The organism is Streptomyces sp. NPDC020490 (assembly GCF_044335305.1).
Taxonomy (GTDB): Bacteria; Actinomycetota; Actinomycetes; order Streptomycetales; family Streptomycetaceae; genus Streptomyces.
Genome location: NZ_JBIRUY010000037.1, coordinates 1 through 57,671 on the forward strand (window position 1 = coordinate 1; position 57,671 = coordinate 57,671).

Consider the following 57,671-nt stretch of genomic DNA (forward strand, 5'->3'; position numbering starts at 1 on the left):
TCAAGGAACGGTCGCTTCCTTTGTACTCACCCTGTCGGGCTTTCCTCCGGGCGCTTCCCTTCGGTCTTGCGTTTCCGACTCTATCAGATCCTTTCGGCGTCTGATTCCCAGTCAGCGGGATTTGTCTTCCCGGCCGTTGGGCCGTTCCGACGTCTCAAACCTTAGCGGATCCGGTCGGCAGTTCCTAATCGGGCTGTCGGCCCCCAATTCGAGCAGAATTCGGGAACGCCGAATTCATCCCGGCTGGGAAAGGTCGTGCTGTGGTTTGGTGCCGCTGGCGCGGCGGAGGTGCTGTCGCAGAAGCGTTACGCCCCCGCGGCAACCCGAAGAACCTTACGGATCCCCGAGGGGGCTGTCAAGCGCCCCCTGTCAAGATCTTTCAGTCGAGGTCACTGAGGCGCCCGCCGGCGTCCGGCTGCGCGTGTTCCACCCTGCGCAGCAGGCGGGTGAGGACCTCGCCGAGGGCCGTGCGCTCCCGCGGGCTGAGGTCCTGGAGCAGGTCCTCCTCGAAGACCGACGCCAGGCGCATCGCCTCGAGCCACTTCTCGCGGCCCTCCGCGGTCAGCTCGACGATCACGCGCACGCGGTTCGACTCGTCGCGTTCCCGGGTGACCAGGCCCTCGGTGACCATGCGGTCGATGCGGTGGGTCATCGCGGCCGGCGTCAGGCCGAGGCGCTTGGCGAGGTCGCTCGGGCCCAGCCGGTAGGGGGCGCCGGACAGGACGAGGGCCTTGAGGACCTCCCACTCGGCGTTGCTGATGCCGAGGGCGGCGGTCTGGCGGCCGTAGGCGACGTTCATGCGGCGGTTCAGGCGGGACAGCGCCGAGACGATCTTCTCGACCTGGGGGTCGAGGTCCCGGAACTCGCGCTGGTAGGCGGCGATCTGCTCGTCGAGGGTCGGCTCGCCGCTGAGGCCGAGGGTGCCGGGTGTGTCGCCCATGGGCCCAAGTATCGCATGGGGTCGGTTGGCGTTGAAGTCCTTCGAGATGTAATATTTAGCTTCGAACTTTAGCTTTGAAGTCTTTGGTGCTAAGTACTGACCGCACCAACCGTGTGAGAGAGGTGAACGTGACCAGGGCGATGGGCGCAGCGATGCGCCGGATCCACGTGGGCAACGCACTCAGCGCTTTCGGCCTCGGCTTCACGGTCCCCTACCTGTACGTCTACGTGGCGCAGGTGCGGGGACTGGGCGCCATGACGGCGGGCCTGGTGCTCGCCGTGTTCGCCGTCGCCGCGCTGGTCGTGCTGCCGTTCGCCGGGCGGGCCATCGTCCGGCGTGGCCCGCTGCCGGTGCTGCTCGCCGCCCTCGTCACGGCCGCCGCGGGGGCGCTGAGCCTGGGTCTCGCGGGTGACGCGACGGCTGTCCTGCTGTCGGCCGCCGCGCTCGGGGCCGGGCAGGCCGTGATGCAGCCGGCGCTCGCGACGATGATCGTGGACTGCTCGACGGCCGACACCAGGTCGCGGGCGTTCGCCGTGCAGTTCTTCCTGCAGAACCTGGGGCTGGGCGTCGGCGGGCTCATCGGCGGCCATCTCGTCGACTCTACGCGCGTCGCGTCGTTCACCCTGCTGTTCTCGATCGAGGCGGCGGTGTTCCTGCTGCTGGTGGCCGTGATGGCGACGGTGCGGATGCCGCGCTCGCCGCGCGTCGAGGGCGCACCGGCGCGCTCGACGCGGGGCAGCTGGAAGCAGCTGCTGGGCAACCGGGCCATGGTGCAGCTGTCGGTGCTGGGCTTCGTGCTGTTCTTCGCCTGCTACGGGCAGTTCGAGTCGGGGCTGGCCGCGTACGGGGTCGAGGCCGCCGGGATCACGACGTCCGCGCTCGGCACCGCGCTGGCCGCCAACACGCTGGTGATCGTCGTCGCGCAGTTCGCCGTGCTGAAGTTCGTCGAGCGTCGGCGGCGGTCCCGGGTGATCGCGGCCGTCGGCCTGATCTGGGCCGTGGCCTGGGTCATAGCCGGGTACGCCGGGCTCGGGCACGGCAGCCGGGAGATGGCGACGGCGGCGTTCGTCTCGACGTACGCCCTGTTCGGGCTCGGTGAGGCGATGCTGTCGCCGACGGTCGCACCGCTGGTCGCCGATCTCGCGCCGGAAGGGATGGCCGGGCAGTACAACTCGGCGTTCGCCCTGGTGAAGCAGCTCGCGCTGGCCGTCGGGCCGGCGGTGGGCGGGCCGATGGCGGCCTCGCTGCACGGGCCGTACGTCGTGACGTTCCTGTTGTTCTCGCTGGGGATCAGCGTCCTGGCGGTGCGACTGGGGCGGCAGCTCACCCCTGCGCAGGACCATCCGTGGCGGGGCGGGAGCCGGGTGGTCACCCGGGGCGGAGCGGCCGCGGAGGCCGTGCCCGCGGAGGCCTGAGCAGGCGGCGGCCGTCACCTTCGGGTGGCGGCCGCCTTCGGTTTCCGGCGGGGCGGCCGCCTTCGTGCCCCGGTCAGGCCGCCGCCTTCGGCAGGACGAACTCGCACCACACCGTCTTGCCGCCGCCCGGTGTCCGTCTCGACCCCCAGTTGGACGCGATCGTCGCGACGATGGCGATGCCCCGGCCCGACTCGTCCCCCGGTTCCGCGCGGCGGCGGCGCGGGAGGTGGTCGTCGCCGTCGGTGACCTCGATGATCAGCCGGCGGTCGGTGCGGCGCAGACGCAGACGCATGGGCGGGGTGCCGTGCTGCAGGGAGTTGGCGACCAGTTCGCTGGCGGCCAGGACGCCCAGGTCGTGCAGTTCGGTGGGGAAGCGCCAGCTGGTGAGGACGCCGGAGGCGAACGCACGCGCGCGCGGGGCCGCTTCCACCCCGCCGAGGAGTTCCAGGGCGGCGTTGCGGAACAGTTCGCTGTCCGGACCCGAGCGCGCGGGGTGCTGCAGGACGAGGACCGCCACGTCGTCGTCGTGACCGGCGGTGACGCCCGCCGAGCGGACCAGGCGGTCGCAGACGACCTGCGGCGAGCCCGTCGCACCGGCCAGGGCACGCTCCAGCGCGGCGATGCCCTCGTCCAGGTCCTCGTCGCGCCGCTCCACGAGGCCGTCGGTGTAGAGCACCGCCGTGGAACCGGGACCCAGCGCGATCGAGCCCGACGCGTGCACCCAGCCTCCGGTGCCCAGGGGCGGGCCGGTCGGCTCGTCGGCGCGCGAGACGTCACCGTTCTCGTCGCGGACCAGGATCGGCAGGTGACCGGCCGAGGAGTACACCAGCCGGCCCTCGTTCGGGTCGTGGATGGCGTACACGCACGTGGCGATCTGGTTGGCGTCGATCTCGGTGGCGAGGCCGTCGAGGAGCTGGAGGATCTCGTGCGGGGGCAGGTCGAGGCGGGCGTACGCGCGGACGGCGGTGCGCAGCTGGCCCATGACGGCCGCGGCCCGCACGCCCCTGCCCATGACGTCGCCGATGACCAGGGCGGTGCGGCCGCCGCCGAGGGTGATGACGTCGTACCAGTCGCCGCCGACGGCGGCCTCCGTGCCGCCGGGCTGGTAGGTGGCGGCGACGCGCAGGTCGTCGGGCTGTTCCAGTTCCTGGGGCAGCAGGGAGCACTGGAGGGTGACCGCCGTCTCGCGCTGGCGGCGCTCGCTGGCGCGCAGGCGCTCGGCGGCCTCGGCGTGGTCGGTGACGTCGGTCGCGAAGACGAGCACACCGGGACCGCCCGGGACTCTGTGGCCGTCGCCCTCCGCCACCGGGGTGCAGGTGAAGGTGTAGGAGCGGCCGTCGGGGGCCTTACGGGACTTCAGGGTGCGGGGTTTCCCGCTGCGCAGGACCTGGTCCAGGAGGGGCAGCAGGCCCAGCTCGTCGAGTTCCGGGAGGGCGTCGCGGGCGGGCGCGCCGAGGGGGCGGGCGCCGAAGGCCGCCGCGTAGCTGTCGTTGACGTAGGCGACGCGGTGGTCGGGGCCGTGGACCAGGGCGACCAGGGCGGGGACACGGTCCAGGACGTCGCGGACGGGGAGTTCGTCGACGCCGGGCACGAGCGGGCGCCCGTCGGTGAGGTGTTCGGCGCGGGCCGTGGGCACGGACCCCTCGCGGGCGATCACGTGGTCGGTCCGCGCTGCGGCGCGGCGCTGCGTTCCGGGGAGCCGGGCGCTCCAGCGCGTGAAGTTCACGAATCCTTGCCTCGTGTCGTCGTCTTCGGCGTCTTGGACCGGCTCCGGATCCGGCCTGGGGGTGGGGGGTTGGCGTCCCCGGGAAGCAGCACAGTGGAAAGCCTCTGGGTTCGAAGGGCGAGCGGATGCTCGCCCGAGCGGCGGGGATCAGTCTGGCAGGGTCGCCCACCGGGTCGACACCCGTCAGACGCCCACCCGGGCGCAGGAGTTCCTGGGTCCGGTCAGGACGACCCCTTCGGGTCGGACGTCGGGTCGGTAGGAGGCTTTCCACCGGCCGCGAGTTCGAACTCCGCTCGGGGATGTTCGAGCGATCCGAGGGAGACGATCTCTCGTTTGAAGAGGCCCGCCAGCGTCCATTCGGCCAGGACGCGGGCCTTCCGGTTGAAGGTGGGCACCCTGCTGAGGTGGTAGACGCGGTGCATGAACCACGCAGGGTAGCCCTTGAACCTGCGCCCGTAGACGTGTGCGACGCCCTGGTGGAAACCGAGTGAGGCGACCGAGCCGACGTAGCGGTGGGCGTACGTCTCCAGGGGCTCGCCGCGCAGGGAGTGGGCGATGTTGTCGCCGAGGAGCCTGGCCTGGCGCAGCGCGTGCTGGGCGTTGGGGGCCGTCTCCTTGCCGGGTCCTCCGGCGGTGATGTCGGGGACGGCGGCGGCGTCTCCGGCGGCCCACGCGTGCGGGGCGCCCTCGATCGTGAGCTGAGGGGTGCATTTCAGCCGACCTCGTTCGGTGCGCGGGAGGTCGGTGGCGGCGAGCAGCGGGTGGGGTCTCACGCCGGCCGTCCACACCACCGTACGGGTGGGGAAGCGGGATCCGTCGCTGAGGACGGCGACGCGGTCGGCGCAGGACTCCAGGCGGGTGCCGAGGCGTACGTCGATGTTGCGCCGGCGCAGTTCGGAGACCGTGTAGCGGCCCATCTCCGGGCCGACCTCGGGCAGCACGCGGTCGGTGGCCTCGACGAGGATCCACTTCATGTCGCCGGGTTCGACGTTGTGGTAATAGCGCGTGGTGTAGCGGGCCATGTCCTCCAGTTCGCCGAGCGCCTCGACGCCGGCGAATCCGCCGCCGACGAAGACGAAGGTCAGGGCCGCGTCGCGGATCGCGGGGTCACGGGTGGAGGAGGCGATGTCCAGCTGTTCGATGACGTGGTTGCGCAGGCCGATGGCCTCCTCGACCGACTTGAAGCCGATCGCGTGCTCGGCGAGTCCGGGGACGGGCAGGGTGCGGGAGACCGATCCGGGCGCGAGGACCAGTTCGTCGTACGTCAACTGCGTGGGGCCCGTTCCCTCCTCCGCCGTGGCGAGGGTGGTGAAGGACGCGGTGTGCTTGGCGTGGTCGATGGACTGGACCTCGCCGACGACGACGTGGCACAGGTCGAGGACGCGGCGGAGCGGGACGACGACATGGCGTGGGGAGATGGACCCGGCGGCCGCCTCGGGGAGGAACGGCTGGTAGGTCATGTACGGGTCGGGGGTGACGACCGTGATCTCGATGTCACCGCGCCTGAGCTCGCGTTTCAGCCTCCCCTGCAGACGCAGGGCCGTGTACATCCCGACGTAGCCGCCGCCGACAACGAGAATGCGCGCACGTTCCTTCACCATCCCATGACGCACCCGGCGCGTGCGTTTGTCCACAGCCCCGACAGGGTCAGTGACGCGGGGCCGGCGCCGCCCGGAGTTGGCCGAATCGCCGAAGTCCCCCGAAGGTGCCCAGGTCAGCGGGCATGCGCAGGGGCCGCCGAGGGGGACCAATCGGGACGTTCACGACCCGTGCTCCGATCGGGGGGCGCTCCGTGCGGAACCTGCCCCTTCTGAATTGACTCCCTCTCAACTATGTTCGTGACGACGGGGTGTAGGGGGATGCGCTCTTCGGATCCGGAGTCCGTGACGGGCGGACCGGTGGTCCAGGATTCCCCGCGCGCTCTGCCTTCAGCTGCGGGGAGAGTCTCCGGGGGGAGACGTCATTACCGGGGGATCACTTATGAGCATTCAGGACTCGCACTGGTCGGCCGCGTCCGCTCTGGGACCGGGCGGCATGATGAGCGCGGCGGCGGGCAACGGACGCGCGGACAGAGCGCGGACGACGCCGCTGCGCGTGGACGCACAGCGCAATCTCGAACACGTACTGCGCGCGGCGCGCGAGGTCTTCGGCGAGCTGGGGTACGGCGCGCCGATGGAGGACGTGGCGCGGCGGGCACGGGTGGGCGTGGGCACGGTGTACCGGCGCTTCCCCTCCAAGGACGTCCTGGTGCGCCGGATAGCCGAGGAGGAGACCTCCCGGCTGACGGACCAGGCCCGGGCGGCGCTCGGCCAGGAGGACGAGCCGTGGTCGGCGCTCGCGCGCTTCCTGCGGACGTCGGTGGCCTCGGGCGCCGGGCGGCTGCTGCCGCCGCAGGTGCTGCGGGTGGGCGTGGCCGACGAGAGCGGCGTGCTCGACGAGACTCCGGTCCCGCAGCAGCGTGCGCAGGCCGGCGCCGGCGCCGGCGCCGGTGAGCTGCGGCTGGTCGCGGAGGACGGTCCCGCGGCCGCGGACGACGACACGGGGGCGGCGGCGCTGCTGGAGGTCGTGGGCCGGCTCGTGGAGCGGGCGCGCGCGGCGGGTGAGCTGCGGCCGGACGTGTCGGTCTCGGACGTGCTGCTGGTGATCGCGACGGCGGCGCCCTCGCTGCCGGACGCGGCGCAGCAGGCGGCCGCCTCGGCGCGGCTGCTGGACATCCTGCTGGAAGGGCTGCGGTCGCGCCCGGCCTGAGCCCGCGGCCACGAGCCCCCAGGCCCGGTCGCCGATCCGCACGCACCACGGTGCGTCGCCGGGCGGATCACTGGGCGCCGGTGACGCGGAAGCCGACGGTACGGGCATCGGTGACGCGGCGCAGGCGCCCGTCACCGAAGGCGCCTGCCGGAGGGGACGCCGGCCGCAGCGGAAGCCGGTCGGAGGTGACGTCGGTCGGAGGGGACGTCGGGAAGACGGCGTCCCGTAGCCGCCGTATGCCTCCGCGCGGGCCGTCCACAGCCGCCGCCACCACACGCCACGCCGCCGCTGCACGGCACGCGACTGCTGCACGGCACGCAGCCGCTACATGCTCCCGGCCCGTCCGCCCGAGGCCAGCGCGCCCCGCTGCGGGCTGATGCCCGCGGGCACCGCCCGCTGGCGGGCCGGGGTGCCGGTCCAGCAGGTGCCGCGGCGGGCGAGGAGGCGGCCGAGCCACAGCTCCAGGGAGACCAGGTCGGCCAGGCCGTCCAGCGGCAGGGGCTCGCCCTGGGCGGCCGCCCGCAGCGCCTTGCGCACCACCCGCGCCTCGACCAGGCCGGCCTCCGCGAGCAGCGGCGTGGCGAACAGGGACATCAGGGAGTCCGCGGCCACCCGCAGCCCCGTGCGGGCGGCGACCGCCGTCGGCGCCTGGGAAGGGGCGCCCCAGCCGGGCGGGAGGCCGCTGACGCCGGCGCCCTCCAGGACCGTACGCAGGATGGCGGCGCGGGCTCCGGGCTGCACCCTAAGTGCCTCGGGCAGGGCCCGGCAGGCGCGGACGACCTGGTTGTCGAGGAAGGGCGCGTGCAGGCGCTGGGAGCGGATCTCGGCGGCCTGTTCCAGGACGCGGAGGTCCGCCGCCTGCCGGGCCAGGGCCGCACGCGCGCGGTAGTCGCCGGGACGCTGGCCCGGCCCGACTCCGGAGCGGCTCGTGGCGGCCTGCAGGCGAACCGATACTTCAGCCAGCGCCTCCCCGGTCAGCCAGCGCGCCGCCGGTCCCGGTCTGGCCCACGTCAGCGCGGCGAGCGAGGCCCCGACGGCGCCTCCGGGTTCGTCGAAGCGGCGCTGCATCAGGCGCTCGGCGAGCAGGTCGAGCCCCGCGCGGTACGGCGTCCGGGCGAGCTTGCGCGCCGCGGTGTACACGCGCGCGGGGACCAGCACCGAGCCGTCCGCCTTGGCGAGAGCGGCGACCGGGCGGACGAGGTGGCGGCGCTTGCGGTCCATGAGGAGGTCGGCGAGGCGGGCGGGGTGGGCGTCCAGGACCTGGCGCGCGCCGTGTCCCGTGAAGTGGTCCGCGCTGCCGGCGGCCAGGCGGGCCCGGTGGCGGGCCGCGGTGACCAGGCTGGGGCCCGGCTCGTCCGTCAGGGGGCCGTCCAGGTCGGCGTACGGCAGCATCTCCTCGCCGCCGGTGACGACCACGTGGTGCAGGCGGGGGTTGGCGGCCAGGGTGCCCGCCCGCTCCAGTTCGGCCTCCCGGCCGCCGACGGCCAGGTCGTTGAAGGTGACCGCCAGCAGGCGCTCGCCCGCGCCCGTGCCGTGGCCCAGGAGGGTGCCGGGCCTGCCGGGCAGGCCGGCGGCGAGCAGCGCCAGGGTGCCGGAGGCGGGCCCGCCGGAGAGGTCCGCGCCGATCCCGGCGACCGGCATCCCGCGCGCGGCGCGGCGCTCCGCGGGTCCCATGCCGGGCACCGGCCCGGGGTCCATGTCGGCGCCGGGCACGTGCCGGGGCGCCGCCAGCCGGGCGCGTACCGCCTCCACCAGGGCGTCGCGCACCGCGTCGACCGCGCTGTCGGGGTCGGCGGGGGGCGCCGCCACCGCGAGGGAGGCGACCGGCTCGTAGCCGGCGATCTCGCGCGCCCCGGCGCGCAGGATCAGCGCGTGTCCCGGCGGGATGCGGCGTACGCCCTCGTAGGGCGTGGAGTCGTGCAGCGCGGCCGGCACGTCGGGGGCCACCAGCAGGGCCGCGAGGTGGCCGAAGTCGAGGTTCGCCTCGGTGAGGTCGGCCAGCGGCAGCGCGGCCGTCGCGTACGCCGTGCCGCCCGCCCACGGGGTGTGGAAGACCGGGCGCGCGCCCGCGAGGTCGCCGCAGACGGTGATCCTGCGGCCGACCTGGAGGACGGCCGTGTAACTGCCCGGCCAGGCCGTCAGATGGCGCAGCGCGCCGCCGCGCGCGGCGAACAGGGCCACCCGCAGCTGCTCGTCGGAGGCCCCGCAGGTGCCCAGCACCGCGATCCGGGTCCGGGCGTCGGCCTTCACCACCCGCACCTCGTCGGGGCGCCAGTCGCCGACCGCCCACAGCGGATCGGGGTCGCCCCACAGGAGTTGGGAACCGACGGGGTGCACGGTCTCGCCGTCGTGCCCGGTGGCCCCCGCGGAACCGGTCCCGGAGGTGCCCGCGGCGGTGCTGCTCCATCCCACCAACCACCGCATCGACGCCTCCACAGGCTGTGGACAACCAGTGCACCGTACGAACCGGTTCCCCATGCTGCCATGAAGGAGGCGCGCCGGAGGCGTGGCGGCGCCGCACGAGATCCACCGGGCGCGCACCCGCGCCGAAGCGGCCGGGGGCGCGGACACCCGCACTGCGCAGGGCGTCTGCGACGCGAATGCGCCCCCGTAACGCGCCCCGAAAACGCCTTTCGCGCCCTCAAGTTCCGTGGTGGGAGGGGTGATCGCCCGGAAAGGCAGGGGTCGATTTTCGGCCAAATCGGCGGCACGCGGACAGGCGTGGGCCACGCTCCGTACAGGCCCTGCGCACCGTACACCGCGCACGCGGTCCGGGAGACGGAGCCCGCCTCCCGGACCGTTCCACCGCCCGCGGGGATGAAGGCGGCGGTGTCCCCCAGCCCACTGGATCCAGTACAGCGGGCCGACCCACGCACGATCCATGCAAGCGCTCCCCGGCCGGCCGCAGAAGAGCGCACGCACGGGCGCACGGCCACACGGCCGGGAGCACGACGCAACTGCGCGTATCGGGACCGCACTTCAGTACGGACCACAATCCCGCCATCCGGAACAAAGCCCCTTAACGCTTGGGATGCGGCGAACTACGCTGGGTTTACGAATGCCGCGTGGTTATGCCAGCGCGGCAGCCGTCTGTGTCGAGGGGTGGCGCATGTCCAGGGAGCAACGCGGGCCGAACGAAAAACTCGGCGCCGTTCTCGCCCTCGCGGGAATCAGCAACGCAGGCCTCGCGCGACGCGTCAACGACCTTGGCGCCCAACGCGGGCTGACTCTTCGCTACGACAAGACCTCGGTGGCGCGCTGGGTGTCCAAGGGGATGGTGCCGCAGGGCGCCGCCCCGCACCTCATAGCGGCCGCCATCGGGCAGAAGCTCGGACGTCCGGTGCCCCTTCACGAGATAGGGCTGGCGGACGCCGATCCCGCACCGGAGGTGGGCCTCGCCTTCCCCCGGGACGTCGCGCAGGCGGTGAAGTCGGCGACCGAGCTGTACCGGCTCGACCTCGCCGGCCGGCGCGCCGGTTCCGGCGGCATCTGGCAGTCACTGGCCGGCTCGTTCGCGGTGAGCGCGTACGCGACACCCGCCTCGCGGTGGCTGATAACCCCGGCCGACAGTTCGGTGGCGCGCGAGGCGAACTCCGCGGAGGGCTCCGGCGCATCACTGAAAGTCGGCCACAGCGACGTGCGGAAGCTGCGGGAGGCCGCCGAGGACGCCAGGCGCTGGGACTCCAAGTACGGAGGCGGCGACTGGCGTTCGTCCATGGTGCCGGAGTGCCTCCGGGTGGAGGCGGCGCCCCTGCTGCTCGGCGCGTACTCCGACGAGGTCGGCCGGGCCCTGTTCGGGGCGTCCGCCGAACTCACCCGCCTCGCGGGCTGGATGGCCTTCGACACCGGCCAGCAGGAGGCCGCGCAGCGGTACTACATCCAGGCGCTGCGGCTCGCCCGCGCCGCCGCCGACGTCCCCCTCGGCGGCTACGTCCTGGCGTCGATGTCCCTGCAGGCGACCTACCGCGGCTTCGGCGACGAGGGCGTCGACCTCGCGCAGGCCGCGCTGGAGCGCAACCGGGGCCTGGCGACCGCCCGCACCATGAGCTTCTTCCGCCTCGTCGAGGCACGCGCGCACGCCCGCGCGGGCGACGCGCAGGCCGCCGGGGCGGCCCTGAAGGCGGCCGAGGGCTGGCTGGAGCGGTCCCGGGAGGGCGACAACGACCCGTCCTGGCTCGGCTTCTACTCCTACGACCGGTTCGCCGCCGACGCCGCCGAGTGCTACCGCGACCTGAAGGCGCCGCGGCAGGTACGCCGCTTCACGGAGCAGGCCCTGTCGAAGCCGACGGAGGAGTTCGTGCGCTCGCACGGGCTCCGGCTGGTCGTCTCGGCGGTCGCCGAACTGGAGTCCGGCAACCTCGACGCGGCGTGCGAGCAGGGCGTGCGGGCGGTCGAGGTCGCCGGACGCATCTCGTCCGCGCGCACCACCGAGTACGTCAAGGACCTCCTGCACCGCCTGGAACCGTACGGGGACGAGCCGCGGGTGGCGGAGCTGCGGGAGCGGGCCCGGCCCCTGCTGATGGCCCCGGCGTAGCGTCCCCCGCGATCCGCCGCGTCCGAAGGCACCGATTTCGAAGGCACCGTATTCGAAGGCACCGCGTTTACCGGGCACCACGTTTGAAGGCGCTGTCAGTGGCGCAGTGCACTATCGGATGCGGGAGGTGGTGCCAGGTGCGGACCGAGAAGGTCTACGACTGCGACGTGCTCGTCGTCGGCGGCGGGATCGTCGGCTTGTCGACCGCGTTCGCGATCACGCGTGCCGCGCCGGGCACGCGGGTGACGGTGCTGGAGAAGGAGCCCGGCCCGGCCCGGCACCAGACGGGGCGCAACAGCGGCGTCATCCACAGCGGGATCTACTACCGCCCCGGGTCGCTGAAGGCCCGGTACGCGGTGCGGGGCGCCACCGAGATGGTCAAGTTCTGCACCGAGTACGGCATCGCGCACGCCGTCACCGGCAAGCTGATCGTCGCCACGGAGCGGACGGAGCTGCCCCGGCTGCACGCACTCGTCCAGCGCGGCCGGGAGAACGGCATCCCGGTGCGGGAACTGGGCGCGGCGCAGATCGCGGAGTACGAGCCGGAGGTGCGGGGCCTGGCGGCCATTCACGTCGGCACGACCGGGGTGTGCGACTTCGTCGGCGTGGCCCGGCAGCTGGCCCACGCCTCGGGCGCGGAGATCCGCTACGGCGCCCAGGTGGACCGGGTCGACCGGCGCCCGGAGCGGGGCGTCGCCGTGCGGACCCGGGCCGGCGACGTCGTACGGGCGCGCGTGCTGGTGAACTGCGCCGGCCTGTACTGCGACGAGGTGGCGCGGCTCACCGGGGACGAACCGGACGTACGGATCGTGCCCTTCCGCGGGGAGTACTACGAGCTGGCGCGGCCCGAGCTGGTGCGGGGACTGGTGTACCCGGTGCCGGATCCGGCGTTCCCGTTCCTCGGGGTGCACCTCACCCGCGGGATCGACTCCGGCGTCCACGTCGGACCGAACGCGGTGCCGGCGCTGGCCCGCGAGGGATACGGCTGGGGCGTCGTACGCCCGCGGGAGGTGGCCGGGACGCTGGCGTGGCCGGGGTCCTGGCGGATAGCCCGCGCGCACTGGCGCTACGGGGCGGGCGAGCTGCGCCGGTCGGTGTCCAAGCGGGCGTTCACGGCGGCGGTGCGCAGACTGCTGCCGGCGGTGACGGAGGACGACCTGGTGCCCGCGGCGGCGGGAGTGCGGGCGCAGGCGGTGTTGCGGGACGGGACGCTGGTGGACGACTTCCTGATCCACGAGGGCCCCCGCGCGATCCACGTCCTGAACGCCCCCTCCCCCGCGGCCACGGCGTCACTGCCGATCGGCCGGGAGGTGGCCCGCAGGGCACTGGCCGCACTGGGCGGCGCCTGAGCCCGGCCCGGGACCCGGACGCCGTACGCCGGCCCCCGGGAGGCCGGCGTACGGCAACCACCGGACGGCCATCGCCGGGCCCACCGGGCCCCTGCCCACGCCCCGGCGGCCGCAGGGCAGCCGACAGAGGACCACAGCCGACGGCCCCCGGCCGGCAGGAGAAACGCCCCCGGACCAGCACGCACCCCACCGACCGGAACCGCACACCTACCCACCGGACGACCACGCACCCCCGCCCGCAACCCCCCACCCACCACCACCGGACGACCACGCACCCCCGCCCGCAACCGCGCCCTCACCACCACCGGACGACCACGCACCCCCGCCCGGAACCGCGCCCTCACCGTCCCCGCCCGAAGCACGCACCCACCACCCCGAACCGCGCACGTAAAATCGACCGCACTGTGTCTGACTCCCGCAACGCCCCCGAGACCACCCGCCCCGCCGCTCCGGCCCCCGTGGCGGACGAGCACCTCCGCCCTGCCCCCGCCCCCGCCCCCGCCGCCGGTGCGGGCGCGTCCTTCCCGCGTGCCCGGGGCAAGGGGGAACCCCGGTTCCCGGACGGGCCGCAGGCCGATCCCGCCGGGTCGCACTTCGAGCGGCGGATCCGGAGTTTCCAGCCCCGGCGCAGCAGGGTGACCGCGGGGCAGGCGGACGCGTTGCAGCGGCTGTGGCCCAAGTGGGGACTGGACATCGACGGGCAGCGGGTGCTCGACCTCGCCGAGCTGTTCGGCAACACCGGCCCGGTGGTGCTGGAGATCGGGTTCGGCATGGGCGAGGCCACCGCGCAGATGGCCGCCGCCGACCCGGGTACCAACATCCTCGCCGTCGACGTGCACACCCCGGGCCAGGGCAATCTGCTCAACCTCGCCGACCAGGCAGGCCTGTCCAACGTCCGGGTCGGCAACGGGGACGCGATCATCCTGCTGCGCGAGATGCTCGTGCCGGACTCCCTCGACGGCCTGCGCGTCTACTTCCCCGACCCCTGGCCCAAGAAGCGGCACCACAAACGGCGCCTGATCCAGACCGAGTTCCTGGATCTCGCCGCGTCCCGCATCAGACCGGGCGGCATCGTGCACTGCGCGACCGACTGGGAGCCGTACGCCGAGCAGATGCTCGAGGTGCTCACCGCGCATCCCGGGTTCGAGAACACCCGGCCCGGCGGCGGTTTCGCGCCGCGCCCCGGCTTCCGGCCGCTGACCCGTTTCGAGGGACAGGGACTGGACAAGGGACATGTCGTGAACGACCTGCTGTTCCGCCGCGTACAGCGGCACAACCAGCCCCTGCCCCCCACCGGCGCCTGAAGCGCGCCGGACGCGTCCCGCACCGTCGCGGGCGGCGCGCTGCCTCGTTAGGGTCGATGCCGTGGCCACCTTCCCCCCGTACCCGACGCATCCGCCGTACGCCGACGGTCCCGCCGGCGGCGGGGCCAGGCACGCGCACTGGTGGCAGCGCAGGTGGGTGCGCTACGGCGCGCTCAGCACCCTGCTCGCGCTCTCCGGGCTCGTCATCCTCGCCCTGGTGCGCGAACAGACCGGCACCGAGGGGTTCCTGGTCGGGCTGGGCCTCGCCGTGCTGCCGGTACCGCTTCTCGTGGCCGCCTTCCGCTGGCTCGACCGGGTCGCCCCCGGCCCGTGGCGCAACCTGGTGTTCGCCTTCGCGTGGGGCGCCTGCGCGGCGGCGCTGATAGCGATCGTCGCCAACAGCTTCGCGACCAGATGGATAGCGACGTCGACCGCGGACCCGGCGAGCGCGGACACCCTCGGGGCGACGGTCATAGCGCCGGTCGTCGAGGAGTCCGCGAAGGCCGCGGCCGTGCTGCTGGTGTTCCTGTTCCGCAGACGGGACTTCACGGGAATCGTCGACGGGGTGGTGATAGCCGGGATCACCGCCACCGGCTTCGCGTTCACCGAGAACATCCTCTACCTCGGCACCGCCTTCGGCACCGACCAGCTGACCGGCGACAGCGGCATCGCCTCCGTCACCGCGGCGACCTTCTTCGTCCGGGTCATCATGTCGCCGTTCGCGCACCCCCTGTTCACCGTCCTGACCGGCATCGGGTTCGGCGTGGCCGCGCTCTCGGCGGAACGGCAGCACGTCCGGCGCGTACTCGTCCCGCTCTCCGGGCTGCTGCTCGCCATGGGCATGCACGCGCTGTGGAACGGCTCGGCGGCGTTCGGCGGGTTCGGGTTCTTCGCGGTGTACGCGGCCTTCATGGTGCCCGCGTTCGGGCTGCTGACCTGGCTGGTTATCTGGACGCGGCAGCGCGAACTGCGGACCGTGCGCGAGGAACTGCCGCCGTACGTCCTCGCCGGCTGGCTGACGCCGGGCGAGCCGTACGCGCTCGGCTCCATGCGGGCGCGGCGGACGGCCCGCGACTACGCCCGCCACCGCTTCGGCAAGCCGGCCAGGCGGACGGTGGCCGAGTACGAGGCGTACGCGACGTCGCTGGCGTTCCTGCGGCACCGGGGACGGCGCGGACGCGCGGACGCCGACTTCGTCGTACGGGAGCGGGAGTTGCTGGCCGAGCTGTGGTGGCGGCGCGAGATCGCGCGGCCGGCACTGGACCACGCGGCCAGGATGACGGCTCCCCCGGTGCCGGTCGTAGCACCGCCCTGGCCGGCGTACGGGCACCCCGCGAACCCCGCGTACAACCCGTACCGCTCCTGAAACCCGGAGCGGCCGACGGCGTCCCGGAGTTCTCGGGCACGCCTGACCGGCAGTCCTGACGTCGGGGGGTTTGCCGTCAGGACCGCCGGGGATCAGGGGGAGATCAGGGGTTGAGTCCCTTGCCGCGCAGCCAGGCCATCGGGTCGATGCCACTGGCCTGCCCGCCCGCGTGGACCTCGAGGTGCAGGTGCGGGCCGGTCACGTTCCCGGTGGCACCCACGCGCCCGATGACGTCACCGGTGCTGACCTTCTGCCCCACGCTCACACTGATCGACGACTGGTGGCAGAACCACAGCTCGGTGCCGTCGTCCAGGGTCAGGATCGTGCGGTAACCGTACGCCCCCGCCCAGCCGGCCTCGGTGATGGTCCCGCTGTGGATGGCCTTGATGAGCGTGCCGGTAGGGGCGGCGAAGTCGAGGCCGGTGTGGTAGCCGGAGGACCACATGGAGCCGGCCTGACCGAAGGTCGAGGTGATCGTGTACGAGGAGGTCGGCAGCGTGTACTGCTTGGCCAGCTCGGCGAGACGCGCGGCCTCGGCCTTCTTCTTGGCCTCCGCCTCCGCCTTCTCCTTGGCGGCGGCGGCCTTGGCGGCGGCCGCCTTCTCGGCCTGCTCGGCCGCGTCGGCGACCTGCTTGGCGAGGGCGGCTTCGGTGGCCTGCTGCGTCTTGCTCTCGACCTGGATCTGCTGCGACTCGGCCTGCGCCATGATGCGGTCGCGCAGCGCCTCACCGGCGCCCTTGGTGCTCTCCGCGGAGGTCACGCCGACGCTGCTGAGCGGAGTGGCGGACCCCTGCGGCTCGGGCTCGTCGTCGGAGATCAGCGAGCCGACCGAGGGCAGGTCGGGCATGGAGATGGACACCGGCGGCTTGCCGGTGTTGGCGCTGGCCATGCCGCCCGCGCCGACGGCGGCTATGACGCCGACGCCCAGAACCGTGGAACTGCGGGCGAGTCCCCCGCCGCGCTGCTTGGAGACACGGTGCCGGCCGCGTACGGGGCGGACGGAGTCCTCCGTGGGGTTCCATGCCTCCCACGGGCCCTCGTCGGTGCGGTAGCTGCCGTAGCCGAAGGTGTCACTCGGCTGGAACGGGGCTGTCGGGGCAGGGTTGGACGCCACGTGGGCGTGCTCCTTTCCTTCCTCCTCGCCTACCGGGTTAGCTGACGGGTTCGGAGCAGGAAGGTCTCCTACGCGCGTATATCCACCGTGATCCCACGGCGGCATTCGCGCGATTCACCCCAGGGTGGTGGTTCCCCGGTTCCCTTGCGGGATTCGGCGCGTGCGCACGGAGCCGCCTCTTGTGACGGCTGGGACGACCGCGCTGCGTTATCGAACGTTAATAGACGCAGGGGCTCGTTTCCAAGCCGTTCCGCTTGATCATTAACGAATCCACGCCGGACGTACATCCCCATGACCGCCTAAAAACGGGCGAGTTGGCCCCTCACATACCCCGCCGACCACACTGCGCAGGGCGGCCACCTCATCACTCACGGTCACGGACCGCACAAAAACACCGACGGCCGGGACCTCTGATGATCCCGGCCGTCGGCCTTGAGTAGCGGGGACAGGATTTGAACCTGCGACCTCTGGGTTATGAGCCCAGCGAGCTACCGAGCTGCTCCACCCCGCGTCGGTGTGTCACCAGTGTACGTCATACGCAGGACGGCAAGCACACGCGTTTCTCCGCGGCACGCGCCGTCAGCCGCGTACGGCGGGAAGGGGACGGGACGGGGGTGTACGCCCGCATCGGTTGGCGCGTCAACCCCCGCACCTCCCGAACCCCCGATTCCGCGCCGTTCCGAGGACGGACACCCCCGCCCCGGCCCCGACCCACCCCCCACCGCCCGCGCAACACGCACCCCCACCGAACCGCGACAGGCCGCCGCAGGCACCCCGCTACCCCACCAGATGCCGATTGGGCGCCTCGGCCCGCTCCGCGTACTCCGGCAGCACGACCACGTCGACCCCCTCCCCCGCCAGCAGCCCGCTGCCGTCGGCGCTCTCGACGAACGTGTCGGGCTCCCGCCAAGCCGTCACCACCCGCCGGACCCCCGCGTCGAGGATCAGCCGCGCGCACGGCTTGGGCCGGGACGCGCGCCGGGCGCACGGCTCGAGGCTGCTGTAGACCGTGGCGCCGGCGAGCCGGGGATCGTCCGGATCGAGCTTCGCCAGAGCCGCCTCCTCGGCATGCACCACAGGATCGTCCCCCTCACGGGAGTACCCCCGGGCCAGCTCCGTGCCGTCACCGGCCACCACCACCGCCCCCACGCTGAACGCCGTCCGCGACGGCGGGCACAGCGCCGCCAACTCGCACGCGAGGGCGAGCCAGCGGTGGTCGGCGGCCACGGCGACCTCCCCGGCCCCGGGAGCCGTCGGCTCGTACCGCATGAGGACCACGTCCTCGATCCGCCGCGTCTCCAGCAGCCGCAGCCGCCCGCCCTGGTACGCCCCCGGACCGAACAGCCGCGGCGCGGCGGGGTCACCCACGAACACCGGCGCCAGCACGAGCTGCAGCTCGTCGGCGAGCCCCTGCTGGAGCAGCTGGGTGTGCACGAGCCCCCCGCCCTCCACCATGAGACGGCGCACCCCCCGGACGTCGTGCAGATGCCGCAGCAGCGGCCGCCAGCCGACCTCGCCGCCCAGCGCGACGACGTCGGCGGCGAGCCCCAGCGCGCGGGCCCGTTCGGCGCCCTCGTCCGTCGTGTAGAGGACCTTCTCGCCGCCCGTGTGCCAGAACCGCGCCGCCGGATCGAGTTCCCCCGAGGCGCTGACCGTGACCTTGAGCGGGTAGGCGGACCGGCCCGCGGCCACCCGGCCGGCGCGGCGACGCTCCGAGTTGACCAGCAGCCGCGGATTGTCGGCCCGGATCGTCCCGGCACCGACCAGGATCGCGTCGACGGAGGCACGTACCTCGTCGACCCGGTCGAAGTCCGCCGGGCCGGAGAGCAGGAGCCGCTCGGGGCCGGTGTCGTCGAGGTAGCCGTCCAGGGAGACGGCGGCGGACAGCAGGACGTAGGGATGCGGCATCGAGCGCGCTCACTCTCGGAGGCGGGCGGTCTTGGTTCAAGTTTGAAACAAACTTACACTGGTGGCATGACACCCCGCTGGCTCACCCCGGACGAGCAGCGCGCCTGGCGCGCGTTCATCGCGGCGACGCACCTCCTGGAGGACGCGCTCGACCGGCAGCTCCAGCAGGACGCCGGCATGCCGCACCTGTACTACTCCATCCTCACCAATCTTTCCGAGGCGCCGGAGCGCAGGCTGCGCATGACCGACCTCGCCGAGAAGACGAAGATCACCCGCAGCCGTCTGACGTACGCGGTGACGCGACTGGAGAAGGACGGCCTGCTGCGGCGCGAGAACTGCAGGTGGGACAAGCGGAGCAGCATCGCCGCACTGACCGACGAGGGCATGGCGGTGCTGGAGCGCACGGCCCCCGGCCACGTGGAGACGGTGCGCGCGTCCCTGTTCGACCACCTCACCGAGGAGCAGGTGGGACAGCTGGAGGACATCTGCACGGGGATCGCGCGGGCACTGGAAGGCCAGGATGCCCCACGGCCGGCCCCCGACGAGGTCCCGTGGCGCCGCCGTTCCTCCCCTTGCTCGTGAGCAGCGCCGCTGCTCCGTGAGCCGCACCACTCGTTCGTGAGCCGCACCGCAAACCTATTGATTCAAATTTAAAGCATGGAGTAGGGTCCCCTCAGCGGATCTGCTTCAAATCTGAAGCACCTCCCGTGCGACCGCGAGCACGACCGCGAGCACGGAAGAAGACAGCACCCCGTCCGCGCCGTCCACCCCGGCCCCGGAGGCCCGCATGCCCGACCCCGCCCCCGACTTCCCCGCCGCCACGCCGCGCTCCCGCGTCCGGGTACCGCTGCGTTTCCACGACGGCTACAGCGCCGACGCCGACCTGGTCACCTTCCACGGCCTGGCCGACGACCGCGAGCACGTGGCCGTCGTCCTCGGCGACCCGGCCCCCGGCACACCCCCGCTGGTCCGCCTGCACTCCGAGTGCCTGACCGGCGACGTCTTCGGCTCGGCCCGCTGCGACTGCGGACCCCAGCTGCGCGAAGCGGTCGAGCGCATCGCCGACCGCGGCGGCGTCCTGCTCTACCTCCGCCAGGAGGGACGCGGCATCGGCCTCTACAACAAGCTCGACGCCTACGCGCTCCAGGACGACGGCCTGGACACCTACCAGGCGAACGCGGCGCTCGGCCTGCCCGAGGACGCCCGCGACTACACGGCGGCCGCCCAGATGCTGCGCGCCCTCGGCATCGGCGAACTGGACCTGCTGTCCAACAACCCGGACAAGGCGGAGCAGCTGCGCACCCTCGGCATCGACGTCCGCGACCGCGTGCCCACGGGGGTGTTCACCACCGCCCACAACGTCCGCTACCTGCGCGCGAAGGTTCTCCAGACACGGCACACGCTGCCGCTGGACAGCCTGGCGGAGCTGACCGCGGGCTGAGGACGGCGGGCCTCAGCGAGCCGCCGAGTCCGCCAGCAGCCCGAGGACCCGCTCCAGCTCCCGCCGCGTCTCCGGGTCGGCGACGAGCCCGTCCGCCCCGATCGCCTGCCGGTCGACGGGCAGCCGCACGCAGGCGGACGGCACGACGGTCGCGCCGGTGTACTCCAGCACCGTCCGCAGCGTGGCCTGCGCGCCCTCGCCGCGTCCCGGAGCGGCGGCGTTGACCCAGGCCACCGGCTTGCCGCCGATCTCGGTCCCGCCCACCGTCCAGTCGAGCAGGTTCTTGAACGAGCCCGGCAGGGTGCCGGCGTACTCCGGCGTGCAGACCAGGATCCCGGCCGCCCGGCCGATCGCCGACCGCAGCCCGGCCACCGGCGCCGGCAGCGGGTCCCGGTCGTCGTCGGGGTTGAAGTGCGGCAGCCGCGCCAGGCCGTCGTACAGCTCCGTGCGCACCGGCACGGACGGGGCGACGGCCTGTGCGGTGCGCAGCACGGCCTCGTTGCCGGAACCGGCCCGCAGGCTGCCCGACAGCAACAGGATCAACGGAAGCGAGGACACCCGCCCAACCTACGGCAGCACCCCACGGCACACCGGCACGCCCCTCCCCCTTCCCCGGCCCGGGCGATCCGCCCGCAACAGGTGTAACTCCCACGCATCAGGGGAGGCGGATGGATGCGGACCGCCCCGGTGTCCGTCCCCGGCCGGTGGAGACAGGGCGGTCCGTGGCGGCTCCCGCGGGACGTCCGTTCCGGCGGGCCGGCCCGCGGTCGAGGCGGGCGGCAGTGGGGCGTCGGCCGGAGGGGACGGCGGCCACAGCCCGGTCTGCGGCCACCGGTTCCGTCACCGCCCGGCACCGTGCGGTCGCCGTTGCCGTTGCGATCCGGTGGGGCTGTCTGCGCATGCTGGAGACGTATGCCGGTTCGAGAGATGAGGCGGCTCCGTGAACGACCGGTCGGGCACGAACAGTCAGCGCTCTGACCAGCGGCTGCCCAGCAAGGCGCCGCCGGACGGGCGGCGCGAGCCCGCCCGGAGGGCTCTGGACGGCCGCGACCGGATGCAGACACTGCTGGACGCCGTCGTCGCGATCAGCGGCGACCTCGACCTGGAGGACCTGCTGCGGCGGATCGTGCGGTACGCGGCCGACCTGGTCGACGCCGAGTACGCCGCGCTCGGCGTCCTGGGGGAGGAAGGCCGAATACGGCAGCTCGTCACCGCCGGAGCCGCCGGCGCCGACTGCGGCGAGGAGACGACAGCCCGGCGGACAGTCCCCCGCCCCGAAACCCAGGACCGCCCTGCCCCACTCACCGCCCCACGGACCGACCCACTCACCGCCCCCAGCACCGCCCCCCGCACCGCCCCCCGCACCGCCCCCCGCACCGACCCGGCGCGCTTCCCGCCGCGGCACCCGCCCCTCACCTTCCTCGACGCCGCCGTACAGGTCCGTGGCGAGATCTACGGCACCCTGTACCTGGCCGGCAAGCGGGGCGGCCGCCCGTTCGACGCCGACGACGAAACGGTCCTGCGCAGCCTGGCCGCCGCCGCGGGCGTGGCGATCGACAACGCCCGCCTCTACGACGAGAGCCGGCACCGCGAACGCCGGCTCGCGGCCGGCGCGGACCTGACCCGCGCCCTGCTGTCCGGGGAGCACCCCGCACGGACCCTGCGGTCGCTGGCCGACATGGTGCGGGAGATGACCGGCGCGGACCTGGTGACCCTGGCCCTCCCGGTGGGCGACAGCGAGGAACTGGTCGTGGAGGCGGCGGCCGGCCGTTCGGCCGACCGGGTGCGGGGCCTGGCGCTGCCCGACACCACCCTGGCGGCGAAGGTCTACGCGACGGGACAGACCGTCAGCAGCGAATCCCTCACCGCCGATTCCCGCATCGCGGGCGGCAGTGCCTCCGTCGTCCCGCTCGGACCCGCCTTCTTCGTCCCGGTCGCCGGCCGCGAGCGGGTGCGCGGCGTGCTGCAGGTGGCCAACGAACCCGGCGGCGCCCCCTTCGACGAGGCGGTGGTGGAGATGGTGTGCGCCTTCGCCGACCAGGCCGCCCTGGCGCTGGAGATCGCCGAACACCGCCAGGACGCCGAACAGCTCACTCTCCTGGGGGAACGCGACCGCATCGCGCGGGACCTGCACGACCTGGTCATCCAGCGGCTGTTCGCCGACGGCCTGAGCCTGCAGGCCGCCCTGGGCCGCCTCGGCGACCGCCCGGACGCCGCCGAACGCGTCCAGCGGGTCGTCGACGACCTGGACGACACCATCAAGGTCATCCGCTCCACCATCTTCGGCCTGCAGCACCAGGACCACCCCGGCCGCCGCGCCGGCCTGCGCTCCCAGCTCGTGGCGCTCAGCGCCGAGGCCTCCGCGGCACTCGGCTTCACCCCGGCGCTGCGCATGACCGGCCTGCTCGACACCGACGTGTCCGCGCACCACGCCGACCACCTCCTGGCCGTGCTGCGCGAAGCCCTGTCCAACACGGCCCGGCACGCGGTCGCCACCGCGGTGGAGATCACCGTGGAGGCGACGGACGGAACCCTGCGGCTGACCGTCGCCGACGACGGCCGCGGGATCGATCCCGCCGTCACCCGCCGCAGCGGCCTGGCCAACATGCACAGCCGCGCCGGGGAACTCGGCGGACACCTCGTCGTCGGCCGCCGCGAACCCTCCGGCACACTCCTGGAGTGGTGCGTGCCGCTGCCCGCCTACGGCCCGGACGCCACCTGACCGACGACTTCCACGCGGTCGTCCGCCTCGACAGTTCCGGCAGAAGCCCGCCGGCGTTTCCGGCAGCGCCGCTGCCGCCGGTCTCGGCGAGCAGCGCGGCACCGTATCCGGGCGGGCCGGCGATTCCCGGCGACACCGGAGAATCACAGCGAAACCGGTGATTCCCGACGGCACCGGTACCCGCAGTGAGGGGAGTAGCGTGGTCAGCAGCACGGCGCACCCCGTGTCCGCCGGATCCCGAAGGGGTGGTCCTCATGACCGACTCCGACACATCCCCCGCTCCCCAGCAGCTGCCGAGTGGCATCCATCAGACCATACGACCTGGGTACGCACTGCTCCGGCTTCAGACGACGGCATCGCGCGAAGGGGTTCTCGACGGGGCGTGGTGGCCGCGATCCCATGACATCGGTGCGGAGTTGCCGGCACTGCTGGATGCGCTCACGGAGTACCTCGGCCCCCTGAGTCGGGTGGGGCTGGACGCCACGGCCTGGGCGGGGGTCCCCACCCGGATCGCCGTCGACGACCACGTGGTGCGCGTGGACTCCTTCCCGGTGGGCGATGACACCATCTTGATCACCCGGGGCGACAGGGACCACTTCTCGCTGCTGGTCATCCCGCCGGAGGCAGCCCCCGAGGACGCTCGGGCGGCGATGGCCCAGGCTGTCCTGGCCGGCAACGTCAGCTCCGCGCGGCAGATCCTCGTCGACACAGGAGGAGGGCGGACGCCGTCGGGCTGACGAGTCGTCCCGCCCGGCGGGCCGCCGAGGCGGCGGTGCGGTCAGCCGACGCCGCGCCACTCCACCAGGAGCAGCGTGGCGTCGTCCGTGGTCCGTCCGCCGCGCGCCCGCTTGAGTGTGTGTGACAGGGCACGCGCCACCGCCCGGACCCCACGGCCGGTCCGCTCCAGCCCGTTCACCAGGCCGATCAACTGCTCCTCCCCGAACTGCTCCCCGCCCGCCGTGTGCTCCTCGATCAGCCCGTCGGTGAAGCACAGGACGCGATCTCCGCGCTCCAGCCCCAGCTCACTGACCTCCGGCTCCGCACCGCCCAGGCCCACCGGCAGGGTCGTCGGCCCGACCAGCCGGTGCGTGACGCGGTGGTCGCGGACGAGCATCGGCGCGGGGTGACCGGCGTTCACCCACTGCAAGCGACCCGTCGTCGTGTCCAGCCGCATCATCTGCGCGGTGACGAAGTGGTCGGCGCCGAACTGCTTCGCCACGGCGTCGTCCATGTAGGCGTAGATCTCCGTCAGGCCGATGCCGAGGCGGCGGGCATGGCGGTAGGCGCCGATGGCCACGGTGGCCATGGTGGCCGCACCGAGGCCGTGCCCCATCGCGTCGATCATGGCAACGTGCAGGATGTCGCCGTTGAGCGCGTAGTCGAAGCTGTCTCCCGCCACATCGTAGGCGGGCTCCAGGACCCCGGCCACGGCGACCCGCGGCATGATCATGGCCAGCGGCGGCAGCAGGGACCACTGGATCTCGGCGGCCACGCTCATCTCCTCACCGCGGCGGATCTGGAAGAACAGGTCGGAGTAGCCGTGCTTGGTCACCAGCAGATCGGCCACCAGTCCGGCGACCCGGCGCAGCAGGCGGCGGTCGTCGTCGTCGACCTCGTCCAACGTCACCGCCATGACGCCCACCTGATCGCCGCCGTCCAGCAGCGGCAGATGGACGCGTACACCGTCCTCCTCGGGCAGCTCGACGGGCAGCGCGTCGAGGAAGCAGCCGCCCGCGGCGGAATCGTCGATCACCTGAGGGTCCCCGTCCGCGAGGCCCTCGCCGGGCAGGGGCACGAGCAGCAGCTGGCTGTAGTCCTGCAGCAGGATCTGCGGACGGCGGCCCCCCAGCCGCTCCATCACGTCGGCGACGAGTGGGCCGATGAGGTGGGCCGGCAGCTCATGCGCGCGATCGAGGAGCGCTCCCAGGAGCGCTTCCCCGAAGCTCTCGGAGCGGTCCGCACGCGGTCCGGCCGTCATCGGCTCACCTGACGCGATCCGCGGGGACGCGAGCGGAGGCCGATGAAGCCGCTGTCCGTCCCATCAGTGGTCCCATCAGTCCATCATGAGCCGCTCCACTCCCCGGCGCTCACCCGGCCGAAGCCGTTCTCGACGCATGCCAGGGCCCAGCTCCCAGCGCCCCGACACGGTGCCGCAGTCCAGGGTGACGGCGACGGCCGGGCGCACCGCCTGCCGCCGAAGGTTCGTGTCGACATCCACGACAGACGGCCCACTCAGTGGGGCACCCTGCCGAACCCCATGAACCGGGTATCCACCGGGCCCGCGCCCAACCACGTTCCACGGAACGCAAGCCCACCCGCTCACGCATCAGCGCAAGACCCGGGAAAAAGGGCAACGCCCGGGCCGACCGAAGCCGACCCGGGCGCTGCACAGCAGGTCAGAGAGGATGGCTCCTCCCCCTGCGGCCGTAGGCCCTGTGGGACTCGAACCCACAACCAATGGATTAAAAGTCCACTGCTCTGCCAATTGAGCTAAGGGCCCTGGCGATGTTGCCTCCCCGAGCATAGCCGGACGTGGCCGTGTCTCCGATCGGGTATCGCGGACACGGCCGCGTCGGAACCCCGGCCGGGGCCGGGAGTGTTACGGATCGACCTTTTCCGCCGCACCCGCCCGGGCCGCCTCGCGGGCCGTCTCACGGGCGAGAGTGCGGGCGTGTTCGGGGTTGAGGAACCAGTGCCGGGCCGACGCCAGCCACCAGGTCGCGGCGAAGCCCAGCACGACCAGCACGGCCACCGGAGCGTAGTTGAACGTCTCCGTGGTGACCGGGGAGACCTGCGGCAGCATGAACAGCACCGTGATCACGCCGACCCACGCCACCGCCACCACACCCACCAGCTGCGACCAGCGGCCCAGGTGCCACGGCCCCCGCTCGAAGTCCGCGCCCTTGCGCACCCGCAGCAGCGTCGGGATGACGTAGGCGATGTACAGGCCGATCACGGCGATCGACGTCACCGCCGCGTACGCCGTCACATTGATCAGGTACGGCAGACCGAGGACCAGCGCACCGGCCGCCGCCAGCCACACCGCCGCCACCGGGGTGCGCGTGCGCGGGCTGACCGTGTGCCAGACGTGGGAGAAGGGCAGCGCCCCGTCCCGCGAGAAGGCGTAGATCATGCGGCTGTTGGCCGTCACCGACGCCATCCCGCAGAACAGCTGCGCCCCGATCACCACCAGCAGCAGCAGTTTCCCGGCCGTCGCGCCCAGCGCGTCGAGCAGGATCTGAGCCGGCGGCGCCCCGGTCGGCGACGCGAGCTGCCTGTCGTAGGACTGGATGGCGAAGGTGAAGCCCAGCAGGAGCACGAAGCCCGCGATCCAGGACGTCCAGATCGAGCGGACGATCCCCTTCGGCCCGGCCGTGGACGCGTCGTGCGTCTCCTCCGTCATGTGGGCCGAGGCGTCGTACCCGGTGAACGTGTACTGCGCCATCAGCAGACCGAGCAGGACGACGTACACGCCGCTGCCCCAGCCCGTGTTGTTCACGAACTCGCCGAAGACGAAGGACGCCGACTGGTGCCTGTCCGGGACGAAGGCGAGCGCGCCGACGATCACCGCCACACCCAGCACGTGCCACCACACGCTGACGCTGTTGAGGAGGGCGACGATCCGCACCCCGAACGTGTTCAGCAGGCCGTGCAGCAGCAGGATCGCCGCGAACAGCAGGACCGTCCGGCCGGGCGTGACCTCGAAGTCGAACTGCAGGTTCAGGTACGCGCCCAGGAAGGACGCGGCGCCGAAGTCGATGCCCGCGGTCACGGCGACCTGGCCCAGCACGTTGAACCAGCCCGTGAACCACGCCCAGGCGGCCGCCGTGCGCGGCGGAGCGAGCCGGTGCGCCCAGAAGTACAGGCCGGCCGACGTCGGGTAGGCCGAACAGATCTCGGCCATGGCCAGACCGACGAACAGCGTCATCAGGCCCACCGCGACCCAGCCCCAGGTGATCACGGCGGGGCCGCCGGTGTTCATGCCGAACAGGTACAGCGTCAGGCAGCCCGACAGGACCGAGATGATCGTGAAGGAGACCGCGTAGTTGGAGAACGCCGACATGCGGCGGGCAAGGACCTGCGTGTAGCCGAGCTGGGCAAGCCGTTCTTCGTCCGACAGCCCAGTCGCGATGGCGTCATCTGTCATGTCCCCAGCGATTCCCGCGCCGGAGGCGTGACATGCGTCACAACATGGCCAAAAATTGCCCCTCGCCGTCGCCGCGGTCGCCGCGTACGCGAAAGACGAAGAGGCCCGCACGACACCGAGTCGTACGGGCCCCTCAAGAGAATCACCCCGCGTCAGCCGGTGGGTCCGGCCGGCGGATCAGCCGTTGCGCTTCCAGCGCGGCTTGTCGTCACGGCGGCCGAAGGAACCGGCCCCACGGTGGTCGGCCCCACGGTGGTCGTCACGACGGCCGAACGGGCGCTCGTGCCCGCCCGCACGGAAACCGGGACGGTCGTCACGGCGGTCACGGTTGAACGGACGGTCGCTGCCGCGGTGCCCGCCCCGCTCGTCACGCCGCTCGAACGAACGCCCACCCGAACGCTCGTCCCGACGGAACCCGCCCCGGTCGTCACGCCGCTCGAAGGAACGCCCGCCACGGTCGTCCCGGTCGTCCCGACGGAAACCACCGCGGTCGCCACGGTCGTCACGCCGCTCGTCCCGACGGAACCCGCCACGGTCACCCCGGTCGTCCCGACGCTCGAACGAACGCCCACCACGGTCACCCCGGTCGTCCCGACGGAAACCACCGCGGTCGCCACGGTCGTCACGCCGCTCGTCCCGACGGAACCCGCCACGGTCACCCCGGTCGTCACGCCGCTCGAACGAACGCCCACCACGGTCACCCCGGTCGTCCCGACGGAAACCACCCCGGTCACCACGGTCATCACGCCGCTCGTCCCGACGGAACCCGCCACGGTCACCCCGGTCGTCCCGCCGCTCACGCCGCTCGTACGACGACGCACCCTCCGAACGCTCCTCGCGCTCGGCGGCATCCACGTCCCGCGCGGCCGGCTGCTCCGGCACCGACACCTCGACGGCCTGGGCCACCGCGGCCGCCTGCGCCTCGGCCAGCGCCGTCTCCGGGTCCTCGCCCCGCTCACGGGCGGCCCGCGCGACCAGCCGGTCCGCCTCCTCCCGCAGCTCCGCCGCACGCCGCTGCGCCCGCTCCAGCTGCTTGGTCAGCTGCGCGACCTCACGCTCGGCCTGCTGAGCGGCGTTGCCCGCGGACTCCGCCTGGACCTCCGTCATCGACCGGGCGCCGGTGATCTCGGCGACCTCCGGCTCGAAGGCCGTACCCGAGTTGATGATGTGACGCGAGGCGTCGACACCCGCGTCCTCCATCAGCCGGAAGATCTGACGGCGCTGGTGCGGCAGCGACAGCGACACCACCGTGCCGGTGCGGCCCGCACGAGCCGTACGGCCGGCGCGGTGCAGGTAGTCCTTGTGGTCACCGGCCGGGTCCACGTTCAGCACCAGGTCGATGCCGTCGACGTGAATACCGCGGGCGGCGACGTCGGTGGCGACCAGGACGTTGACGTACCCGTCCTTGAAGTCGGCCAGCGTCCGGGTCCGGGCGCCCTGCGTCATGCCGCCGTGCAGCGCGTCCGCCTTCACACCGGAGTCGCGCAGCTGCTCGGCGACACGGTCGGCGCCCAGCTGGGTGCGCACGAAGATGATGGTGCGGCCCTTGCGGGAGGCGATCGCCGAGGTGACCGGCGCCTTGTCCTTGGGCTTCACGATCAGGATGTGGTGCGACATGGTCGTCACCGCACCCTGCGCCGCGTCGACCTCGTGCAGGACGGGCTCGCTCAGGTAGCGGTCGACGAGCGTCTTGATCTCGTTCTCCATGGTCGCGGAGAACAGCATGCGCTGGCCGCCGGGCGGCACCTGGTCGAGCAGCTCGGTGACCTCGGGCAGGAAGCCCAGGTCGGACATCTGGTCGGCCTCGTCCAGGACGGCGATCCGCACGTCCTCCAGGGAGCAGGCGCCGCGGTTGATGATGTCGCGCAGCCGGCCCGGCGTGGCGACGAGGACATCGACGCCGCGCTCCAGGGCGTAGATCTGGTTGCCCATCGACGTACCGCCGCAGACGACCTTCATCTTCAGCCCGAGGACGTCACCGTACGGCTGCAGCGCGTCCGCCACCTGCATGGCCAGCTCACGGGTCGGCGTGAGGATGACGGCGCGCGGCTTGTGCTTCTCGGTGCGGCCGCCGGCCAGCGTGGCCAGCGTCGGCAGACCGAAGGACAGGGTCTTGCCGGAACCCGTGCGGCCCCGGCCCAGGATGTCCTTCCCGGCCAGGGCGTCCGGGATGGTCGCGGCCTGGATCGGGAAGGGAGTGGTCACGCCGTTCTGCGCCAGCTTGCGCACAACGCCCTCGGGCAGACCGAGGTCGGCGAAAGTGACCTCGGGCGTGTCGGTCGCCTCGTCGTTCTCGGACACGACGACGTGATCAGCACTGGAAATGGACATGCGTATGCGAAACCTTCCGGAGTCTCGTCGGCACGCGCCCGTCAACTCCGTGATTCGCAATACGACCGCCTCTGTGCGGTCAGCCACGGCAAGGGAGAGTACGCGCCACACGGCGCGCTCTGCGTTGGCGCCGGGCAAATGGGATCAAACGATCTACCACCATACGCACCCAACGCCCCCCAAGGCAAACCGAGCCCCCGGGACGTCCGTCACACCCCACCCCCACACCGGCACACCGCCCCGCCGCACCCCCGTACGAGCACCTCCCGCCCTCACACCGGAGCCCCCGCCGCCGGCACCGGCACCGGCTCCCGCCCCGCCAACTGCGGCCCCTGCTCATGCGCCGACGACGACGGCTCGGCCGACGGCGGCGGCTCCGGCGCCGACGACGACGGCTCCTGAGTCGGCGTGGGCTCCGTCACAACGGACCGCGTCGGCGTCGGCTGCTGCCCCCCGGTCGCCCCCGGGACACCCGGCCCGGAACTCACCCCCGGCCCACCCGGACGCCCCGACTCACCAGCCCCCGCCGACGGCGAAGCGGCAGCGGAGGCGGACTCCCGCCCCTCCCCCTTCCTCCCGCCACCCTTCCCCTTCTCCCGGCCCTTCCCGTGCCTGCCGCCCGCCGCCGCCCCGACCCCGGCCCCGGACATCGCCGTCCCCCCGCCCGGCGCCGCACCGCCCCGCTCCCCGACGGAACGCGACGGCCTGACACTCCCGCCCCCGTCGTCACCCACACTCATGCAGCCGGCAGCCACGGCGACAGCCACGACCGCGACGGCCAGACGGACGGACACGTTCAAGGGGCGCACGGGCAGCCACCTCCGAGGGGGACGAAGTCAACCTGCCCAACTCCCGCCGCCCACAAGAGGACACGCGCAACGCGCCGACGACGGCCTACCCGTAACCCAGCGCATGCAGCCGAGCGTCGTCGATGCCGAAATGGTGCGCGATCTCGTGCACCACCGTCACCTCCGTCTCGGCGACCACGTCCTCCCGGGTCTCGCACATCCGCAACGTGGGGCCCCGGTACACCGTGATCCGATCCGGCAGCACCCCCGCATACCATTCGCCCCGATCCGTCAGCGGGGTACCCTCGTACAACCCGAGCAAATCGGGATCATCCACCGGAGGCTCGTCCTCGACGAACACCGCCACGTTGTCCATCAACCGCGTCAACTCCGGCGGAATCCGGTCGAGCGCCTCGGCGACCAGTTCCTCGAACTCCTCGCGTGTCATCTCCAGCACACGCCCATTGTCAGCCACGACCCAACGCCACGAGAGCCATGCGCACCACCGCATATCCAGCCACACACCTGGGCATACGCGACCAATGGCCCGCGTCCCCGCCGTCCCCGCCCTCGCCACGACCGTCGTGAACCGGATCACCCGCAGGACCCCGCGCCCCCACGCCCGCCGCCACCGCACACACCGCCCGCACCCCACCATCGAGCTGCCGGCGCGCCCCCGCCCCTGGATCCGCGCCCTCGGCCTGATCACCGTCGTCCTGCTCGGCGCCTGGCTCGGCCTGCTCATAGTCGGCAACGTCCGCGTCCCCGTGGGCCCCATGGACACCACCATGACCCTGCGCCCCTCCCTCACCGGCGGAACGAAGATCAACATCTCACCGCTCGGCGCCCTCCAGCTCGACAGCCACCACGCACCCGTCCGCCTCGACGTCAACGTCGACCAACTCGACCCGGTCCGCGCCCAAGCCCTCGTCGACCACCCCGAACGCCTCTCCGGCCTCCAGGACGAAGTCACCCACGACATCGAGGACGGCACCCGCGACCTCGCCCTGCGCTCCTGCGTCGCCGTCGTCTCCGGCGCCACCGCCCTCGGCCTCGCCGTCTACCGCCGCCCCCGCCGCGCCCTCGCCGCCGGCGGCCTCGCCCTCGCACTCCTCGGCGCCTCCGGGGCATCCGCGTACGCCACCTGGAACCCCGAATCCGTCCTCGAACCCCAGTACTCCGGCCTGCTCTCCTCGGCCCCGTCCCTGGTCGGCAACGCCCGCAGCATCGTCACCGAGTTCGACGTCTACCAGAAAGAGCTGGCCCGCCTCGTCACGAACGTGACCAAGCTCTACGACGTCACCTCCACGCTCCCCGCCTACCAGCCGGACCCCAGCACCGTCCGCGTCCTGCACGTGTCCGACATCCACCTCAACCCGGCGAGCTGGAAGATCATCGCCTCGCTGGTTGACCAGTACAAGGTCGACGTCATCGTGGACACCGGCGACACCATGGACCACGGAACAGCCGCCGAGAACGGCTTCCTCGACCCCATCAAGGACCTGGGCGCCCCGTACGTCTGGGTCAGGGGCAACCACGACTCCGCCACCACCCAGCGCTACCTCTCCCGCATGGGCAACGTCCACGTCCTCGACGACGGCCGCGCACAGACGATCGCCGGACTGCGCTTCGCCGGCATCGGCGACCCCCAGTTCACCCCCGACCGCTCGAAGACACCAGGAGCCGACGCCTCGCAGGAACTGGCGGGCGCCCGCCTCGCCGCCGCCCTGCGCGACCAGACCAACGCGGGCACCCCCGTCGACATCGCCCTCGCCCACGAACCCTCGGCGGCACGCGAGACGGACGGCACGGTGCCACTGGTCCTGGCCGGACACCTGCACCACGAAGGCGACGAGGTCATGCGCTACGGCACCCGCCTGCGCATGGAGGGCTCCACCGGCGGCAGCGGCCTGCGCGCACTGGAGCGCCAGTACCCCGCGCCGATCGAGGCGTCCGTCCTCTACTTCGACCGGGACACCCGCCGGCTCCAGGCCTGGGACTCGATAAAACTCGGCGGCCTGGGCGAGACCACGGCCGAGGTCTCCCGACACCTCCCGGACGAGAACAAACCGGGCGCCACTCCCTCCTCTCCCGCCCCTTCCACCTCCACCCCTTAAACCGTTTTGGCGATACCTCCCGCCATCCCATATGCTTCTCACGTCCCCGACGCGCTGAGAAGCGCCCAGGCGGGCCGATAGCCCTCATCGTCTAGCGGCCTAGGACGCCGCCCTTTCAAGGCGGTAGCACGGGTTCGAATCCCGTTGGGGGCACGCAGTACGGTGTGCGACACTGTCGTACACAAAGCTTGGTCCTGTGGAGCAGTTTGGAGTGCTCGCCACCCTGTCAAGGTGGAGGCCGCGGGTTCAAATCCCGTCAGGACCGCTGAGGTTTCACGTGAAACCTTGCGGCTGGGTAGCTCAGTTGGTACGAGCGTCCGCCTGAAAAGCGGAAGGTCGCCGGTTCGACCCCGGCCCCAGCCACAGCAAAGGCCCTGATCTTCGGATCAGGGCCTTGTTGTCTGTGGCTGCCTGTTCTGCTGGATCACTGGATCACTCGTACGAGCGCTCGCGTCCACTGCCCGAGAGCCGTGCTCCCCGGCTTGCAGCTCGTTGCCGCCGATGGCTTCGGCGGGAACGGCGCATCCAGCCCTACACGATCAGCGTGAGGGCAGGGACCTGTGACTCGGCCCCGCAGACCCACACCCACCAGCCGCGCCGGCTGATGACGTGGGACGCATTGAGGTCCGCGTGCTCAACGAAGCCGCAGGACCTGCAGACGAACACGGCCTGGCTGGGCCGGTTGCGCCGGTCGATGTGGTGACAGCGCGAGCACTCCTGACTGGTGTACGCGGGGTTCACGTGGACCAGGGGGACTCCGGCCCGGCGCGCCTTGTAGGCGATGAAGGCGCCGAGCTGGTGGAAGGCCCAGGAGTTGATCGTGACGCGTTGGGGCTTTTTCAGCCGTGCCCGTTCGCGGATGCCCTTCAGGTCTTCGAGGGCGATGCCGCGGCCGGTGCGTTGAGCCTCCGCCACGATGTGCTTGCTGATCTTGTGGTTGATGTCGCGGGTGCGTCTGGCTTCTCTGCCCGCGTGGCGTTTGGCCCGTCGTTTCGCGGACCGTGTGCCCTTCTTCTGGAGTTCGGTGCGCAGCGTCCGGTCGTTGGCGCGGGTGCGGTTGAGTCGTCTGCCGCTGTGCCGGTGTCCTGTGGAGGTGGTGGCGATGTCGGCGATGCCGAGGTCGACGCCGATGAATCCGTGCGGGGCGGGGTTCTGTGGGGGGTCGGGGATGTCCAGGGTGGCCATGAGGTACCACTGGCCGTTGTGGGTCAGCAGGTCGGATTCGCCTCGGCGGTACTGGTCGAGCAGTCGGAGGTGTTCTTCGCTGCCGGTGTAGGGGAGGTGTTTGACGCGGCCTGCGGTGGTCCAGATGGAGACGGTGCGTCGTTCCGTCTGCCAGGAGAGCATGCGGTCGTCGTAGGGCTGGGCGGCGTGGGTGCGGAAGGTGAGGGGTTTTCCGGTGGCTGCTTTGTGTCGCCGGGTTCCCGGTTTGCCGAGGTTGCCGGCTTTGAGGTTGCTCTTGAGGGACGTGTATGCGTCGCGGGTCTTCTTGATGACGTGCTGGGCGGCTTGGGCGCCGAGGTTCCAGTTGTCCTTGAGGTGGGTGTAGGTCCGGGCGCGGAGGGCTCGGATGTCGGTGGTGCGGTCGGCGTGGGCGATGGCGGAGACGTGGTTGGCGGCTTGGTTGCAGGCGCGGAGGGTCGCTTCGAGGGCCGATGCCTGTGGGGGCGTCGGGAGCAGTTTGATCCGCAGCACCAGTTTCACGAACAGGGAACCTAGGTCGTGATGGCTGTTCGATCGGGGTTTTTGTCGTTGTTTCGCCTGGATGGGCGGGTGCTCGAACCTGCGTCCGGGACTGTGGTGGCGGGCCGTGTGGGGCGTCGGGGGCAAATCGCTCGCCAGGAATTTCTCGGGGATGAGATCCTGGAACGCGTATGTCTACGCACCCTGCCCCCGCCGCACCGGTCCTCGGCGTGCTCGCCTCCCGGCTGACCGAGTTGTCCCTGCGTGACGCGCACCGGCTCGGGCGCCGGCTCGAGGGCGCGCGCAAGATCCGTAAGCCGGAGGCCCGGGCCGCTGTCCTCGCCGAGATCGGGGAGGAGATCGGCAAGGCCGAGGAGCGGATGGGTGAGCGGCGTGCCCGCGTGCCCGCCGTCGCCTATCCCGAGCAGTTGCCGGTCAGTCAGAAGAAGGACGTCATCGCGGAGGCGATCCGCGATCACCAGGTCGTGATCGTCGCGGGTGAGACCGGCTCCGGGAAGACGACGCAGATCCCGAAGATCTGTCTGGAGCTCGGGCGGGGGGTGCGCGGCATGATCGGGCACACCCAGCCGCGCCGTATCGCCGCCCGTACGGTCGCGGAGCGGGTCGCGGAGGAGCTGGACACCCCGCTGGGGGAGTCGGTGGGCTGGAAGGTGCGGTTCACCGACCAGGTGAATCCGGAGGCGACCTTCATCAAGCTGATGACGGACGGCATCCTGCTCGCCGAGATCCAGACGGACCGGGAGCTGCGCGCCTACGACACGATCATCATCGACGAGGCCCATGAGCGGTCTCTGAACATCGACTTCCTGCTGGGGTATCTGGCGCAGTTGCTGCCGCGCCGGCCGGATCTGAAGGTCGTCATCACCTCCGCGACGATCGATCCGGAGCGTTTTTCGCGGCATTTCGGTGACGCGCCGATCGTGGAGGTCAGTGGGCGGACGTATCCGGTGGAGGTGCGGTACCGGCCGCTGCTGGAGGAGGACGGCGACGACTCCGACCGGGATCAGATCACCGCGATCACGGACGCGGTCGAGGAGCTGATGGGTGAGGGGCAGGGCGACATCCTGGTCTTCCTGTCCGGTGAGCGGGAGATCCGCGACACGGCGGACGCGCTGGAGAAGAAGAGGTATCGGTTCACCGAGGTGCTGCCGCTGTACGCGCGGTTGTCGCACGCCGAGCAGCACCGGGTGTTCCAGCCGCACACGGGGCGCCGGATCGTGCTGGCGACGAATGTCGCCGAGACGTCGCTGACCGTTCCCGGGATCAAGTACGTCATCGATCCCGGTTTCGCCCGTATCAGCCGTTACAGTCACCGCACCAAGGTGCAGCGGCTGCCGATCGAGCCGATCTCGCAGGCGAGCGCCAATCAGCGCAAGGGCCGTTGTGGTCGTACGAGTGACGGCGTCTGCATCCGGCTGTACAGCGAGGAGGATTTCCTCGCCCGGCCGGAGTTCACGGACGCGGAGATCCTGCGGACGAACCTGGCGTCCGTCATCCTGCAGATGACCGCGGCGGGTCTGGGTGAGATCGAGAAGTTCCCGTTCATCGATCCGCCGGATCACCGGAACATCCGTGACGGTGTGCAGTTGCTGCAGGAGCTGGGCGCGCTGGATCCGGCGCAGAAGGATCCGCGCAGGCGGCTGACTCAGACGGGCCGCAAGCTGGCTCAGCTGCCGGTCGATCCGCGGCTGGCCCGCATGGTGCTGGAGGCGGACCGCAACGGCTGTGTCCGTGAGGTGATGGTGATAGCGGCCGCGCTGTCCATCCAGGACCCGCGTGAGCGTCCCGCCGACAAGCAGACGCAGGCCGATCAGCAGCACGCCCGGTTCAAGGACGAGAGCAGCGACTTCCTCGCCTACCTCAATCTGTGGCGGTATCTGCGCGAGCAGCAGAAGGAGCGGGGGTCCAGTTCCTTCCGGCGGATGTGCAAGCAGGAGTATCTGAACTTCCTGCGCATCCGTGAGTGGCAGGACATCTACACCCAGTTGCGCACGGTGGCGAAGCAGATGGGCATCCACCTCAACGAGGAGGACGCCCCGGCGGACCGCGTTCATGTCTCGTTGCTGGCCGGGCTACTGTCCCACATCGGGATGAAGGATGTGAAGGACGGCAACAAGAACGAGTATCTGGGGGCGCGGAACGCCAAGTTCGCGATCTTCCCGGGTTCGGCGCTGTTCCGGAAGCAGCCGCGTTTCGTGATGTCCGCGGAGCTGGTGGAGACGTCCCGGCTGTGGGCGCGGGTGAACGCCAGGATCGAGCCGGAGTGGGTGGAGCCGCTCGCCGGGCATCTGCTGAAGCGGACGTACAGCGAGCCGCACTGGGAGAAGGACCAGGCGGCGGTGATGGCGTACGAGAAGGTGACGCTGTACGGCGTGCCGATCGTCGCGCAGCGGAAGGTGAACTACGGCCGTATCGATCCGGAGGTGTCGCGGGAGCTGTTCATCCGCAACGCGCTCGTGGAGGGCGACTGGCGCACCCATCACAAGTTCTTCGCCGACAACCGCCGGCTGCTGAGCGAGGTGGAGGAGCTGGAGCACCGGGCGCGGCGCCGGGACATCGTGGTCGACGACGAGACGCTGTTCGACTTCTATGAGCAGCGGGTGCCCGAACACGTGGTGTCGGGTGCGCATTTCGACTCGTGGTGGAAGCGCAAGCGGCTGGAGCAGCCGGACTTCCTCGACTTCGAGCGGGAGATGCTCATCCGGGAGTCGGCGGAGGCGGTGACGAAGGCCGACTATCCGGACTCCTGGCGGCAGGGTGATCTGAAGTTCCGGGTGACGTACCAGTTCGAGCCGGGCGCGGACGCGGACGGTGTGACGGTGCACATCCCGTTGCAGGTTCTGAACCAGGTCGCGGACGAGGGTTTCGACTGGCAGATCCCGGGGTTGCGGGAGGAGTTGGTGACGGAGCTGATCCGTTCGCTGCCGAAGCCGGTCCGCCGTCACTATGTCCCGGCGCCGAACTATGCGAAGGCGTTCCTGGAGAAGGCGGTTCCGCTTCAGGAGCCGTTGACGGTGACGATGGCGCGTGAGCTGCGGCGGTTGGTCGGGGTGCCGTTCGAGGCGGAGGACTTCGACTGGTCGCGGGTGCCGGACCATCTGCGTGTCACGTTCCGTATCGTCGACGAGCGGCGTCGCAAGCTGGCGGAGGACAAGGATCTGGAGGCTCTGCGGCTGCGGCTGAAGCCGAGGGCGCGCCAGGCGCTGTCCCAGGCCGCGGCGGCCACCGCCGAGCGGCGGGGCGGGGAGTCGCTGGAGCGTCAGGGTCTGACGGACTGGACGATCGGCACGCTCGACCGTGTCTTCGAGACCCGGCGGGCCGGTCAGCCGGTGAAGGCGTATCCGGCGCTGGTGGACGACGGCGACACGGTGTCGGTGCGTCTGTTCGACACGGAGGCGGAGCAGGCGGAGGCGATGTGGCGGGGGACGCGCCGGCTGATCCTGCGCAACATCCCGGTGAACGCGGCCAAATTCGCGAGCGATCGCCTGACGAACGCGCAGAAGCTGGCGCTGTCCGCCAATCCGCATGGTTCGGTGCGGGCCTTGTTCGACGACTGTGCGATGGCGGCGGCCGACAGGCTGATCGCGGACTTCGGTGGTCCGGTGTGGGACGAGGAGTCGTACCGGAAGCTGTTCGACAAGGTGCGTGCGGAGATCGTCGACATGACCGTCCGCACGGTCGGGCAGGTGCAGCAGGTCCTTGCCGCCTGGCAGGCCTGTGAGCGCCGTCTGAAGGGTGTTCGGAGCCCCGCGCTGCTGGAGAACCTCCAGGACGTGCGGGGGCAGTTGGACGCCCTTGTGAGGCCCGGTTTCGTGACGGCGACGGGGCTTCGGCGGCTGCCGGACCTGATGCGGTACCTGGTGGCCGCCGACCGGCGGCTGCAGCAGATGCCGACCAACGTGCAGCGGGACACCACGCGCATGGAGAAGGTGCGGGAGATGCAGGACGAGTACGCGTGGCTGCTGGAGCAGTTGCCGAAGGGCCGCCCGGTTCCGGCTTCGGTGCTGGACATCCGCTGGATGATCGAGGAGCTGCGGGTCAGCTATTTCGCGCATGCGCTCGGGACGGCGTATCCCGTCTCGGACAAGCGGATCGTGAAGGCGATCGACGCGGCGGTGCCGTAGTCGGGCGGGTACGCTGGGTGAGTTCGACCAGGGGGCTCACCCTCCTGTACAGTCCTTCTCGCAGCGCAACGCACGGATGGTGCTGCGAAACCTGGTCCTGTGGAGCAGTTTGGAGTGCTCGCCACCCTGTCAAGGTGGAGGCCGCGGGTTCAAATCCCGTCAGGACCGCAGTAGAGAAAGTGCCCGTCCCCGTCAGGGGGCGGGCGCTTTGTCGTTGGGGGCCGGAAGCAGGTCCTGGGCTGCGGAGCCGGGTCCTTTCGCTGCCGCTTTCGTCGCTGCGGGCCCAGGGGTCGCTGCAGGCTCGTGGGCGCCGTGTGCGGTCTTGACGGCGTCACATTCGCTCGGTACCCAGAAACCAGGGCGCGTTCCCGCGCGGCCCCCTGGAGGTGGCGTATGACGGCTTCGGCTAGGCACGAGACGCGGGCGCTGCTCCGGGCGCACCTGTCGGCCGCGTCGTCGTACGGGCATCTGACCCGCCACTGTCCGATCTGCCACCGTCTGCTGCGCCTGGCGATGCTGGCGATGGACTCGCCGTCGCGTCCCGTCCAGGTGCCGGAGGAGCCGGCGGGGGACGAAAGACCTACCACCGCGTGACCTTCGGCGTGCTCCGGCAGCCGCTCGGGCGTGGCAAGGTGGAACATGGAGTTCCGTTCGTGCGCGTAGTCTGGAGACGGCCGGCGCTCGGCGTGTGACGGGTGTCACTGCATGAGTTTCGGAAAGCGCGGTATTTACGCCTCACCTACAACTGGTCAATTTAATATGTGCAATTGCACTCTCCGGGATGTGCGTCCCGCGGCCCCGTCCGGCTCCCGCCCCGAGGTCTCCCGCGGCGGTTCCGACAGCCCTCCCCAGACTCCGACAAGCCCGCTCACAGACGTGTCGGCCGCCGGACGCCGGGCGCACAAAAAAGATCGCGCTGGACCCGGCGGGGTCCAGCGCGATCGACGACGCACCCTGTCACGTGCTGGGAGGGCTCCCAAGAGCCCGGGCGAAGGCCCTGTTGGGGCAGGACCCGCGTCGCTTGGAACTGGGGTTCGGGCTCCTCGGCACGTTGGGGGACCTGCCGATTTGCCCGGTCATGCAGTTGTTCAGGCCTCGCTGCGCTGCTGCGGGATGCCCGCGAGCAGTGCGCGGACCTCAGCCTCGCGATAGCGGCGGTGCCCGCCGAGCGTACGGATCGACGTGAGCTTGCCGGCCTTCGCCCACCGCGTGACCGTCTTGGGGTCGACACGGAACATGGTGGCGACCTCAGCCGGGGTCAGCAGCGGCTCGGCATCAGGGGTGCGAGCGGTCATGAGCGGCCTCCTCGGGAGAACCGAACCTTCTCGGTTCTTTCCTCTAAATTCTGCACCTTGACCCGCGTTGCCCGAAATGGCGGACGCGAGTCGAGTCGGTTATAGGACGAACGGCTTGTCCTCGGCACTACAACTACACCATCTGTCCAGCCCCGTCGGCCAAACCGATGGAATTGCCCTCCAGGTGTCCATCACCGACGGAAGCCGATGGACCATGCCATAGCGGACAGTCACGCCGCTGTGACGATCAGTCACAGGGCGATCAGGAGTCACCAGACCCCCCAAAGCACACAACGCGGAGATTCCGCCCGCTGTGGAACGTAGCGGGACGGACAGAGCCCTCCCCGGACTCCTTGTCCTATTTTGGCATGAGGAGGGGCAAGGGATGCAAGGGGCGTGTAAGTGCGGTCCGTCACGCTTGACGCTTTGGCCCGGATCCGGGTCCTACGTCCCATGTTGACGGCGCCTCAGGCAGCCGGAGCATCAGTCGGTGCGAGGACGAAACCCCAAAAAGGGCGCCGCGTCAAACGCCAGTTCGTCACCCGGAGCCCAGAAACCAGGCACCATGGCCCACGGCCCAGGAACCACGGCCCGGGAACCAGGAACCAGGACCCGGGCTCCGGACTCAGTTCGCCGACCGCAGGTCCCTGACCGACCGCCACCGCTCCACCAGCCGCGCGTACGCGGCACCGGCGCCCGCGCCGTCGCCCCGCCGCAGCGCCTCGATGCCCTCGGCCACGTCCGCCGCCGAGTGGTCGCCCTCCAGCTCGCCGGCCGGCAGCAGGTGCACCAGCCCGCCGTAGTCGAGCTCCACCAGCGAGCGGGGGTGGAACTCCTCCAGCCAGCGCCCCACGTCGAGCAGGCCGTCGATGAGCGGTCCCTCGTCGACGGCGTCGCGCAGCGCGCGCAGGGCCCGCGCCACCCGGCGCCGGGCCTGCACCATGGGCGTCCGGTAGCGCAGCATCGGCGGGATCTCGCCGGAGCCCTTGTCGAAGCGCCGTTCCCCGTCCGACACCAGCACGAACCAGTGCAGCGGCACCTGCCAGGTCGAGGTGCGGATCCACGGACGGGCGTCGGGGTTGCGGTTCAGCCAGCGCTCGTAGTCCCGGGCCGCCTGCTGCCGCACGACCTCCGGCAGCACCGCGTCCAGCACCGGCTTCGGCAGTTCCCCGGCCAGCTCGCCCAGGGCCTGCCAGCCGCGCAGCCGGGTCCGCCAGGGGCAGACGCACACCACCCCGTCGACCTCGAGCACGAACGCGTCGCTGCTCTCGTGCACCGGCACCGGCACCGGCGGGGTGGGCACCAAGTCGGCCAGGGAGCGGCGCAGTTCGTCCTGGTACGACGGCCGGTCGGGGCGGCGGGCGTAGCGCGCCCAGTCACCGCGCTCCGGCTCGGGGAAGGCGGCCAGCGGCTCGTACACGCGCAGGTACGTCGTGTACGGGACGATCACCGAGGACACCTTGGGCACGCCTGCTCCATCCCCTGCCCGTCGCCGGGAAAACCTGCGGGACCCGCCCGGGACGTGCGGGAAATCCCTCCAAATCGTCGCACGTCCGTACTCTGCCAGGGGAAGATCCCCGGCGGTGGGCGGCGCAGGTGCGCGGGCAGGCTCTAATCTCATGCTCACAGCAGCGCCCACCACCCCAGGGGAGCTGCTCTCCAACCGCCGCTACTCTCCAGGAGTCACCACAGTGACCGACGTAACCGGCGCACCTGCTGATGTACTGCAGACCCTGTTCCACTCGGACCAGGGCGGTCATGAGCAAGTCGTGCTCTGCCAGGACCGTGCCAGCGGCCTGAAGGCCGTCATCGCCATCCACTCCACCGCGCTGGGTCCCGCGCTCGGCGGCACACGGTTCTATCCGTACGCCACCGAGGCGGAGGCCGTCGCCGACGCGCTCAACCTCGCGCGCGGCATGTCGTACAAGAACGCCATGGCCGGTCTCGACCACGGCGGCGGCAAGGCCGTGATCATCGGTGACCCGGAGCGGGTCAAGACCGAGGAGCTGCTGCTGGCCTACGGCCGGTTCGTCGCCTCCCTCGGCGGGCGGTACGTCACCGCGTGCGACGTCGGCACGTACGTCGCCGACATGGACGTGGTGGCGCGCGAGTGCCGCTGGACGACCGGGCGCTCCCCGGAGAACGGCGGCGCCGGCGACTCCTCGGTGCTGACCGCGTTCGGTGTCTACCAGGGCATGCGGGCGTCCGCCCAGCACCTGTGGGGCGACCCGTCGCTGCGCGGCCGCAAGGTCGGCGTCGCGGGCGTCGGCAAGGTCGGCCGTCACCTGGTGACCCACCTGCTGGACGAGGGCGCCGAGGTCGTGGTCACGGACGTGCGCGAGGACGCCGTACGGCACATCCTCGACGCGCACCCGGCGGGCGTGAGCGCGGTCGCCGACACGAACGCGCTGATCCGCGTGGAGGGCCTGGACATCTACGCCCCGTGCGCGCTGGGCGGGGCGCTGAACGACGTCAGCGTGCCCGTGCTGACCGCCGCGGTGGTCTGCGGCGCCGCCAACAACCAGCTCGCCCATCCGGGCGTGGAGAAGGACCTCGCCGACCGCGGGATCCTCTACGCGCCGGACTACGTGGTGAACGCCGGCGGCGTCATCCAGGTCGCCGACGAACTGCACGGCTTCGACTTCGACCGGTGCAAGGCGAAGGCGGCGAAGATCTTCGACACCACGCTTGCCATCTTCGCTCGTGCGAAGGAGGACGGTATTCCGCCGGCCGCGGCGGCCGACCGGATCGCCGAGCAGCGGATGGCGGAGGGCCGCCGGGGCCTCTGATCGGGGGGCGCCCGGCAGGTTTGGCCGGTACCCGCCGACGGGCACTTAGAGAGAACTCTCACGTTCGTCGGCGGGTCGGCCGCCGATAAGTGGTTAAAATCGCGGTTGACCAGCGAGGACGGGGCGCCTCGAAGGTCCTGTGCACACGCGCGGGGTGCGGGCGACGTACCGTATGTGCGTGGGCTCAGGTACCGTGGAAGCCCTACGGACCGGTCTCTCCACGGAGAGCCCGTTCCGGATCATGAACGCGTGTCAAGACTCTGGGGCCGTCGAGCCCCGTCGTTGAGGGGGTCGAGCCATGGGGCGCGGCCGGGCCAAGGCCAAGCAGACGAAGGTCGCCCGCCAGCTGAAGTACAACAGCGGTGGGACGGACCTCTCACGCCTGGCCGAGGAGCTGGGCGCATCGACGTCGAACCAGTCGCCGAACGGCGACCGTTTCGAGGACGATGAGCATGACGACGACGACCTGTACTCACGTTACGCCGACCTCTATGAGGACGACGACGAGGAGGACGAGGACAGCCAGTCCTCACAGCATCGTCGCGGCGCTTGACCTTGTACTGAGCACACCCGGTCGGTGACTCCGGTCACCGACCGGGTTCTGTGCTGCCCACAAGGCCTCAGCCCGCGTAGTCCCCGACCAGGGCGGCGCCGGTGGGCTGCTCACCCTTGTCCGTGATCTCGCCGGCGACCCAGGCGTGCACCCCGCGGTCGGCCAGCGTGGCCAGGGCCACGTCCGCCGATTCCCCGGGCACGATCGCGATCATGCCGACGCCCATGTTCAGGGTCTTCTCCAGCTCCAGGCGTTCGACCTGACCGGTCCTGCCGACCAGGTCGAAGACCGGGGCGGGGGTCCAGGTGGAGCGGTCGACGACCGCGTGCAGCCCGTCGGGGATCACGCGCGCCAGGTTGGCGGCCAGGCCGCCGCCGGTGACGTGGCTGAACGCGTGCACGTCCGCGGTGCGGATCAGGGCCAGGCAGTCCAGGGAGTAGATCTTGGTGGGCTCCAGCAGCTCCTCGCCGAGGGTGCGGCCGAGTTCCTCGACGTGCGCGTCGAGCGAGAGGCCGGCCTGGTTCAGCAGCACGTGCCGGACCAGCGAGTACCCGTTCGAGTGAAGGCCGGAGGCCGCCATGGCGATCACCGCGTCACCCTTGCGGATGCGGTCGGCGCCGAGGAGCCGGTCGGCCTCCACCACGCCCGTACCGGCGCCGGCGACGTCGAAGTCGTCCTCGCCCAGCAGGCCGGGGTGTTCGGCCGTCTCACCGCCGATGAGGGCGCAGCCGGCCAGCACGCAGCCCTCCGCGATGCCCTTGACGATGGCGGCGACCCGCTCGGGGTGGACCTTGCCGACGCAGATGTAGTCGGTCATGAACAGCGGCTCGGCGCCGCACACCACGATGTCGTCCATGACCATGGCGACCAGGTCGTGGCCGATGGTGTCGTAGACGCCGACCTGGCGGGCGATGTCGACCTTCGTGCCGACGCCGTCCGTGGCGGAGGCGAGCAGGGGGCGCTCGTAGCGCTTGAGGGCGGAGGCGTCGAAGAGGCCGGCGAAGCCGCCGATGCCGCCGAGGACCTCGGGGCGCCGGGTCTTCTTGACCCACTCCTTCATCAGCTCGACGGCGCGGTCGCCCGCCTCGATGTCGACGCCCGCCGCTGCGTAGCTGGCACCAGTTGTCTCAGACATGGCGATGAGGACTTTCGTGTCGTACGGCAGGTGGAACGGGCCGTCTACGGACGGCGGATCGCGTCGGTGGCCGCGGTGGCGGCGGTTCCGGCGGCCAGCTCGGTCTCCAGCAGCTGCTTGCCGAGCAGCTCCGGGTCCGGGAGGTCCATCGGGTACTCGCCGTCGAAGCAGGCGCGGCACAGGTTCGGCTTGGCGATGGTGGTCGCCTCGATCATGCCGTCGATGGAGATGTAGGCCAGGGAGTCGGCGCCGAGGGAGGTGCCGATCTCGTCGATCGTCATGCCGTTGGCGATGAGCTCGGCGCGGGTGGCGAAGTCGATGCCGAAGAAGCAGGGCCACTTCACGGGCGGCGAGGAGATCCGGATGTGGACCTCGGCGGCGCCCGCCTCGCGGAGCATGCGCACCAGGGCCCGCTGGGTGTTGCCGCGGACGATGGAGTCGTCGACGACGACCAGGCGCTTGCCCTTGATGACTTCCTTCAGCGGGTTCAGCTTCAGCCGGATGCCGAGCTGCCGGATGGTCTGCGAGGGCTGGATGAAGGTCCGGCCGACGTAGGCGTTCTTCACCAGGCCCGCGCCGAAGGGGATGCCGGAGGCCTCCGCGTAGCCGATGGCGGCCGGGGTGCCGGATTCCGGGGTCGCTATGACCAGGTCGGCCTCGACCGGGGCCTCCTTGGCCAGCTTGCGGCCCATCTCGACCCGGGAGAGGTAGACGTTCCGGCCGGCGATGTCGGTGTCCGGGCGGGCCAGGTACACGTACTCGAAGACGCAGCCCTTGGGCTTCGCATCCGCGAATCGTGAGGTGCGCAGGCCGTTCTCGTCGACGGCGACGAACTCGCCCGGCTCGATCTCGCGGACGAAGCTGGCGCCGCAGATGTCGAGGGCGGCGGTCTCGGAGGCGACGACCCAGCCGCGCTCCAGCCGGCCGAGGACCAGCGGGCGGATGCCCTGCGGGTCGCGGGCGGCGTAGAGGGTGTGCTCGTCCATGAAGACGAGCGAGAAGGCGCCCCTGACCTGCGGGAGGACGGTGTGGGCCGCCTCCTCGATGGTCAGCGGCTTGCCGTCCTCGTCGACCTGGGCCGCGAGCAGCGCGGTGAGCAGGTCGGTGTCGTTGGTGGCCGCGACGCGGGTCGAACGGCCGCCGGGGTCCTTGGGCAGGTCGGCGACCATCTCGGCGAGCTGCGCCGTGTTGACCAGGTTGCCGTTGTGGCCGAGCGCGATGGAGCCGTGCCCGGTGGCGCGGAACGTCGGCTGGGCGTTCTCCCACACGGAGGCTCCGGTGGTCGAGTAGCGGGCGTGTCCGACCGCGATGTGACCCTGGAGCGAACCGAGCGAGGTCTCGTCGAAGACCTGGGAGACCAGGCCCATGTCCTTGAAGACGAGGATCTGGGAGCCGTTGCTGACCGCGATTCCCGCGGACTCCTGGCCCCGATGCTGGAGGGCGTAGAGCCCGAAGTACGTGAGCTTTGCGACCTCTTCGCCCGGAGCCCAGACACCGAAGACGCCACACGCGTCCTGGGGGCCTTTCTCACCGGGGAGCAGATCGTGATTGAGTCGACCGTCACCACGTGGCACGCCACCGAGTGTAGGCGAGATCGACCACTGGTCCGAATTCGGGTTACTCGACGGTAGCGGATCAGTTCTCCGCGACGGCCCGGACGGTCGTGCCGTTTTCGCTGGTCAGGGTGAGGGTGCCGTGATCCACTCGGTAGCTCACCCGGCCGTCGAAGAGGCCCAGCAGGGTCCGTTCGATGCGCATGAGTGAGGCGTCGCACATCATTCGGGTGGTGACCGGACGGCCCAGCGTGATGCTGCCGTCGCGGACGGTGGCGGTGGCGCTGACGTGGTTGCAGCCGAGCCGGCCGCCGACCCTGCCGGTGTGCCGGTCGAGGACGAGGTACGCGCGCCCGTGGGCAGGGGGCGAGGTGACGGTCCACCTGGTGCCGTACAGAGGGGTGACCTCCGGACCGGCGCAGGCCACCGCGAGCGGGACGAGCGCGGCGGCGGCCGCCAGTGTCATGCGCTGCTTGTGCCTGTTCATGCCGCTTTGACGGGATGTGGGAGCGGACCGGTTCCCGCACGACATCACGACTCACGGCATCACGACTCACGGCATCACGACTCACGACATCAGGGGCAGCAACCCGCTCAGGTCCGCCCGTTCCCCGCTCGCGCTGAGCTCGGCCTGCTCGAGCGCGTCCCGCCACGCCACCCGGCCGGTGGCGAGCCTGATCCAGGTCAGCGGGTCGGTCTCGACGACGTTGGGCGGAGTGCCACGGGTGTGCCGGGGCCCCTCGACGCACTGCACGACGGCGTACGGCGGGATGCGCACCTCGGTCGAGCCGCCGGGCGCCTTCGCGGCGAGCGCGTCGGCGAGCAGCCGGGTGCAGGCGGCGAGGGCCTGGCGGTCGTGGGGGATGCCGAGACCCGGCACGGCGGCGTTCAGGTCGTCGGTGTGGACGATCAGTTCGACGGTGCGGGTGACCAGGTAGTCGGCGAGGGTCATGACGCCGGTGCGAGCGGCGAGGAGACGGTCGCCGGGGGCGGTGTCGAGGGCCTCCGCGAGGCGCTCGCCGGTGCGGGTGTAGAGGGCGTCGAGGTCGGGGAGGGCGGCGGCCAGCTCGCGGGTGCCGTCGGCGATGTCGGCGGCACGGGTGGCGGTGGCGAAGGGCCACTCGGTGAGCGTGAGCTCCGCCTTGGCCGGCTCCTCGCGTCCGAGATTGCGGCTGACGGTCTCCACGGCCATGGTCACGTGCGCGGCGAGGTCACGGACGGTCCACTCGCCGAGCCGCGTGGGACCCGCCAACTGCTCGGGGGTGAGGGTGCGAACGGCCTGCCGTACGTTGCCGAACTGGGCGAGGACCGCGGCGCGGATCTTGACGGGGTCGTAGACGCGGGCACGCTTCTTGGCCGGTGACATGCGGGGAGCCTAGTCGGCGGACGCGAGCCCGACGCCCGCGCGGCGCCGGCCGGCACGGCGGGACGGGCAACGCGGTTCGGCGCCGGAGGACGCAGCGGTGGCCCGCGGCGGAGAGGGCGGCAGAAGCCCGCACTGGATGACGCAGCGGTGGCCCGGCGACGGACAGGACGGCAGAGGCCGCCGGGAGAATTCGGCGGGGCCCGCAGCGGAGGAATCGGCGCGGCCCTGCGCGCCCGGGCCGTCCTCCATGCGGTCGGCGCCGGCGTCGGACGCCGCGCCCCCGGCCCGGTTGAAGTGACCCCGGTGCTCGTCACCACGAGGGCCGCGCTGAGGGAACGCGCCGTGGTGGCGGAACGCGCCGTGGTGGTGGGGGGACGTCCGCTGGGGCGCGCACCGGAGGCCACGGCGGGGGCCGCGCCAGAAGACGCGGCGGGGGTCCCGCGCCAGGGGACACGGCGGTGGTCCGCACCGGCGGATGCAGCGGTGCCCCGCACCGGGGGACACGGCGGGGACCCGCGCCGGAAAGTGCGGCGGTGGCCTGCTGTCGGAGGAGACGCGGCGGATTCCGCGCCGTAGGGCCCAGCAGGGGCCTGAGCCGACAGATGCAGCGGGGCCCCCCGCTGTACGACCCGGCGGGGCCCCGCCCCTGAGAACCCGTCGGGGGCGTGTGCGGGCGGATGCAGCGACGTCCCACGGCAGAGGACGCAGCGGGGGACGCCCGTGCCGGGAGGACCCGGCAGTGGCCCGCCCGGAGAGCGCAGCGGTGGCCTGGTGTCGGCAGACGCGGCGGGGATCCCGCCCTGTGGGACCCGGCAGGGTCTCGCGCGGCAGATACAGCGGGACCCCTTGCCGCAGACCCTGCGGGGTCCCACGGCGGCGGATTCAGCGGGCCCTGTGCCATAGGACCCGGCTGGGTGCCGTGCCGTAGGGCCCGGCGGCGCACCGTGCCGTAGGACCCGGCGGGGCTCCGTGCCGCAGGACCGGCGAGGCGGCGAGGCTCCGTGCCGTAGGGCCCGGCGAGGCGGCGGGGCTCCGTGCCGCAGGGCCCGGCGAGGCGGCGAGGCTCCGCGCCGCAGGGCCCGGCGGGCACCGTGCCGCAGGAGCCGGCGGGGCGCCGTGCCGGGGCGGATCCGGGTGTTCGTGCGCACCGGCGACGCGATTCGGGCCCGGATGGCGAAAGCCCCGCCCGGGCCTCGGCTGAGGTCCTGGTGGGCGGGGCGTTCGTCCGACGGGGTCAGGCGAGCAGCGCCGGGATGGTGGCCTCGTGCGCCTCGCGCAGCTCGCTCAGGGACAGCTCGAAGGCGCCCTGGAGCTCGACCGTGTCACCGTCCACGACGCCGATGCGGGTGGCCGGCAGGCCGCGCGCGCCGCACATGTCGTTGAAGCGGACCTCCTCCGAGCGCGGCACGGCGACGATCGCGCGCCCCGCCGACTCCGAGAAGCAGAGGGTGAACGCGTCCAGCCCGTCCGGCACGACCAGCCGTGCGCCCTTGCCGCCGAGCAGCGCCGACTCCACGACCGCCTGGATCAGGCCGCCGTCGGACAGGTCGTGCGCGGAGTCGATCATGCCGTCGCGGGAGGCGGAGATCAGGATCTCGGCCAGCAGCTTCTCCCGCTCCAGGTCGACCTTCGGGGGCAGGCCGCCGAGGTGGTCGTGGATCACCTGCGACCAGGCCGACCCGCTGAACTCCTCGCGCGTGTCGCCGAGGAGGTACAGCAGCTGGCCCTCCTCCTGGAAGGCGACCGGGGTGCGGCGGGCGACGTCGTCGATGACGCCGAGGACCGCGACCACCGGGGTGGGGTGGATGGCGGCCTCGCCGGTCTGGTTGTAGAGCGAGACGTTGCCGCCGGTCACCGGGGTGCCGAGCTGCAGGCAGCCGTCGGCGAGACCGCGCACGGCCTCGGCGAACTGCCACATCACCGCCGGGTCCTCGGGCGAGCCGAAGTTCAGGCAGTCGGAGACCGCGAGGGGCTTGGCGCCGGTCGTCGCCACGTTCCGGTAGGCCTCGGCGAGGGCCAGCTGCGCGCCCGTGTACGGGTCGAGCTTGGCGTACCGGCCGTTGCCGTCGGTCGCGATGGCGACACCGAGGCCGGTGGCCTCGTCGACGCGGATCATGCCGGAGTCCTCGGGCTGGGCGAGGACGGTGTTGCCCTGCACGAAGTGGTCGTACTGCGAGGTGATCCACTTCTTGGAGGCCTGGTTGGGGGAGGCCACCAGCTTCAGGACCTGGTCCTTCAGCTCCTCGCCCGTCGACGGCCGGGGCAGCTTGTTCGCGTCGTCGGCCTGGAGCTCGTCCTGCCAGGCCGGGCGGGCGTACGGGCGCTCGTAGACCGGGCCCTCGTGGGCGACCGTCCGCGGGTCGACGTCGACGATCTTGCCGCCGTGCCAGTAGATCTCCAGGCGGTCGCCGTCGGTCACCTCGCCGATGACGGTGGCGATGACGTCCCACTTGTCGCAGATCTCCAGGAACCGGTCGACCTTCTCCGGCTCCACGACCGCGCACATGCGTTCCTGCGACTCGCTCATGAGGATCTCCTCGGGCGAGAGCGTGGAGTCGCGCAGGGGTACGTCGTCCAGGGTCACGCGCATGCCGCCGGAGCCGTTGGAGGCGAGCTCGGAGGTCGCGCAGGACAGGCCGGCCGCGCCGAGGTCCTGGATGCCGACGACCAGTTTCTCCTTGAAGGCCTCCAGGGTGCACTCGATGAGCAGCTTCTCCTGGAAGGGGTCGCCGACCTGGACCGCGGGGCGCTTCGACGGCTTGGCGTCGTCGAAGGTCTCGCTGGCCAGGATCGAGGCGCCGCCGATGCCGTCGCCGCCGGTCCGGGCGCCGTACAGGATGACCTTGTTGCCCGCGCCGGACGCCTTGGCGAGGTGGATGTCCTCGTGCCGCATCACGCCGATGGCGCCCGCGTTGACCAGCGGGTTGCCCTGGTAGCAGGCGTCGAAGACGACCTCGCCGCCGATGTTGGGCAGGCCCAGGCAGTTGCCGTAGCCGCCGATGCCGGCGACCACGCCGGGCAGGACGCGCTTGGTGTCGGGGTGGTCCGCGGCGCCGAACCGCAGCGGGTCGACGACCGCGACCGGGCGGGCGCCCATCGCGATGATGTCGCGCACGATGCCGCCGACGCCGGTGGCCGCGCCCTGGTAGGGCTCCACGTAGGAGGGGTGGTTGTGCGACTCGACCTTGAAGGTGACGGCGTAGCCCTGGCCGACGTCGACGACGCCGGCGTTCTCGCCGATGCCGACGAGCAGGGCGTCGGACTGGGGGGCCTTCTCGCCGAACTGGCGGAGGTGCACCTTCGAGGACTTGTAGCTGCAGTGCTCGGACCACATCACGGAGTACATGGCGAGCTCGGCGCCGGTGGGCCGGCGGCCGAGGATCTCCACGATCCGCTCGTACTCGTCCTTCTTCAGGCCGAGTTCGGCCCAGGGCAGCTCGACGTCGGGGGTCGCGGCCGCGTGCTCGACCGTGTCCAGAACCCTGGGGGCGGCCCGAAGGGCCTCGTTTGAGGGCGGTGGTGGGAGACGGGAGGGCGTCCTGCTCATGCGGTGACCAGCTTCTTGAGGATCGAGGTGAAGAAGGGAAGGCCGTCGGTGCGGCCGGTGCCGATCAGCGGCTCGACGGCGTGCTCGGGGTGCGGCATGAGGCCGACGACGTTCCCGGCCTCGTTGCTGATGCCGGCGATGTCCCGGAGCGAGCCGTTCGGGTTGAAGTCGAGGTAGCGGAAGGCGACGCGCCCCTCGGCCTCCAGCTTGTCGAGGGTGTACTCGTCGGCGACGTACCGGCCGTCCATGTTCTTCAGCGGGATGTGGATCTCCTGGCCCTGCTCGTAGTCGCTGGTCCAGGAGGTGCCCGCGTTCTCCACCCGCAGCTTCTGGTCGCGGCAGATGAAGTGCAGGTGGTCGTTGCCGAGCATGGCGCCGGGCAGCAGGTGGGCCTCGGTGAGGATCTGGAAGCCGTTGCAGATGCCGAGGACCGGCAGTCCGGCCTTCGCCTGCTCGATGAGGGGCTCCATCACCGGGGAGAAACGGGCGATCGCGCCGGCCCGCAGATAGTCGCCGTAGGAGAAGCCTCCGCACAGCACGACGGCGTCGACCTGGTGGAGGTTCTTGTCCTTGTGCCACAGGGCGACCGGTTCGGCGCCCGCGAGACGGATCGCGCGCTGCGTGTCCCGGTCGTCGAGGCTGCCCGGGAAAGTGACGACGCCAATACGAGCGGTCACTTCGCGGCCTCCGCGACTTCCTCCACCTTGACGGTGAAGTCCTCGATCACGGTGTTGGCGAGGAAGGATTCCGCAAGATCGTGGATACGGGCGAGCGCGGCCTCGTCGACCGGCCCGTCAACTTCCAGTTCGAATCGCTTTCCCTGACGTACGTCCGAGATGCCGTCGAAACCCAGGCGCGGCAGCGCACGCTGGACCGCCTGGCCCTGGGGGTCGAGGATCTCCGGCTTGAGCATGACGTCGACTACGACGCGTGCCACTGGCACTCCCGGTGTGTGGTGCTGAGCAGGTCCCTTCAGACTACCCGCACAAAATTTCTACGCGAGTAGAGTTGTAGGAAACTACGTGACGGCAGTCACTGTCCCGTCCCGGAGGGGCTCCCGCCGCGAAAAGTTCACGGAAAGATCCCGGATCGACGCCCGCTTCCCTATTGCGCCGGGACACGCGGGAAGATTTAGTCGGGCTTCACAATGCATTGCCGGGCACTGTACAAATGAAATACCAATAGCCGATACTTTGCCCATTAACTGGCGGACAGTCGACACCAGAGCGACGTCGTGGCACGTCATCGCAGATACAGGTGTCGCACGAAGGGACCGATATTCGTGGCGCAGAAGGTCGTGGTCACTCTCTTTGACGACATCGACGGCTCGGAAGCGGCGGAGACGATCGCCTTCGGACTCGACGGCAAGTCGTACGAGATCGACCTGAACCAAGCCAACGCCGAAAAACTGCGCACGGCCCTCGAGCCGTACGTGGCGGCCGGACGCAAGCGGTCGAAGTCCGGCAAGGCGTACCGGGAGACCGAGGTCGCCCCCGACCCGGCGGCCGTCCGGGCCTGGGCCCAGGCCCACAAGATGGACGTCCCGGCCCGCGGCCGCATCCCCAAGAAGGTCTACGAGGCGTTCAGCGCCGCGCAGTGACGCCGGCCGACGGCCGGTCACCGGCCCCTCGGCGGAACCGACTTGCGTTCCACCCCTCCTGATCAGCTAGAGTCTGGAGCACGCCGAGGGGCGAGGCCGAAGGGCCGGACCCACTCAGTCACGCGGGTGTAGTTCAGTAGCAGAACATCCCCCTTCCAGGGGGAAGGCGCAGTGTGCAATTCCTGTCACCCGCTCTGCACCGCCGGTCCTGAGCACTCTTGTGGATCAGGTAGGCTGGTGCTCGCGCCGATCGGTGGGAGCCGGTCGGAGGCATGCGGACGTAGCTCAGTTGGTAGAGCGCAACCTTGCCAAGGTTGAGGTCGCGAGTTCGAGCCTCGTCGTCCGCTCTGGATCAAGGCCCCGGTCGGTGACCGGGGCCTTCGCCGTGTCCCTGGCGTGCCGGCAGCGCGGGCCTGACGTGCCGGCAGTGCGGTCTCCGCGGTCTCCGTCGTGCGGGCGGCCTGGGCCCTGGCATGTCCCCGTGGGCCCGGACCTGCCCGTTCCGCGACGGGCGTCACACGGCGGTGTGCCTCTCCCCGGCTCGCGGTTGGGTATAGTTGCTCTCGCGCCACGGCGCAACGCGGACGTAGCTCAGTTGGTAGAGCGCAACCTTGCCAAGGTTGAGGTCGCGAGTTCGAGCCTCGTCGTCCGCTCCAGGAAAAGGCCCCCGGTTTCCCGGGGGCCTTTCGCGTCAGGTCCGGCTCATGCCGGTCAGGCGCTCGTCCAGCTCATGCCCGTGAGGCGCTCGTACGCCTCGACGTACTTGGCGCGGGTCGCGTCCACGATGTGCTGCGGCAGCGCGGGCGGCGGCTGCTCGCTCCGGCGGTCCCAGCCCGACTCCGGCGAGGTCAGCCAGTCACGCACGAACTGCTTGTCGTACGACACCTGCGAGCGCCCCGGCTGCCACTGGTCGGCCGGCCAGAAACGCGAGGAGTCCGGGGTGAGGACCTCGTCGGCGATGACGAGGGTCTCGCCCTCGTAGCCGAACTCGAACTTGGTGTCCGCCAGGATGATCCCGCGGTCGCGGGCGATGTCGCGGGCGCGGGAGTACACCGCGAGGGTCACCTGGCGCAGCTGCGCGGCGGTGTCCGCGCCGACCTGCCGGGCGGCCTCCTCGTAGGAGACGTTCTCGTCGTGGTCGCCGACAGCCGCCTTGGTGGCCGGGGTGAAGATCGGAGCGGGCAACTCGCTGCCGTCGACCAGGCCCTCGGGGAGGGCGAGGCCGCAGACCGTGCGGGACTCGTCGTACTCGGCGAGACCCGAGCCGGTGAGGTAGCCGCGGGCCACGCACTCCACCGGCACCATCTGCAGCGACTTGCAGACCAGGGTGCGGCCCGCCCAGTCGGCGGGTGCTCCGGCGGGCAGTTCGGTGCTCAGGACGTGGTTGGGGACCAGGTCGGCGAGCTGGTCGAACCACCACAGGGAGAGCTGGGTGAGGATGCGGCCCTTGTCGGGGATCTCCGTGGGCAGCACCCAGTCGTAGGCGGACGTACGGTCGCTGGCGACCATCACGAGGTCGCCGGCCTCGTTCTGGTACAGGTCGCGCACCTTTCCGGTGTGCAGGTGCACCAGGCCCGGCACCTGAAGGGGCTCGGGCTTCTCGACGAATCCGGACACGGTTCCTCCCCGTGGTGATGTCCAATGGCTCGATTCTCCCGTATGCCGGAGATCGGTCCTGGCGGGGGTCGGCGGAGCGAAGCTCAGTCACGTTTGCAGATGCGGTCCAGGAGGTTGGCGGTGGCGCGCTGGACGCGCGCGTCGACGTGGCCCGGACGGTCCAGGGCCGGGGACCAGGCGTACGTCCCGGACGCGAACACCAGCGCGCCGGACGGGGCCCGGTACAGAGACGTCTCCTGGTGGCGCGGGACGCCCTCGCCGTCGGTGTACGGGGAGTGGGCGAGCAGGATCCGTTCGTCGTGCTCGGGCAGCGGGGTGCGCGGGAAGTAGCGGTCCGCCTCCCCCGCGACCAGGCCCTCGATCGCGTCGCCCTCGCCCGCGCCGGTCGCTTCCCACAGCCAGTGGCCGGCGTTGCGGACGATCAGGGGATGCGGTTCGGGGACCCGGCCCGCGTACTGGATGCCGACGAGCTGCTGCTCCGGGCGGTCGATCTCGCGCCAGAGCGCGGGCCTGCCCGGGCCTCTGCGCTTGCGGCAGGTCAGCAGCCGGTCGGGGACGCCGGACGGGGACGGGCCCAGCTCGGCCTGCCAGTACAGGGTGCCCGCGGAGAGGAAGACGAGCGAGGTGCCGTGGTCGCGGGCGCGTTCGACGGTGCCGCGCATGGCGGCCGACCAGTACTCGTCGTGGCCGGGGAAGACCAGGCCGCGGTAGCGGGTCGGGTCGATGTACCCGGAGTGCAGGTCACGGGCGTCGGCGTAGGCGAGGTCGTAGCCGTGGCGCTCGGCGAAGCGGATGACGTCGTAGGCGTGTCCGGCGTGCGGCGGAAGGCCGGCGCCCGCGTACGGGCGGTCGAAGGAGACCGTGGTGGCGGCGTCGTCCTCGCCCAGCAGGCGGCCCTGCCCGTCCCAGGCGTGGTGCAGGCTGGCGCCGGTGCGGCCGTCGTGCGGGTAGAGGTTGTAGGCCTGCCAGGTGATGTCGGGCAGCAGCACGAGCAGGTCCGCCGGCTGGTCGTCGCGGACGGTGAAGGGGATGTGCGAGCGGTAGCCGTCGGCCGTGGTGAGCACGGCCACGTACGCGCCGACGTGCCAGTGCGACGGGATCTGCAGGCGCCAGGACAGCCACCAGTGGTGGCAGGAGACCGTGCGGTCCGCGGCCAGCGGCGGGGGCTGCACGATCCCGGACAGCCGGGGACTCGCGGTGATCTTGACGGCGCCGTCGCCGCCGTAGTGACCGATGCGGTAGATGTCGACGCCGAACTCCTGGGGCGGGTCGACGGTCACGTGGAAGTCGACGGCCTCGCCGGGGGCGACCGCGCCGGTGGAGGCGAAGCCCTTGATCTGACCGTGCACGTCGTCGGCGGCGCGGGGGCCGCCGGTGCCCGTCCTCGGCGCGGGGACACGGGGGGCGTCGCCGGGCGGTCGCCGGGTGCCCGGGTCCGGTAACCGGGGCGCGAGCTGCGCGGTGTCTTCGGCGTACGTCTCGGTGCCGCACAGCCAGGGGACGGGGCTCGGTCCGAAGGCGCCGGTCGTGGCGTGCGTCGGCGCTCCGGGCGGCCGACGGCGGATCTGCTCGGACGCCATGGTCGCTCGCCTCCCTCGTGTGCCTCGTGTGCGCTGTGTGCGTTGTACGCGCTGTGTGCGCTGTGTCACTCGTGCACCTCGTGCCCGGGTGGTGGCGAGGTGCTCTGTGAACGGTCATGCGTGCGTCGCAAGCCCATGTCATGGGCGCGGGCGGTCTCAGCACATCACATTACGCACGCGAGCTGTCACTGTTCGTTGCGAATCGACCCAAAGTGGAAGCGGGGGCTCCGGCCGGGTGAGCCATCGGGTGAACCGTCGGGTGAGCCGTCGGGTGAGCCGTCGGGTGACTAGCCGGACGCGCCGCCCGGTGCGCCGCCGGGTGCGCCGGGCGCGGGTGCCGGCCCGGTAGGGCGGGACGCCGTGCTCACGGTTCGGCGCTTGGCTGCGCGGCGCGGCCGCGGTGCGGCGGCCGTACCCGGTCGGGTCGGTCGGGAGGCCCTGCGCGTCGGCCGGGAGGGCGTGCGCGTCAGACCAGGCGGACCGGCTTTTCCGGGCGTATGCCGGTCTCCACCAGCCACTCCCGCAGCGGGGCCGGGTCGCCGTCCTCGACGAGACGGAGAACGCGGGGGGTCAGGTCGGTGGCGCGCCGGCCGTGGAGCAGCAGCGAGGGGCCGTCCAGCCAGTCGAGGCCAGGGGTGGCGCCCGCGGTGTCCATGGCGGCGCAGCACACCATCGCGGTGACGTGGTCGGTGAGCAGTTCGCGGCCGGTGCGGGGTGGCTGGAGCGGGAACAGGGGCAGCGTGCCCTCGTCCCAGAGCGCCGGGTCGGCTCCCTGGCCGGCGGAGTCCGGCGCGTCGCGTCCCGGTGGGGCCGCCGCCTCTTCGCGGGCCAGCTCGGCGGTGATGCCCGCGGCGAGGACGGCGGCCGCCTCGCTCACGTCGTCGCCGTCCCCGCCGTACCCGCCGTCACCGGCGTCGCCGTACGGCGTGTCGGGGGCATCCGGGTGGGGAGAGGGGGCCGGCGTGGCCGGGCTCGGTGGGGTGCGCTGCGGCGGGGTCGTCAGGTGGTCGAGGATGCGGGACAGGGTCGGGCCGTCGGGGGCCGGGGACTCGGGGCCGCGGGCGGCGGGGCCCTGGGGACGGCCGACGCCGAGGGCGTCGAGGACGCGGTGGAGGCGGGCCGCGTCGATGCGCCACTTGCGATCGACGACCTCCTCCGGATACTCCCGCCAGTCCACGGGCGCCCAGTCGGGGCCGGTCTCCGCCGGGCCGCCGTGGAAGAGGCGGGCGGCCAGCAGCGAGGCCGCCTCGTCCACCGCCCCGGGCTCCTCGAGCAGGTCGCAGGCGGGGCGCTCGCCGAGGCGGGAGGCGAAACCCTCGGCCAGGCGGTCGCGCCGGGACAGCTCGGTGAGCGCGGCGACGACGCCGGCGTCCAGGCGGGAGGGCCAGCGGCCCATGCGCCAGGCGGGCAGCGCCACCCTGGTCAGCAGCCGGTCCCAGCCCGCGTACGCCAGGCCCACCTGCTCCTGCGCGACGATCCGGAGGCCGTAGTCCACCGTCTGCGCACGCTCCGCGGCCGCGGCCGCGACCCCGCGCTCCATCTCGGCCGCGTGCTCCCGGCAGCTGCGCAGCAGCAGGCGGGCCACCCAGCCGAGCCCCGCGCAGCCCACTCGGGTCAGCGGGCACCGGGCGGGATCCGAGGAGACGGCGACCGCGGCGTCGAGGCCCCGCACGAAGCGGCGGGCCGCCGCTATGTCCGGGTGCGCCGAAGGTCCCGTACCGGCGACGACGGGGGCGAGGACCGCGCGCAGCTCGCCGACCCGCATCCACCACAGGAAGGGGGAGCCGATGACCAGCACGGGGGCGGCGACGGCACGGCGGTGGAGGCCGCGTATGCCCGTCATCTCGTCGTGCTCGTCCGGCGGCCCGTACGCCCGGCGGCCCGGACGGACGCCCGCGGGCGGACCGTGCGCCGGGTGGGTGCGGTCCTCCAGCCAGCTGTCGCAGTCCGGGGTGAGGGCTATCGCCGACGGCGCCGGGACGTCGAGGCGGTCGGCGAGGTCGCGCACCATCCGGTACAGGTCCGGGGCGGACTCCTCGGCGATCGGCACCGTGGGGCTCACGGCGGGGCGGGCACGGGCCACCACCAGGCCGACGGCGCCGGCGGCGAGCAGCACGAGGGCGGCGACGGGGATCAGCACCCAGCGGGCGGCCCGCCAGAAGGGGCCCACGAGGTGTTCGGTGGAGACGCCGGCCAGCAGCACGACGGCGACCGCCGCGGGCAGCAGGGCGACGGCCAGTGCCCGGCTGCGCACGCGCAGCACGGCGAGAGCCCTGGCGCGCGCGGCCTGCGCACCCGCCTCCACACCCGCACCGGTACCGGTCACGAGCGACCTCACCCCCTCCCCGGCTGTCCCGGGCGCCTGGCCTTCCTGGCGTTGCTCATTCCCCCACTGTGGCACTCGGCAGTGACATCGCAATGTCGGCGGGGCCAAGTGCCGGAACGCTTGCGCGGCACCATAGTTGGGGCCCCGGCCCACGTCAGCCGGATGGGACATCGGTCACTCGATGGAATGGCTTTGGTCAGAGGTGGGTGACAGAAAGCGAAGATCAGGCCCATGATCGGGGCATGCGACAGGCCCCGTTCCGGGGACGGAGACGGGGCCTGTGGGGTTCAGGAGACGGGGCCTGCGGGGTTCATCCGTGCGACGCCGGATACCGGCCGGTCAGATGCAGGCTGCCTTCGCTGCGATGTCCGTGCGGTGCTGGGAGCCGTCGAGGCCGATGCGGGAGACGGCCCGGTAGGCGCGGTCACGGGCCTCGGTGAGGTCGGCGCCGGTCGCGGTGACGGACAGCACGCGGCCGCCGGCGCTGACCACGGCGTCGCCCTGCCGCTTCGTCCCGGCGTGCAGGACGTAG

General features: G+C 71.8%; 41 protein-coding genes, 9 tRNA genes and 1 riboswitch (1 of these 51 running past the window's edge). Of the genes, 23 read left to right on the forward strand and 27 right to left on the reverse strand.

From position 1 onward, the window contains the following. Positions 1 to 379: 379 nt before the first annotated feature. Positions 380 to 940 carry a MarR family transcriptional regulator gene (locus ACH4ZX_RS31320; RefSeq protein ID WP_360746186.1) on the reverse strand — a complete coding sequence of 187 codons (561 nt, stop codon included), beginning with the start codon at positions 938 to 940 and terminating at the stop codon, positions 380 to 382. A 140-nt stretch (positions 941 to 1,080) separates the two neighbouring features. Here ACH4ZX_RS31320 and ACH4ZX_RS31325 point away from each other — a divergent pair, with 140 nt between their 5' ends. Continuing rightward, positions 1,081 to 2,355: an MFS transporter gene (locus tag ACH4ZX_RS31325; RefSeq protein ID WP_398280345.1), complete on the forward strand. Its 1,275-nt coding sequence runs from the start codon at positions 1,081 to 1,083 to the stop codon at positions 2,353 to 2,355. A gap of 73 nt (positions 2,356 to 2,428) precedes the next feature. Here the strand turns inward: ACH4ZX_RS31325 and ACH4ZX_RS31330 are convergent, their stop codons facing one another. Both ACH4ZX_RS31330 and ACH4ZX_RS31335 read right to left on the reverse strand, forming a co-directional pair. Further along, positions 2,429 to 4,081, reverse strand: coding sequence for a SpoIIE family protein phosphatase (locus ACH4ZX_RS31330; protein ID WP_398280129.1), 1,653 nt, complete (start codon positions 4,079 to 4,081; stop codon positions 2,429 to 2,431). Between the two features lie 221 nt (positions 4,082 to 4,302). Beyond that, positions 4,303 to 5,682 (reverse strand): NAD(P)/FAD-dependent oxidoreductase, encoded by a 1,380-nt coding sequence (locus tag ACH4ZX_RS31335; protein WP_398280132.1) that lies wholly within the window; start codon positions 5,680 to 5,682, stop codon positions 4,303 to 4,305. Positions 5,683 to 6,061: 379 nt separating this feature from the next. Here ACH4ZX_RS31335 and ACH4ZX_RS31340 point away from each other — a divergent pair, with 379 nt between their 5' ends. Next, a complete protein-coding gene (locus ACH4ZX_RS31340) occupies positions 6,062 to 6,829 on the forward strand; it encodes a TetR/AcrR family transcriptional regulator (RefSeq protein WP_398280135.1) in 768 nt (255 codons plus the stop codon). A 324-nt stretch (positions 6,830 to 7,153) separates the two neighbouring features. Here ACH4ZX_RS31340 and ACH4ZX_RS31345 read toward each other — a convergent pair whose 3' ends face one another. Further along, a complete protein-coding gene (locus tag ACH4ZX_RS31345) occupies positions 7,154 to 9,253 on the reverse strand; it encodes an asparagine synthase-related protein (protein ID WP_398280138.1) in 2,100 nt (699 codons plus the stop codon). Between the two features lie 685 nt (positions 9,254 to 9,938). On the opposite strand from ACH4ZX_RS31345, the gene ACH4ZX_RS31350 reads away from it, so the two are divergent. The 4 genes from ACH4ZX_RS31350 to ACH4ZX_RS31365 all read left to right on the forward strand — a co-directional run bounded on the left by ACH4ZX_RS31350 (position 9,939) and on the right by ACH4ZX_RS31365 (position 15,382). Further along, positions 9,939 to 11,363 (forward strand): MFS transporter, encoded by a 1,425-nt coding sequence (locus ACH4ZX_RS31350; protein WP_324783043.1) that lies wholly within the window; start codon positions 9,939 to 9,941, stop codon positions 11,361 to 11,363. A 137-nt stretch (positions 11,364 to 11,500) separates the two neighbouring features. Beyond that, positions 11,501 to 12,712, forward strand: a complete 1,212-nt coding sequence (gene lhgO / locus ACH4ZX_RS31355; RefSeq protein ID WP_398280141.1) for an L-2-hydroxyglutarate oxidase — start codon at positions 11,501 to 11,503, stop codon at positions 12,710 to 12,712. Between the two features lie 404 nt (positions 12,713 to 13,116). Continuing rightward, the gene (gene trmB / locus ACH4ZX_RS31360) at positions 13,117 to 14,016 is read left to right on the forward strand and encodes a tRNA (guanosine(46)-N7)-methyltransferase TrmB (RefSeq protein ID WP_398280144.1); all 900 of its coding nucleotides are present in this window, start codon (positions 13,117 to 13,119) and stop codon (positions 14,014 to 14,016) included. Positions 14,017 to 14,077: 61 nt separating this feature from the next. Next, positions 14,078 to 15,382 (forward strand): PrsW family intramembrane metalloprotease, encoded by a 1,305-nt coding sequence (locus ACH4ZX_RS31365; RefSeq protein ID WP_398280147.1) that lies wholly within the window; start codon positions 14,078 to 14,080, stop codon positions 15,380 to 15,382. 103 nt (positions 15,383 to 15,485) lie between these two features. On the opposite strand, the gene ACH4ZX_RS31370 is transcribed toward ACH4ZX_RS31365, so the two are convergent. From ACH4ZX_RS31370 to ACH4ZX_RS31380, 3 genes are all read right to left on the reverse strand, one after another. Continuing rightward, positions 15,486 to 16,496 carry a M23 family metallopeptidase gene (locus ACH4ZX_RS31370; RefSeq protein WP_398280150.1) on the reverse strand — a complete coding sequence of 337 codons (1,011 nt, stop codon included), beginning with the start codon at positions 16,494 to 16,496 and terminating at the stop codon, positions 15,486 to 15,488. Between the two features lie 11 nt (positions 16,497 to 16,507). After that, a riboswitch (cyclic di-AMP (ydaO/yuaA leader) is annotated at positions 16,508 to 16,665 on the reverse strand. A gap of 268 nt (positions 16,666 to 16,933) precedes the next feature. Then, positions 16,934 to 17,007, reverse strand: a tRNA-Met gene (locus ACH4ZX_RS31375). A gap of 266 nt (positions 17,008 to 17,273) precedes the next feature. Next, positions 17,274 to 18,404 (reverse strand): dihydrofolate reductase family protein, encoded by a 1,131-nt coding sequence (locus ACH4ZX_RS31380; RefSeq protein ID WP_398280153.1) that lies wholly within the window; start codon positions 18,402 to 18,404, stop codon positions 17,274 to 17,276. A 66-nt stretch (positions 18,405 to 18,470) separates the two neighbouring features. On the opposite strand from ACH4ZX_RS31380, the gene ACH4ZX_RS31385 reads away from it, so the two are divergent. Then, positions 18,471 to 18,986, forward strand: coding sequence for a MarR family winged helix-turn-helix transcriptional regulator (locus ACH4ZX_RS31385; RefSeq protein ID WP_398280156.1), 516 nt, complete (start codon positions 18,471 to 18,473; stop codon positions 18,984 to 18,986). Positions 18,987 to 19,191: 205 nt separating this feature from the next. Beyond that, positions 19,192 to 19,845, forward strand: a complete 654-nt coding sequence (ribA, locus tag ACH4ZX_RS31390) for a GTP cyclohydrolase II (RefSeq protein ID WP_398280159.1) — start codon at positions 19,192 to 19,194, stop codon at positions 19,843 to 19,845. 12 nt (positions 19,846 to 19,857) lie between these two features. Here ribA and ACH4ZX_RS31395 read toward each other — a convergent pair whose 3' ends face one another. Further along, complete coding sequence (locus tag ACH4ZX_RS31395; RefSeq protein ID WP_398280162.1) at positions 19,858 to 20,403, reverse strand: NADPH-dependent FMN reductase; 546 nt, start codon at positions 20,401 to 20,403, stop codon at positions 19,858 to 19,860. A gap of 382 nt (positions 20,404 to 20,785) precedes the next feature. Here ACH4ZX_RS31395 and ACH4ZX_RS31400 point away from each other — a divergent pair, with 382 nt between their 5' ends. Beyond that, on the forward strand, positions 20,786 to 22,567 hold the full coding sequence (locus ACH4ZX_RS31400) for a GAF domain-containing protein (RefSeq protein ID WP_398280165.1): 1,782 nt from the start codon (positions 20,786 to 20,788) through the stop codon (positions 22,565 to 22,567). Positions 22,568 to 22,821: 254 nt separating this feature from the next. Then, a complete protein-coding gene (locus tag ACH4ZX_RS31405; RefSeq protein WP_398280168.1) occupies positions 22,822 to 23,304 on the forward strand; it encodes a DUF5994 family protein in 483 nt (160 codons plus the stop codon). A gap of 41 nt (positions 23,305 to 23,345) precedes the next feature. Here ACH4ZX_RS31405 and ACH4ZX_RS31410 read toward each other — a convergent pair whose 3' ends face one another. The 5 genes from ACH4ZX_RS31410 to ACH4ZX_RS31430 all read right to left on the reverse strand — a co-directional run bounded on the left by ACH4ZX_RS31410 (position 23,346) and on the right by ACH4ZX_RS31430 (position 30,290). Next, positions 23,346 to 24,545, reverse strand: a complete 1,200-nt coding sequence (locus ACH4ZX_RS31410) for a PP2C family protein-serine/threonine phosphatase (protein WP_398280171.1) — start codon at positions 24,543 to 24,545, stop codon at positions 23,346 to 23,348. A gap of 449 nt (positions 24,546 to 24,994) precedes the next feature. After that, positions 24,995 to 25,067 (reverse strand) — tRNA-Lys (locus ACH4ZX_RS31415). A 99-nt stretch (positions 25,068 to 25,166) separates the two neighbouring features. Further along, the gene (locus ACH4ZX_RS31420; protein WP_398280174.1) at positions 25,167 to 26,714 is read right to left on the reverse strand and encodes an amino acid permease; all 1,548 of its coding nucleotides are present in this window, start codon (positions 26,712 to 26,714) and stop codon (positions 25,167 to 25,169) included. 177 nt (positions 26,715 to 26,891) lie between these two features. Beyond that, entirely contained in the window at positions 26,892 to 29,045 is a 2,154-nt protein-coding gene (locus ACH4ZX_RS31425) for a DEAD/DEAH box helicase (protein ID WP_398280177.1), read from the reverse strand. 894 nt (positions 29,046 to 29,939) lie between these two features. Beyond that, on the reverse strand, positions 29,940 to 30,290 hold the full coding sequence (locus tag ACH4ZX_RS31430) for a metallopeptidase family protein (protein ID WP_360746242.1): 351 nt from the start codon (positions 30,288 to 30,290) through the stop codon (positions 29,940 to 29,942). An 85-nt stretch (positions 30,291 to 30,375) separates the two neighbouring features. Between ACH4ZX_RS31430 and ACH4ZX_RS31435 the strand changes: the two genes are divergently transcribed. From ACH4ZX_RS31435 to ACH4ZX_RS31450, 4 genes are all read left to right on the forward strand, one after another. Continuing rightward, positions 30,376 to 31,950, forward strand: coding sequence for a metallophosphoesterase (locus ACH4ZX_RS31435; RefSeq protein WP_398280181.1), 1,575 nt, complete (start codon positions 30,376 to 30,378; stop codon positions 31,948 to 31,950). A gap of 80 nt (positions 31,951 to 32,030) precedes the next feature. After that, positions 32,031 to 32,103: transfer RNA gene (locus ACH4ZX_RS31440), tRNA-Glu, on the forward strand. Between the two features lie 37 nt (positions 32,104 to 32,140). Further along, a tRNA-Asp gene (locus tag ACH4ZX_RS31445) sits at positions 32,141 to 32,215 on the forward strand. 24 nt (positions 32,216 to 32,239) lie between these two features. Next, positions 32,240 to 32,313: transfer RNA gene (locus ACH4ZX_RS31450), tRNA-Phe, on the forward strand. A gap of 168 nt (positions 32,314 to 32,481) precedes the next feature. Here ACH4ZX_RS31450 and ACH4ZX_RS31455 read toward each other — a convergent pair. Beyond that, entirely contained in the window at positions 32,482 to 33,654 is a 1,173-nt protein-coding gene (locus ACH4ZX_RS31455; protein WP_398280184.1) for an RNA-guided endonuclease InsQ/TnpB family protein, read from the reverse strand. A 170-nt stretch (positions 33,655 to 33,824) separates the two neighbouring features. Between ACH4ZX_RS31455 and hrpA the strand changes: the two genes are divergently transcribed. The 3 genes from hrpA to ACH4ZX_RS31470 all read left to right on the forward strand — a co-directional run bounded on the left by hrpA (position 33,825) and on the right by ACH4ZX_RS31470 (position 38,372). After that, on the forward strand, positions 33,825 to 37,778 hold the full coding sequence (hrpA, locus tag ACH4ZX_RS31460) for an ATP-dependent RNA helicase HrpA (protein ID WP_398280187.1): 3,954 nt from the start codon (positions 33,825 to 33,827) through the stop codon (positions 37,776 to 37,778). Positions 37,779 to 37,871: 93 nt separating this feature from the next. Further along, positions 37,872 to 37,946: transfer RNA gene (locus ACH4ZX_RS31465), tRNA-Asp, on the forward strand. 225 nt (positions 37,947 to 38,171) lie between these two features. Then, a complete protein-coding gene (locus ACH4ZX_RS31470; RefSeq protein ID WP_398280190.1) occupies positions 38,172 to 38,372 on the forward strand; it encodes a DUF6274 family protein in 201 nt (66 codons plus the stop codon). Between the two features lie 494 nt (positions 38,373 to 38,866). Here the strand turns inward: ACH4ZX_RS31470 and bldC are convergent, their stop codons facing one another. Next, positions 38,867 to 39,073, reverse strand: a complete 207-nt coding sequence (bldC, locus tag ACH4ZX_RS31475) for a developmental transcriptional regulator BldC (protein WP_003949541.1) — start codon at positions 39,071 to 39,073, stop codon at positions 38,867 to 38,869. Between the two features lie 625 nt (positions 39,074 to 39,698). After that, positions 39,699 to 40,541: a hypothetical protein gene (locus ACH4ZX_RS31480; protein ID WP_398280193.1), complete on the reverse strand. Its 843-nt coding sequence runs from the start codon at positions 40,539 to 40,541 to the stop codon at positions 39,699 to 39,701. Positions 40,542 to 40,764: 223 nt separating this feature from the next. Between ACH4ZX_RS31480 and ACH4ZX_RS31485 the strand changes: the two genes are divergently transcribed. Together ACH4ZX_RS31485 and ACH4ZX_RS31490 are read left to right on the forward strand one after the other, a co-directional pair. Next, on the forward strand, positions 40,765 to 41,862 hold the full coding sequence (locus ACH4ZX_RS31485) for a Leu/Phe/Val dehydrogenase (RefSeq protein ID WP_398280196.1): 1,098 nt from the start codon (positions 40,765 to 40,767) through the stop codon (positions 41,860 to 41,862). Between the two features lie 298 nt (positions 41,863 to 42,160). After that, a complete protein-coding gene (locus ACH4ZX_RS31490) occupies positions 42,161 to 42,415 on the forward strand; it encodes a DUF3073 domain-containing protein (RefSeq protein ID WP_324783065.1) in 255 nt (84 codons plus the stop codon). Positions 42,416 to 42,482: 67 nt separating this feature from the next. Here the strand turns inward: ACH4ZX_RS31490 and purM are convergent, their stop codons facing one another. The 7 genes from purM to purS all read right to left on the reverse strand — a co-directional run bounded on the left by purM (position 42,483) and on the right by purS (position 50,953). Then, positions 42,483 to 43,550 carry a phosphoribosylformylglycinamidine cyclo-ligase gene (gene purM / locus ACH4ZX_RS31495; RefSeq protein ID WP_398280199.1) on the reverse strand — a complete coding sequence of 356 codons (1,068 nt, stop codon included), beginning with the start codon at positions 43,548 to 43,550 and terminating at the stop codon, positions 42,483 to 42,485. 44 nt (positions 43,551 to 43,594) lie between these two features. Then, complete coding sequence (gene purF / locus ACH4ZX_RS31500) at positions 43,595 to 45,124, reverse strand: amidophosphoribosyltransferase (protein WP_398280202.1); 1,530 nt, start codon at positions 45,122 to 45,124, stop codon at positions 43,595 to 43,597. A 61-nt stretch (positions 45,125 to 45,185) separates the two neighbouring features. Then, the gene (locus ACH4ZX_RS31505; protein ID WP_398280205.1) at positions 45,186 to 45,590 is read right to left on the reverse strand and encodes an META domain-containing protein; all 405 of its coding nucleotides are present in this window, start codon (positions 45,588 to 45,590) and stop codon (positions 45,186 to 45,188) included. 81 nt (positions 45,591 to 45,671) lie between these two features. Next, positions 45,672 to 46,469, reverse strand: a complete 798-nt coding sequence (locus ACH4ZX_RS31510) for a sterol carrier family protein (protein ID WP_398280208.1) — start codon at positions 46,467 to 46,469, stop codon at positions 45,672 to 45,674. Positions 46,470 to 47,703: 1,234 nt separating this feature from the next. After that, complete coding sequence (gene purL, locus ACH4ZX_RS31515) at positions 47,704 to 50,016, reverse strand: phosphoribosylformylglycinamidine synthase subunit PurL (protein WP_398280211.1); 2,313 nt, start codon at positions 50,014 to 50,016, stop codon at positions 47,704 to 47,706. Next, positions 50,013 to 50,693, reverse strand: a complete 681-nt coding sequence (purQ, locus tag ACH4ZX_RS31520) for a phosphoribosylformylglycinamidine synthase subunit PurQ (RefSeq protein ID WP_360746275.1) — start codon at positions 50,691 to 50,693, stop codon at positions 50,013 to 50,015. The genes purL and purQ overlap by 4 nt, the downstream gene beginning before the upstream one ends. After that, positions 50,690 to 50,953 (reverse strand): phosphoribosylformylglycinamidine synthase subunit PurS, encoded by a 264-nt coding sequence (purS, locus tag ACH4ZX_RS31525; protein WP_007383088.1) that lies wholly within the window; start codon positions 50,951 to 50,953, stop codon positions 50,690 to 50,692. The genes purQ and purS overlap by 4 nt, the downstream gene beginning before the upstream one ends. A 345-nt stretch (positions 50,954 to 51,298) precedes the next feature. On the opposite strand from purS, the gene ACH4ZX_RS31530 reads away from it, so the two are divergent. The 4 genes from ACH4ZX_RS31530 to ACH4ZX_RS31545 all read left to right on the forward strand — a co-directional run bounded on the left by ACH4ZX_RS31530 (position 51,299) and on the right by ACH4ZX_RS31545 (position 52,272). Then, the gene (locus ACH4ZX_RS31530; RefSeq protein WP_324783071.1) at positions 51,299 to 51,616 is read left to right on the forward strand and encodes an Lsr2 family protein; all 318 of its coding nucleotides are present in this window, start codon (positions 51,299 to 51,301) and stop codon (positions 51,614 to 51,616) included. Positions 51,617 to 51,738: 122 nt separating this feature from the next. Then, positions 51,739 to 51,810, forward strand: a tRNA-Gly gene (locus ACH4ZX_RS31535). An 80-nt stretch (positions 51,811 to 51,890) separates the two neighbouring features. Next, positions 51,891 to 51,963, forward strand: a tRNA-Gly gene (locus ACH4ZX_RS31540). A 233-nt stretch (positions 51,964 to 52,196) separates the two neighbouring features. Further along, positions 52,197 to 52,272: transfer RNA gene (locus tag ACH4ZX_RS31545), tRNA-Gly, on the forward strand. Between the two features lie 55 nt (positions 52,273 to 52,327). Here ACH4ZX_RS31545 and ACH4ZX_RS31550 read toward each other — a convergent pair. The 4 genes from ACH4ZX_RS31550 to purD form a co-directional block, all read right to left on the reverse strand. Continuing rightward, positions 52,328 to 53,233, reverse strand: a complete 906-nt coding sequence (locus ACH4ZX_RS31550; protein WP_398280216.1) for a phosphoribosylaminoimidazolesuccinocarboxamide synthase — start codon at positions 53,231 to 53,233, stop codon at positions 52,328 to 52,330. A gap of 83 nt (positions 53,234 to 53,316) precedes the next feature. Beyond that, on the reverse strand, positions 53,317 to 54,813 hold the full coding sequence (locus ACH4ZX_RS31555) for a N,N-dimethylformamidase beta subunit family domain-containing protein (protein ID WP_398280219.1): 1,497 nt from the start codon (positions 54,811 to 54,813) through the stop codon (positions 53,317 to 53,319). 466 nt (positions 54,814 to 55,279) lie between these two features. Next, a complete protein-coding gene (locus ACH4ZX_RS31560) occupies positions 55,280 to 57,139 on the reverse strand; it encodes a hypothetical protein (protein ID WP_398280222.1) in 1,860 nt (619 codons plus the stop codon). 339 nt (positions 57,140 to 57,478) lie between these two features. Then, positions 57,479 to 57,671, reverse strand: partial view of a phosphoribosylamine--glycine ligase gene (purD, locus tag ACH4ZX_RS31565; RefSeq protein ID WP_398280225.1) — the 3' portion only. 1,058 nt of this gene lie beyond the right edge of the window; 193 of the gene's 1,251 nt are visible here — the last part of the coding sequence; its start codon lies off the right edge, out of view; it ends in the stop codon at positions 57,479 to 57,481.

Excerpts from the sequence above, each read along its gene's own strand:
- ACH4ZX_RS31505 (WP_398280205.1), bottom strand. The coding sequence starts at position 45,590 with ATGAACAGGCACAAGCAGCGCATGACACTGGCGGCCGCCGCCGCGCTC.
- ACH4ZX_RS31320 (WP_360746186.1), bottom strand. The coding sequence starts at position 940 with ATGGGCGACACACCCGGCACCCTCGGCCTCAGCGGCGAGCCGACCCTC.
- ACH4ZX_RS31385 (WP_398280156.1), top strand. The coding sequence starts at position 18,471 with ATGACACCCCGCTGGCTCACCCCGGACGAGCAGCGCGCCTGGCGCGCG.
- ACH4ZX_RS31335 (WP_398280132.1), bottom strand. The coding sequence starts at position 5,682 with ATGGTGAAGGAACGTGCGCGCATTCTCGTTGTCGGCGGCGGCTACGTC.
- ACH4ZX_RS31510 (WP_398280208.1), bottom strand. The coding sequence starts at position 46,469 with ATGTCACCGGCCAAGAAGCGTGCCCGCGTCTACGACCCCGTCAAGATC.
- hrpA (WP_398280187.1), top strand. The coding sequence starts at position 33,825 with ATGTCTACGCACCCTGCCCCCGCCGCACCGGTCCTCGGCGTGCTCGCC.
- ACH4ZX_RS31325 (WP_398280345.1), top strand. The coding sequence starts at position 1,081 with ATGGGCGCAGCGATGCGCCGGATCCACGTGGGCAACGCACTCAGCGCT.
- ACH4ZX_RS31405 (WP_398280168.1), top strand. The coding sequence starts at position 22,822 with ATGACCGACTCCGACACATCCCCCGCTCCCCAGCAGCTGCCGAGTGGC.
- ACH4ZX_RS31340 (WP_398280135.1), top strand. The coding sequence starts at position 6,062 with ATGAGCATTCAGGACTCGCACTGGTCGGCCGCGTCCGCTCTGGGACCG.
- bldC (WP_003949541.1), bottom strand. The coding sequence starts at position 39,073 with ATGACCGCTCGCACCCCTGATGCCGAGCCGCTGCTGACCCCGGCTGAG.
- ACH4ZX_RS31350 (WP_324783043.1), top strand. The coding sequence starts at position 9,939 with ATGTCCAGGGAGCAACGCGGGCCGAACGAAAAACTCGGCGCCGTTCTC.
- ACH4ZX_RS31425 (WP_398280177.1), bottom strand. The coding sequence starts at position 29,045 with ATGTCCATTTCCAGTGCTGATCACGTCGTCGTGTCCGAGAACGACGAG.
- purL (WP_398280211.1), bottom strand. The coding sequence starts at position 50,016 with ATGAGCAGGACGCCCTCCCGTCTCCCACCACCGCCCTCAAACGAGGCC.
- ACH4ZX_RS31410 (WP_398280171.1), bottom strand. The coding sequence starts at position 24,545 with ATGACGGCCGGACCGCGTGCGGACCGCTCCGAGAGCTTCGGGGAAGCG.
- ACH4ZX_RS31380 (WP_398280153.1), bottom strand. The coding sequence starts at position 18,404 with ATGCCGCATCCCTACGTCCTGCTGTCCGCCGCCGTCTCCCTGGACGGC.
- ACH4ZX_RS31435 (WP_398280181.1), top strand. The coding sequence starts at position 30,376 with ATGGCCCGCGTCCCCGCCGTCCCCGCCCTCGCCACGACCGTCGTGAAC.
- ACH4ZX_RS31345 (WP_398280138.1), bottom strand. The coding sequence starts at position 9,253 with ATGCGGTGGTTGGTGGGATGGAGCAGCACCGCCGCGGGCACCTCCGGG.
- purM (WP_398280199.1), bottom strand. The coding sequence starts at position 43,550 with ATGTCTGAGACAACTGGTGCCAGCTACGCAGCGGCGGGCGTCGACATC.
- ACH4ZX_RS31470 (WP_398280190.1), top strand. The coding sequence starts at position 38,172 with ATGACGGCTTCGGCTAGGCACGAGACGCGGGCGCTGCTCCGGGCGCAC.
- ACH4ZX_RS31555 (WP_398280219.1), bottom strand. The coding sequence starts at position 54,813 with ATGGCGTCCGAGCAGATCCGCCGTCGGCCGCCCGGAGCGCCGACGCAC.
- ACH4ZX_RS31490 (WP_324783065.1), top strand. The coding sequence starts at position 42,161 with ATGGGGCGCGGCCGGGCCAAGGCCAAGCAGACGAAGGTCGCCCGCCAG.
- ribA (WP_398280159.1), top strand. The coding sequence starts at position 19,192 with ATGCCCGACCCCGCCCCCGACTTCCCCGCCGCCACGCCGCGCTCCCGC.
- ACH4ZX_RS31420 (WP_398280174.1), bottom strand. The coding sequence starts at position 26,714 with ATGACAGATGACGCCATCGCGACTGGGCTGTCGGACGAAGAACGGCTT.